This window comes from Pseudomonas sp. Wu6 (assembly GCF_019891515.1).
Classification (GTDB): Bacteria; Pseudomonadota; Gammaproteobacteria; order Pseudomonadales; family Pseudomonadaceae; genus Aquipseudomonas; species Aquipseudomonas orientalis_A.
Map to the genome: position 1 here is coordinate 1 of NZ_JAFLXH010000001.1, position 57,671 is coordinate 57,671.

Consider the following 57,671-nt stretch of genomic DNA (forward strand, 5'->3'; position numbering starts at 1 on the left):
CTGCGTTCGGGCACACCGAGCCTAGGCGAGGTGCCGAGTGGTGGGGCAAGAGCGTTTTGCTTACTTTTGCGCTTTTCAAAAGTGAGCCGCCGTCAGGGCGGAACCCTAAGTAGCCGTTACCGCAGAAACGGATATGTACTCGTTCCAATCCAGCATCCCGGCCAGCCCAGAGGCCGCTATCGGGGGCAAGCCCCCTCCCACATTTGACGATATTCACAAATCAAAGGTGGGAGGAGGCTTGCCCCCGATAGCGGCGCCACAGACACCACAGTTCCCAAGCCTGATAACATGCGCGCCACACCCCTGCCGTGACGACGCCAGCCAATGCCCATCGCTTCTCCACCCACTTTGAATTCCGTGCTCACGCACTTCCATGACCTGATCGTGCCGCTGTGGCAGGGCCCGGGCTGGAATGCCGACCTGGCACTACCGTTTGAGGCGCTGGACGCCAATCATCAGCCACTGCCCCCGCAACGCTACCGCGCCATGGCCTGCGCCCGCCAGTTGTACCTGTTTGCCAGCCTGATCGGCGAGCCCGGCACGGACTTCGCGCAAGCGCGTGCGGCGCAGTTGTTCCGTTCCCTGCAACAGCATTTCCACGACGCCGAACACGGCGGCTGGTTCTACAGCATCGACCCGGCCGGGCAGCCACTGGATAAACGCAAAGACCTCTATACCCACGCCTTTATCATCTTTGCCTGCGCCCAATACTGGGCCAAGGTACGTGAACCCTTGGTGGAGTCGGTGCTCAATGCCGCGCTGGAAGTGGTCGCCCAACGCTTCGCCACCGGTGACGGCCTGTACGAAGCGGTGCTGGACCGCAACTGGGCCTCGCTCAAGTCCGGCCCATTGCAAAACCCGTTGATGCACCTGGCCGAAGGCTTCCTCGCCACCCTCGCGGTGCGTGAGGACGCCGAGGTACAAGCGGCCCTGCTGGCATTGGCGACGGCCATGCAGCAGCGCTTCATCGACCGCGAACATGGCGTGATGCTGGAAAAACCGCTGGGTGCTGTGGATAACTGGTTTGAACCGGGGCACCAGTTCGAATGGTTCTTTTTGCTCGAGTCCTCGGCCGTACTGCGCGGCACACCGCTGCATGCGTCGCTGACACGGGCGTTCGCCTATGCCGAACACACCGGTGTGGATAAGTTGAGCGGTGCGGTCAGTGGCATGCTTTCAGTGGATGGCACGGTGCGCGACGGCACCCAGCGTATCTGGGCCCAGGCCGAGTACCTGCGGGCATTGACCTTGCGCCCCGGCAGCGAGGCGGTGCTGCAGCGTCAATTGCTGGCGCTGCAAGAGCATTTCCTGCATGAGAAGGGCTGGCATGAATGCCTGGATGCCGAGGGCAGGGTGAGCCGGCGGGATATGCCGTCTACCACGCCTTATCATTTGGCGACTTGCTATCAGGGTCTGATCCAGTATTTGAGCTGATCTTCAGGCCCTCATCGGGGGCAAGTCGAATCGTCGCACCGCCCCTCCCACCTTTGATTTGTGAATACAGTCAAATGTGGGAGGGGGCTTGCCCCCGATAGCCTCACCTCGGTCTAACTGACCTCACGCGATCCACTTGCGATCCCCAGTAAAACTGATCGTCAACCAGCGCGCCGCATCCGGCGTTCCCAGCGCTGTGGATATCTCTTCGCGCAATCCGTCGAGGGTCGCGACCTTATCCATCGGGTAATCGGCCGGCAACACCACATGAATTTCAATGAATCGTGCCCGCCCGTGCTTCTGCACGTAGGACACGTAGTCGTCGAAGCCATGCCTGGCCTGCGCCGCGTCCATCACTTCGCGCACGGTGTCGTCCAAGTGATCCGGAGCAATCCCCAGCACCTCACGCAAGGCCGGGCGCAGGATCTTGAACGCCGGCGCCAGCATGCTCAGGGCCAGCAGAATCAGGATCAGCGGGTCGACGTATACCGCCCACTCGCCATACCCCTGGGATTTGAGCAACAGTGCCGCCAGAAAGCTGATCAGCAAGCCCACCGACAGCATCGCGTCCACCAGCCAACTGATGTTGTCGAACTGGATCAGCGATGACTTGAGCGTGCGATTGCGGTAACGCACATAGAAGAAGTAGGCGAATTCCACCACGGTAAACACCGCCGCATACACGATCACCAGCCCCAACTCGATGTCGCGACCGCCATTGATGATGCCGAACACACCGTTGAGAAACGCATAGATGGCGATCAGCAGCAGGAAGCTGCCTTCGATCAACAGCACCATCGGCTCCAGGTGCCAGTAGCCGAACTGGAAACGCTCGTTGCTTTTCTTGGCGATCAGCTTGGCCGTGATCAGCATCAGCACCTTGATGGCGGTGGCGATCAGCGAGAAAAAGCCGTCGAACAGAATGGATTGGGCGCCGGATATCACACCCGTGACAATCCCGGCGATCGCGACGGCGAACATCAGGATGGTCGATTGTTTGAGCAGTGCCTGCTCACCTCGGTTACTCACATTTCCTCCTGTCAAAACCTTTAGACCGCACAGTGCGGAGGGGTTTTCAGGGGTGGAGTGTACCTTATGGCCTGTTTTTGGCCGATTCGCCGCCATTTACTGTAGGAGCGAGCTTGCTCGCGAAAACCCCGAGCGCGCCGCGTGAATTCAGGATGCCCGCGTCATCGTTAACGTTTTTCGCGAGCAAGCTCGCTCCTACAGTGTATCGCGCAGGTGCTTAGCCCTTGGCCCCACGCTCAATCGCAAACCCAGCCCAGGTCTGGCTCACCGGCATCAACTCCAACCGGTTGATATTCACGTGCGCCGGGGTGTTGAGCACCCAGAAGATTGTGTCGGCAATATCCTTCGGCTGGATCGGCTCGGCGCCGGCATAGGTCGCGTCATAGCGCGCCTGATCCCCACCGAAACGCACCAGGGAAAACTCGCTCTCGCACAAGCCCGGCTCGATGTTGGTCACCCGCACGCCAGTGCCTTGCAGATCGCAGCGCAGGTTCAGCGAGAATTGCTTTACGAACGCCTTGGAGCCGCCGTACACGTGGCTGCCCGGGTAGGGGTAGCTGCCGGCGATGGAACCCAGGTTGATGATCCCGGCGCCACGGCCATGGGCGATCAGGCGCGGCAGCAGCAGGTGGGTAGTGGTCAACAGGCCCTTGATATTGGTGTCGACCATGGTTTCCCAATCGTCGAGGTTGCACTTGGGCGCAGGGTCGGTGCCCACGGCCAGGCCGGCGTTGTTGATCAGCCCGCGCAGCGTGGCGAACGATGGCGGCAGGTTGGCGATGGCCTCTTCCATGCCTTGGCGATCACGCACGTCCACCACCAGGCCATGCACTTCGGTCTGACGGGAGAGCTCTTCGACCAGCGCGTTCAAGCGCTCGGCACGCCGGCCGGTGAGTACCAGTTTCCAGCCGGCCTCGGCAAAACGGCGGGCGCAGGCTTCACCGAAACCTGATGTGGCGCCAGTAATAAACAGCGTGTCGGACATGGTGTTCTCCTTGCGGGCAACGAAAAAAGTTGCCAGCAGAATGCCCTTACGCCGCCGTTGCGGCAACCGCTATACGCACGCCTACATGCTGGCTTGATCATTTTTTAACCACACCTGGCAGCGCTACATGAATCGCGGCCTGCAGCCATGTACGCGCAGGTTATCCACAACTGCGCCCACAGTCTTTGGGGGCAAGTGCACATCGCCTCGGGCCACGGTATACAAGGCTTGCAGGTGTTTGCGGAAAGTTTTTTGCTTGACCAGGACGCAGGGCATATGCAGGCAATTTCACTCGATGGGATACGAACGATGGCTACAGGCCAGTCATTCCGGCCTCTGCGGCGGTCTTTCCAGAGTTTAATCACAGACTTATCCACAGGCTGAACTGACCTGTTTCGGTCATATACCTGTGTCTTTAAACAGGTTGACAAAACCCTCGGACGGTCGTGAAAAAGCCCCTGATCAAAAAACAACCACAAGCCTGCAGGCCACGTATTCAAAGGCTTGCAGCCAGGTACTCCCACGTTACCCACAGCCGGTTCCACAGTGGATGGGGACAAGTCAAAACTGTGACAAAACAGGGATTTGCGGCGGCTATATGTCGCGCTTTGGAGGAGGGCTGGAATTGTTTTCCACAATTTGGTGGAAGCTCTGCGCGCTGATCGTTCCCACGCTCCGCGTGGGAATGCAGCCGGGGGCGCTCTGCGTCCCAAAGCGTGACGCGGAGCGTCACAAGAGGCGTTCCCACGCGGAGCGTGGGAACGATCAGGTGGGGGGTCAGTGACCGCCGAGGTAGGCGTTGCGCACTTCCTCGTTCACCAGCAATTCCTTGCCGGTCCCCGTCAGGCGAATCTCACCGTTGACCATCACATACGCCCGGTCCGAGAGGCGCAGGGCGTGGTTGGCATTCTGCTCCACCAGGAAGATAGTCATCCCGGTGGAGGCCAGCTCGCGCAGGGTGGAAAAGATCTGCTTCACCACAATCGGCGCCAGGCCCAGACTCGGCTCATCGAGCAGTAACAGCTTGGGCCGGCTCATCAGCGCGCGGGCGATGGCGAGCATTTGCTGCTCGCCGCCGGACATGGTCATCGCCCGCTGGTTGCGCCGCTCCTTGAGCCGTGGGAACAGCTCGAACATGCGCTGCATGTCCTCACCGGCGAACTTGTCGCCAATGGGAATGGTGCCCATCAGCAGGTTTTCCTCGACGGTCATGTCAGGGAATACCCGCCGCCCTTCCGGCGACTGCGCGATGCCGTTGGAGGCAATGTAGTGGGACGACTTGTGGGTGATGTCCACGCCGTTATAGAGAATCTGCCCCGACTCGGCCCGAGGCTGGCCGAAGATCGACATCAGCAGCGTGGATTTGCCCGCGCCGTTGGAGCCGATCAGGCTGACGGTTTCGCCTTCGTTGATGTGCAGCGAGACTTTTTTCAGGGCCTGGATCGGGCCGTAGAACACGTCCAGGTCCTTCATTTCGAGGATAGGCCCGCTCATACCAGCTCCTCTTCGTCCGCGCCCAGGTAGGCGGCAATCACTTTCGGGTCGTTGCGGATCGCGTCCGGCCCGCCTTCGGCGATCACGTTGCCGTGGTCCAGCACCACGATGTGGTCGGAAATACTCATCACCATGCCCATGTCGTGTTCGATCAGCACCACCGTGAGGTCGTGTTCGTCGCGCAGCAGGCGAATCATCGCACTGAGGGCTTCGGTTTCCTGGGGGTTGAGGCCCGCTGCCGGTTCGTCCAGGCAGATGATCTGCGGTCGCGTGCACATGGCACGGGCGATTTCCAGGCGGCGCTGCTGGCCGTAGGAAAGCTCGCCAGCAAGACGGTTGGCGCAGTCCACCAGGTCGACCACTTCCAGCCAGTAAAAGGCGTGGTCGAGCGCATCGCTTTCAGCCTTGCGGTAGCCCTTGGTGTTGAGGATGCCCGCGAGCATGTTGCGGTTGACCCACATGTGCTGGGCCACCAGCAGGTTTTCCAGCACCGACATTTCCTTGAACAGGCGAATGTTCTGGAAGGTCCGCGCCAGGCCGGCGCGGTTCACCAGGTGGGTGCCGCCGAACATTTTGTAGTACACGCGGCTGAGGAAGCTTTTCGGCGACACGAAATCGCTGGCCTTGAAGCGCTCGCCCAGCAACTGGATGACGTTGGTCTGCTTGCCGCGCACGTTGAGTTCGATCTTGCCGCCACTGGCCTTGTAGAAACCGGTGAGGCAGTTGAACACCGTGGTCTTGCCGGCGCCGTTGGGGCCGATCAGGGCGAAGATCGAGTTGCGTTCAACCTTGAGGCTGACATCACTCAGGGCCTTGATGCCACCGAAGTGCATCATCAGGTGTTCCACTACGAGCACGACTTCCTTACTCATGGCGCGGCTCCCTATTCGCTATGGCACCTTTACGTGGCGTCACACCGGTACGGCTGATCCGAATCAAGCCACGCGGTCTCCAGATCATCATCACCACCATCAACACGCCAAACAACAGCACGCGGTATTCGGAAAAGCTGCGCAGCAGTTCCGGTGCAACGGTCAGCACGAACGCTGCGATCACCACACCCACAGTCGAGCCCATGCCGCCCAGCACCACAATGGCCAGAATCAACGCCGATTCGAAGAAGGTAAACGACGACGGGTTGACGAACCCCTGGTAGCTGGCAAAGAACACCCCGGCCAACCCGGCGGTGGAAGCGCCGATGGTGAATGCCGAGAGTTTGACCAGCACGTGATTCAGGCCCATGGACCGGCAGGCGATTTCATCTTCGCGCAAGGCTTCCCAGGCGCGACCTACCGGCATACGGGTCAGGCGATGCTTGATGTACAACACCGCCAGCACCACCAGGAACAGCACGATGTAGATGAACATGAACTTGATGTTGGGGTTGTAATCGAGACCGAAGAACTCGTGGAACGGAATCCCGCCATCTTTGGCACGCTTGCCGAACTCGAGGCCCAGGAACGTCGGCGAAGGCACCGGCATCCCGTTTGGCCCGCCGGTAAACGACAGCCAGTTGTTCAGCACCAGGCGGATGATTTCACCAAAACCCAGGGTCACGATGGCGAGGTAGTCCCCGTGCATTCGCAGCACCGGGAATCCGAGTATGCACCCCGCCAAAGCCGCCGCGATCGCCGCCAGTGGCAGCACGCTCCAGAAGCCCAGGCCGAGGTATTGATAACCCAGCGCCAGGCCGTAGGCACCGATGGCGTAGAACGCCACGTAACCCAGGTCGAGCAGACCGGCCAGGCCCACCACGATGTTCAGCCCCAGGCCGAGCAACACGTAGATCAACCCGAGGATCACCACGGTGAGCAGGTACTTGTTGGCGAAAATCGGGAACACGATGGCGATCACGATCAGGGCTGGAATGATCCAGCGCAGCCGCGATTTGTAGTCCGGCGGCAACACGTGCACGCCGGAGCCGCTGCTTTCGAAACCCTGCAGGATCTTCACGCCCTTGGGGGTCTGCAGGAACAGGCTCAAGGCAAAACGCCCGGCCATCACAATGGCGACCAACGTGGCAACGCGCGCAGGTTCCAGGTTGAAGCTGTAGCCGTCGAGCACCACGCCTACGATCGGGCCGAACACGATCAGCGAAATCAGCCCGGCGAGGACCGTATCGACCACGCTTTTCTTGATATCAATGGATTTGGCAGCAGACATGTTTACACCTTCGCCACGAGTGGGCGACCAAGCAGGCCCTGGGGACGGAAAATCAGAATCACCACCAGCAGGGAGAAACTGAACACGTCTTTGTAGTCAGAGTTGATCAACCCCGCGAACAACGACTCGGAGATACCGAGGATGATCCCGCCCAGCATCGCCCCAGGCAGGGAGCCGATGCCGCCGAGCACCGCGGCGGTAAACGCCTTGATGCCGATGATGAAGCCGGCGTAGAAGTCGAAGGTGCCGTAATTGAGGGTGATCAGCACGCCAGCCAGGGCAGCCATGGCGGCGCCGATGACAAACACGTAGGAGATCACGCGGTCGGTATTGATGCCGAGGATCGAGGCCATCTTGCGGTCTTGCTGGGTGGCCCGGCACATGCGGCCGAGCTTGGTGTATTTGATGATGTAGGTGAGCAACGCCATGCCGGCGAAAGCCGCCACGAGGATGAACACTTTGGTGTAGGTCAGTTGCACGAAGCCGGTGCCGATATCCACGCGCCAGGCGCCGGCGAGCAGGGTGGGAATGCCTTGTTGCTTGGCACCCTGGGCGATCTGCGCGTAGTTCTGCAGGATCAGGGAGATGCCGATGGCGCTGATCAGCGGTGCCAGTCGGGTGGAGTTGCGCAGCGGTTTGTAGGCGACACGTTCGATGACCCAACCGTATACGCCGGTAACGACCACGGTGAAGATCAGGGTGCCGAGAATGAGCAGCGGGAAGGATTCGATGCCGAAGTAAGCCAGCAGTGCCAGACTGATCGCCGCGAGGTAAGCGGAAATCATATAAACCTCGCCGTGGGCGAAGTTGATCATGCCAATGATGCCATAGACCATTGTGTAGCCGATGGCGATCAGGCCATAGACCGACCCGAGGGTCAGGCCGTTGACCAGTTGCTGCAGGAAAATACCATCCATAACGCAATCTCACGCGGTGAGCACCTGCACACCGGTGGGTGTGCGGTGCTTCTGGAGGAAAACAGAGGCTAGGCACGCGCCCTCCCTTGTAGGAGCGAGCTTGCTCGCGAAAAACCAGAGAACGCCGTGTGCATCCAGGAAACCAGCGTTATCGTTGACGTTCTTCGCGAGCAAGCTCGCTCCTACAGGGAGGTCATGCAGTCGGTTGAATTACTTCTGTTTTTCCAGCTGGTGGTATTTGCCGTCTTTATCCCACTGGTAAACCACGTAGTCGGAGATTTTCAGGTCGCCCTTGGCATCCCAGGTTTTTTCGCCCATGACGGTTTTAACCGGGTTGGCCTTGAGCCACTTGGCAGCGTCCTCGCCCTTGTTGGACTTGGCGCCGTTGAAGCCGGCGGCCAGGGCCTGGATCGAGGCGTAGGCATACAGGGTGTAGCCTTCCGGCTCGTACCCGCTTTTACGGAAGGCATCCACCACCGCCTTGCTCTCAGGCAACAGACGCGGGTCAGCACCGAAGGTCATGTACACGCCGTCCACGTACTGGTTGCCACCGGCGGTTTTTGCCAGTTCATCGGTCACTACGCCGTCATCGGACATAAACGCGGCCTTGAGGCCTGCCTCGCGAATCTGGCGAACCAAAGGACCGGCTTCGGGATGCAGGCCACCGAAGTACACGACATCGGCGTCAATGGAGCGGATCTTGGTGACCAGGGCGCTGAAGTCTTTCTCGCCACGGGTCAGGCCTTCTTCCAGCACCGGCTTGACGCCGCGCTTGGTCAGTTGGGCAGCGGTGGCGTCAGCCAGGCCTTTGCCGTAAGTGTCCTTGTCGTTGATTACCGCGACTTTTTTGCCCTTGAGCACATCGACAATGTAGTCACCGGCGACGATGCCCTGCTGGTCGTCACGCCCGCACATGCGGAACATGGCGCCCAGGCCGCGCTCGGTGACCTGTGGGTTGGTGGAGCCGGGCGTGATCGCGATAATGCCCGCTTCGTCGTAGACCTCAGACGCCGGGATGGTGTTGGACGAGCAGAAGTGCCCGACCACGCCGATCACTTTGTCCTGGTCGGCCAGGCGGTTGGCCACTGCGACTGCCTGTTTTGGCTCGCAGGCGTCATCGCCGGCCACCAGCTTGATCTGCTCGCCGTTAATGCCACCGGCCTTGTTGATAACATCGGCTGCCGCCTGGGCACCCTTCATGTACTGCTCACCGAAAGCGGCGTTGGCGCCCGTCATCGGGCCTGCCACACCAATTTTCACATCAGCTTGAACAAACGTAGAAACACCCAGCGCGGCTGCAACGGCGAGGGCCAGAAAACCTTTCTTGTAAAACGTCTGGGACATGAGTGGTGCTCCGATATTTTTGATTTTTGGCACGACAACTTGCATTCAAACCTTTCACTGAAAGCTCAGAGCAAGCGGCGTGCCATTACTTTTTTATTCTTCAAAAAGACACGGTGTCATTGTTATTGCACGCGTTTCGCGTCCCCCCGCCAGGACGTGCAACCGTCTAGTCTCGACAGGTGCAACCTACAGGCCAAAAAAGTGCAACCTCGAACGGTGGCACCTGCAACCGAAGGGATAAACGACAGCTCCAGGCGCTGTAACCCCGTGCGTAACGGAACTGCACATTTACAGTGCGTGATTGCTACGACTTGCACCAATACAGATGGGTAGCCGGCTAAGAAAATACCGGCTAACGAGCGCTGTTACGCGGGTCAGACCACGATCCGCAGGCATTGCCCCGCGTGGTACAGCGAGAACCCCGCTTCATAAAGGCAACTGCGCAGGCCCACGCCCGCCAGGGGTTGCATCGGTGCAAAGGGAATCGGCAGCGACTGGGGATTGTGGTGACACAAATAGTCGGCAAACGCCTTGCCGACCACGCTGCCGGTGGTCACGCCGCGTCCGTTGTAGCCGGTGACCGCCACCAGCCCGGGCGCCGGCTCGAACAAACGCATCAAGTGATCGGGGGTAAACGCGATGCAGCCGGTCCAGGTGTATTCCCACTGCACCGATTTGAGATAGGGGAAGTAATGCTGCTGCACCCGATCGGCCCACGCCTTGAGGAACCAGGTCGGCTTCTGGTTACCGTTGCCCAGGCTGCCGAGCAACAAACGACCATCGGCGTCGCGGCGAATGCTGCTCAGCACCTGGCGTGTGTCCCATGAGCCCTGGCCGCCAGGCAGGATTCGCCCGGCGGCGTCATCGGTGAGCGGCGCCGACGCCACCTGATAGTAGTAACCGGGGAAGAAATTACGCCGCAGTTCGGTCCATTCACCTTCGGTATAGGCATTGGAGGCGATCACTACCTGGGCGGCCTGCACCGCGCCCTGGACGGTCTGCACAGACCAGACTGCACCCTGGCGCTCAAGCCGGGTGACGGGGGAATGATCGAACAACTGCCCGCCCAACCCGACGGCCGCATTCGCCAGACCGCTGGTGTAGGCCATTGGGTTCAAGGTGCCGGCGCGTCGGTCCAGCAAGGCGGCGGCGATTTTCGTGGTGCCGGTGGCCTGCTCGCAGGCCTGCCCGGTGAGCAACTCGACCGGCGCGCCACGGCGCTTCCATTGTTCTTCTCGACTGCGCAGATCCGCCTCGCCACGGGCGTTATGCGCCATGTGCAGGGTGCCCTCGCGGCGCAACTGGCAATCGATGTTGTACTTGTCGATCAGGCCGAACACCAGCGCCGGCGCCGCGCCCAGCATGCGGTTGAGTTGGCTGCCTACGGCTGTACCGAAACCGGCTTCGATCTCGTCCGGCGGGATCCACATACCGGCGTTGACCAGCCCGACATTGCGCCCCGAACCGCCGTGACCGGTGCGATGGGCCTCCAGCACCGCAACACTTTTACCCTGTTCGAGCAAATGAATGGCGGCCGACAAACCGGTGATGCCGGCGCCGATCACGCACACATCCACCTTGACCTCACCCTTGAGCGCGGCACGATCCGGCCGGTTGGGGGTGAGGTGTTCCCATAAACATGTTTCGCGCAGCGCCATTGCCAGACTCCGATGAGACCTAACAGACCACAATCTTGACGTGTAAATGAGCTCAACTGTGGGAGGGGGCTTGCCCCCGATGCGGTGTATCAGTCAACAAATGTGCAGCTGACCCACCGCAATCGAGGGCAAGCCCCCTCCCACATGGACTCAGTCGAACGTAATGCCCTGCGCCAACGGCAACTCCAGCGAATAGTTCACGGTATTGGTCTGGCGGCGCATATACCCGCGCCACGCATCCGAGCCCGACTCACGCCCGCCGCCGGTCTCTTTCTCACCGCCAAACGCGCCGCCGATCTCCGCGCCGCTCGGGCCGATATTGACGTTGGCAATCCCGCAGTCGCTGCCCACCGCCGACATGAACTGCTCGGCTTCACGCACATCGGTGGTGAAGATGCACGACGACAAGCCTTGTGGCACCGCGTTGTTCAGGCGCAGCGCTTCGGCAAAGTCGCTGTAGCCGATCACATACAGAATCGGCGCGAAGGTTTCGGTGCACACCACATCGCTTTGCTCGGGCATTTCCACAATCGCCGGCGCCACGTAGTAAGCGTTGGGGAACTGGTCTTGCAGTTGACGCTTGCCGCCGAACACCTTGCCGCCCTCGCTCAAGGCCTGCTCCAGGGCGTCCTGCATGTTGTCGAAGCCGTGCTTGTCGATCAGCGGGCCGATCAGGTTGCCTTTCAGCGGGTGGCCGATGCGCACCTTGGCGTAGGCGGCCTTGAGACGGGTGACGATTTCCGCCTTGACCGATTCATGGGCGATCAGCCGACGCAGGGTGGTGCAACGCTGGCCGGCGGTGCCGACGGCGCTGAACAGGATCGCACGCACGGCCATGTCCAGGTCGGCGCTCGGGCCGAGAATCATCGCATTGTTGCCGCCCAGCTCAAGGATGCTGCGGGCAAAGCGCGCGGCGACTTTGGGCGCCACTTCACGGCCCATGCGGGTGCTGCCGGTGGCGCTGATCAGCGCCACACGCGGGTCATCCACCAACGCGGCGCCGGCATCGCGGCCGCCGATGATCACTTGGCTGAGGTACTGCGGCGCATCCTTGAAATTTTTCAACACACGCTCGAACAAGGCCTGGCAGGCCAGCGCGGTGAGCGGGGTCTTTTCCGACGGTTTCCAGATCACCGCATTGCCGCACACCAGCGCCAGGGTGGTGTTCCACGCCCACACCGCGACCGGGAAGTTGAACGCGCTGATCACGCCGACCACACCCAGCGGGTGCCAGGTTTCACGCATATGGTGACCGGGACGCTCGGAGGCGATGGTCAAGCCGTACAACTGGCGCGACAAACCGACGGCGAAGTCGCAGATGTCGATCATTTCCTGGACTTCCCCCAGGCCTTCCTGGGTGATCTTGCCGGCTTCCCAGGAGACCAGCTCGCCCAGGTCGGCCTTGTACTCGCGCAACACGTCGCCGAACTGGCGCACCAGCTCGCCGCGACGCGGGGCCGGTACTTTGCGCCAGGCGTCGAATGCATGCTCGGCGCGACTGACCTGCTGCTCCACCTCGGCGGCCCCTTCCCAGTTCACGGCGCCGATGCGGCTGCCATCGATCGGCGAATGCACAGGCTGTGTACCCGCCTGGTACAACGCCGGGTTTACGCCTAGACGGTCAAGCAATGCAGCAACCATGGGGTACTCCTTCAAATCTGCAAACACAAAATTGCGCCGCCGCAGACACGGCGATCCAGGCCTCATTTGTAGCTGGCCCAAGACTTGCCAACAAACGACGATTAGGCGAGATATCATTCCGTTTATTCATGCGAAGAATAAAAAGAGGCATGCCGTGCTGAACAAAAGACATTTGCCCTCGATCACCGCCCTGCAGTGTTTCGAAGCCGCCACGCGCCACCTGAGCTTTACCCGCGCCGCCGAGGAACTGAACCTCACGCAAAGCGCGGTGAGCAAACAGGTGGCGCAGTTGGAGGAGTTGCTGCAGCACCTGCTGTTTCGCCGCGTGCGGCGCCGCTTGCAGATGACGCCGGCGGGCGACCTGTACCTGGTGGAAGTGCGCAAGATCCTCTCCCTGGTGGAGATGTCCACCCACTACCTGCGCTCCTACGGCGGCGAAACCGAAGTGCTGCGCGTGTCCACGCCCTACACCTTCGGCGCGCGCTGGCTGGTGCCGCGCCTCAAGGGCTGGCGCCTGCGTCACCCAAACATCCATCTGGACCTGTGCAACGAACAGGAACCGGATGAACTGCTGCAGGGCAAGGCCGACATGGCGTTCTATTTCGGCCAGGGTTCACGCCCCGGCACCGAGAGCGTGAAGTTGTTCAGCGAAGAGCTTGTACCTGTGTGTTCGCCCGAGAGCCTGCCGGCAGAGCCGTTCACCGACCCGACCCAACTGAGCGAACTGGTGCTGCTGCAAAACGCCTCGCGACCCCAGGGCTGGCATGACTGGTTCGCCAGCCAGGGTTTGCACACCGAACACAGTTATCACGGGCCGCGCTTCGACACCTTTTATATGTGCATTCGCGCCGCGCAGGTCGGCTGCGGCGTGGCGCTGCTGCCGCGGTTTCTGGTGGAAGAGGAATTGGCCGAGGGTAAGTTGGTGATTCCCTGGCAGCATGGGATGCCGAGCCAGGATGCGTATTACCTGGCTTATCCGGAGCATGCGGCGGAGGTGCCTAAAGTGAGGGAGTTTGTGAAGTGGATGCTGGAGCAGGTTATTTAGTGCCTGGAATATAGCCATCGGGGGCAAGCCCCCTCCCACATGTGCAGCGCATTTCAACCTGTGGGAGGGGGCTTGCCCCCGATGAGGCCAGTAGCCACACCCAAAAAAATCACTGGCAATACCCCACAGGTCTATGCGCCACTAGCCCCCTTCCTCAATTGTGCGTAAAGGCCGACGCCCAGCGTCGACCCGTCTGGAGATTCCCGTTATGAGCGAGAGTGTGTTTGCCGATCGCATCGTGCAGAACCTGCTCGACACCGACTTCTACAAGCTGACCATGATGCAGGCGGTGCTGCACAACTACCCGAATGTGGAAGTTGAATGGGAGTTTCGTTGCCGCAACAGCGAAGACCTGCGCCCGTACCTGGCGGAGATTCGCTACCAGATCGAGCGTCTCGCCGAGTTAAGCCTGAGCCCGGACCAATTGGGCTTCCTGGAACGTATCAGCTTCATGAAGCCGGACTTTTTGCGCTTCCTCGGGCTGTTCCGCTTCAACCTGCGCTACGTGCAGACCGGCATCGAGAACGGCGAGCTGTTTATCCGCCTGCGCGGGCCGTGGCTGCATGTGATCCTGTTTGAGGTGCCGATGCTGGCCATTGTCAGCGAAGTGCGTAACCGCTACCGCTACCAGACCGTGATCCTGGAACAGGCCCGCGAGCAGTTGTACCGCAAGTTCGACTGGCTGACGGCGAATGCCGCCAGCGATGAACTGTCGGAGCTGCAAGTGGCCGACTTCGGCACGCGTCGACGCTTTTCGTACCGGGTGCAGGAAGAAGTGGTCAGCGTACTCAAGCACGACTTCCCCGGCCGCTTTGTCGGCACCAGCAACGTGCACCTGGCCCGCGAATTCGACATGAAACCGTTGGGCACCATGGCCCATGAATGGATCATGGCCCACCAGCAACTCGGCCCGCGCCTGATCGACAGCCAGATCGCCGCCCTTGACTGCTGGGTCCGCGAATACCGTGGCCTGCTGGGCATCGCCCTGACCGACTGCATCACCACCGATGCGTTCCTGGGCGACTTCGACTTGTACTTCGCCAAGCTGTTCGACGGCCTGCGCCACGACTCCGGCGACCCGGTGCAGTGGGCGGAAAAAGCCATCGCCCACTACCATAAGCTGGGTATCGAGCCGATGAGCAAGACCCTGGTGTTCTCCGACAGCCTGACGTTGCCCAAGGCCCTGGAGATTTTCCGCGCCCTGCGTGGTCGCATCAATGTGAGCTTTGGCATCGGCACCAACCTGACCTGCGACATTCCAGGGGTGGAACCGATGAGCATCGTGCTTAAAATGACCGCGTGCAATGGCCAGCCCGTCGCCAAGATTTCCGATGAAGCGGGCAAGACCCACTGCACCGACCCGAATTTTGTCGCCTATTTGCGTCACGTTTTCAAAGTACCTGCCCTATCCAGCAAGGAGTGAAGCATGCAAGCCGTACAGCGTGAGATTGCGCAGCAGCTCAAGGTGCAAGCGCCGTTCAAAGACCAGGCCGCCCTTGAGGCAGAAGTCGCCAGGCGCGTGGCCTTTATCCAGGACTGCCTGCGCAATTCCGGGCTCAAGTCGCTGGTACTGGGCATCAGTGGGGGTGTCGATTCCCTCACCGCAGGCCTGCTGGCCCAACGTGCCGTGCAGGAACTGCGCGCCAGCAGCGGCGACGCGGCCTATCGTTTCATCGCCGTGCGCCTGCCCTACGAAACCCAGTTCGACGAACTCGATGCCCAGGCTTCGGTGGACTTCATCGAACCGGACGAGCGCCACACCGTCAACATCGGCCCGGCGGTCAAAGCCCTGGCCAAGGAAGTCGCGGCGTTCGATGACAAACCGGCGGCCTCCCGCGATTTCGTGCTGGGCAACACCAAGGCGCGCATGCGCATGGTCGCGCAGTACACCATCGCCGGCGCAACCGGTGGGCTGGTGATCGGTACCGACCATGCGGCGGAAGCGGTGATGGGCTTTTTCACCAAGTTCGGGGATGGCGCCTGCGACCTGGCGCCGCTGAGCGGGCTGGTGAAAAACCAGGTGCGTGCGATTGCGCGGCATTTCGGCGCGCCGGAGTCGTTGGTGGAGAAAGTCCCGACCGCCGACCTGGAGGACCTGTCGCCGGGCAAGCCGGACGAAGCGTCACATGGCGTGACCTATGCCGAAATCGACGCGTTCCTGCACGGTGAGCCCGTGCGTGAAGAGGCGTTCAGGATTATCTGCGAGACGTACCGCAAGACGGAGCACAAGCGGGTGATGCCGTTTGCGCCTTGAGGTGAGGCAGGTAGTTTTGCATTGATTGCCAGAATGCCATCGGGGGCAAGCCCCCTCCCACATTGACTGTGTTCACAAATCAAGTGTGGGAGGGGGCTTGCCCCCGATGAACGATAACGCGGTCTTACTTGACGGTCACAGTGCCTTTCATCATCGAAATATGGCCTGGGAACGAGCAAAAGAACATGTAGTCCGTGCCCGCCGTCAGCTTCGACACGTCGAACGTCACCGAATCTTTCTCGCCGGCACCAATGAGCTTGGTGTGGGCGATGATGCGGTCGTCGCCTTCCTTGAGGTAGTTTTTGTCAACACCGGCGGCCATGCCGTCGCTGGCAACCGGCTGCATGTTGGCGGCGCTGGTCAACACCCAGTTATGCCCCATGACGTTTTTTGGCAGGTTGCCCGAGTGCGTCAGCTCGACGGTGAACTGCTTGCAGCTCTTGTCGATGGTGATTTCTTTGGTGTTGAACGACATCTGGTCGGTGGAGTCGACAGTGACCTTGCACTCTGCAGCAAGCAACTGGCCGCTAGCCAGAGTCAGCAGGGAAACAGCAACGAGTTTGGCGAACATGTGAATCTCCAGGGCAGGGTTGGAAAACGCGTATTGCGACAAAGGGTGCCTCAAGCAGGCTTAAGTTCTTATGATCTGCATCAACAGATTGTATACAACTTTAGGCTATCAGGCTGATCAACACAATCTAACATCCGCCTCCACGGCAACCGGATATGATCGGCCCATCCCCCACTGGAGCCCGCGCCATGCCCCTCAATCAACTGTTCAACGGCCTGTTTGCCGCTTACGCCAACGGTAAGTGAAGGCCAAGCGCGCTGCGAAGCTGCTACCATAGCGACCCAAGGCAGCCGCGCGCCGCCCACCCTCACCTTCGACCCTAGAGGATCGCCCATGGCCAAACCTAATTACTCCTTCGCCAAACGTCAGAGAGACTTGGCCAAGGAACAGAAGAAAGAGGAAAAGCTGCAACGCAAGAAAGCCGCTGCTGATGAAGAAGCGGGCGCACTGAACCCGGACGTCGACGCTGAAGCAACCGGCGACGACACTGAAACACCAAAAGATCCGGCTGAATAATTGATCGTTCCCACGCTCTGCGTGGGAATGCAGCCTGGGACGCTGCGCGTCCCGGCGCACCTGAAGCACGATCATTCCAGCGGCATCACCGTCACCCGCACCTCCGGGTCATGGTTCCCTCCCCCCAATATCACCCCGCGCAACGGCGACACATCGGAAAAGTCCCGGCCCCAGGCCAGGGTGATGTGCTCCAGTGCCGGCCGCACGTTATTCGTCGGATCGAAATCCACCCAACCCGACACCGGACAAAACACCGACACCCAGGCATGAGAAGCATCGGCGCCGATCAGCCGTGGCTGGCCGGGCGGCGGCTGGGTGAGCAGATAGCCGCTGATATAGCGCGCCGCCAGGCCCCGCGAGCGCAGGCAGGCAAGCATCAAGTGGGCGAAGTCCTGGCATACGCCGCGACGGCGCTCCAGCACTTCCACCAGCGGCGTGGCAACCTGAGTGGCTTCGGCATCGAAGGTGAATTCGCTGAAGATCTTCTGCATCAGCGCCTGCACGCCTATCAACAGTGGTGCGCCGGGCGGGAAGCAGCTTTCGGAGAACTCGACGAAGGTTCTTTTCAAATGCACGTAAGGCGATTCGAAGCGATAGCGGCAGGCTTCGATGATCTGCGGTGACAGCGGCTGGCTGCTGTAGGTAAAGCTGTCACGGGTGCGGTCCCACGCCGGCGACTGGCGCAAATCCAACGGCGGCCGCGCCAGCACTTCCACGGTCAGGCCGGCGTTGATCAGCAATTCGTCATGGGGCCGTTCGAACGCCAGGCGGGTGATCGGGTTGCCGAACACGTCCAGCTCATCGCGGCGTGACGAGGGCTGCGGGCTGATATCCAGGGTCTGCCAGGTGCACCGTTGCCACGCACAGGGCCGCGGCCATAAATGCGCCAGCTGCTGGGCCAGGGACACCGGGCTGTCGTAGTGATAATGGGTGTCATGGAAAATCTGATAGCGCGCACTCATCACACCGACACCGTTTGCTGGCTGACATCATCCACATGGGCAAAGTGGCGCAGGGCCAGGCGGTCCGACACTTGCCCGCTTTCATCGGCGACCGCTTGCAGCAGGTCGGCCAGGCCATCCAGGGCGGCGCGCACGCCGGATTCGCCGAACAGCGGGTTCTCCAGGCAACCGAGGTCGAAGCGCGCCAACTGTTCCACCAACGCTCCCAGGCCGGTTTCCCGTGGCACGCCGAAATCATCGTTCAAGCGACGCAAGGTGCGACTCACCAGTTTTAGCTGGAACAGCACCGCATGGGGGTTCTGCTCGTCGAGCAACAACAGGTCGAGCACCGGAATCAGTTGCGGCACCGCCAGGTACCGCGAACGGTAGGTGATGCTGCTGTTGCCCAGTTCCAGCAACCATTCCAGCCCGGCCTGATCGAAGACCGCCACGCCGCGCAGGAACGCGGCAAGGCTGCCGCTCAGGAACTGCAGGCGCTCGATGCGCCGGCCCATCATCAGGAAGCGCCAGCCCTCGTCGCGGGTCATATCGTCCAGGGCAAACCCGGACAGCGCCGCCAGGGACATCACCAGGCGGTTGAGGAAGTCCAGCAACTCGCCGAAGTCCGGGGTTTCACGCTCCAATTCCATGGCTTCGCGTTGCAGCTCCACCAGCGCCTGCCAGTTTTCCCGGGACAACTTGCCGCGCACCTGGGACGCCGCCCACTGCAAGCGCTGCAAATTGGCGCGCAGGCTCGAGGGCCAGTCATCGCCGAGCAAGGCGGCCAGCAAGCGTTCGGGCAACTCGCCCTCTTCCGGCAACAGCCGCAGGCTTTCGCCCAGTTCGACCGCTGCCTGCAAGGCCAGCGGGTCGTCGCCGTCGACATAGCGCGCCAGCACAATACGCAGCCAGCGCGCGCTGTCATCGCAACGCTCGCAATAACGGCCAAACCAGAACAGGTTTTCCACCACCCGCGACGGCAGATACGGATCGCGGCGCACCAGGTCGTGCGCGCCAATCACGCGCTGGGCGCGCCACTGCTCGCCACCGGGCGCACGTTCGCCGAGTACCCAAGTGTCCTTGCTCGCTCCGCCGCGTTGCATCGACACCACTTCGGCATCGGCTTCGGCGGCTACGCGGGTCAGGCCGCCGGGCAGCACACGGTAGCCGTCGTCACTGGCCACGGCGTACACGCGCATGCCGATGGCGCGGTGCTGCAAGTGGTCGTCCACGGTGTGCCACACCGGCGCCTGGGACAGCTGCGCCAGCTCCTGGGCAACATAGGCGTAGGGTCTGGCACGCATGCGGTCGGCCAGGGCCTGGCGTTGTTCGGCGTTCAGGTCGCGACCGAACACCGGGGCGAAACTCTGCGAGGGGAACGCCGGTTTGATCAACAACTGCGGCAGCTTCTCCAACGCCTCGGCCAGCACCGGCGCCTCGCCGCACCACCAGGTGGCGATGGACGGCAGGATCAGTGCTTCGCCAAATAAAAACTCATTGATCTTCGGCAGGAAGCCAAGCAGGCCCGGGGACTCCAGCACACCGCTGCCCAGGGCATTGGCCACCAGCACATTGCCCTGGCGCACGGCATCCAGCAGGCCCGGGACGCCGAGCGCCGAATCGGTGCGCAGCTCCAGGGGGTCGCAGAAGTCGTCATCCAGGCGCCGCATGATTGCGTGAACGCGGCGCAAGCCACTGAGGGTCTTGAGAAACACGGTGCTGTCGCGCACGGTGAGGTCGCCGCCTTCCACCAGGGGGTAGCCGAGCTGACGCGCGAGGTACAAATGTTCGAAATAGCTTTCGTTGAAGCGCCCCGGCGTCAGCAGCACGATCAACGGTGGCTGGTCATCGCCGGGCGCCTGGCGGGCCAGGGTTTCCTGGAGCGTGCGGAAGAAACCGGTGAGGTGTTGCACCTGCAAGTCACGGTAAAGATCCGGGAAGGCGCGGGACACGATGGTGCGGTTTTCCAGGGCATAGCCGGCGCCAGACGGGGCCTGGGTTCGGTCGGCCGTCACCCACCAGCGTCCATCAGGCGTGCGGGCCAGGTCCACGGCGTACAGGTGCAGGAAAGCTCCGTCCGGTGGCTGGATACCCTGGCACGGCCACAGGAAGTTGTTGTGACCGAATACCAGCTCGGCGGGCAGCAGGCCTTCCTTGATCAGGCGCTGCGGCCCATAGAGGTCGGCGAGCACGGCATTGAGCAGGCGCGCCCGCTGGGCAATGCCGGCCGACAGGTGCTGCCACTCGTCAGCGGCCAGCACGTGGGGCAACAGGTCCAGTTCCCATGGGCGATCGGCGCCCTTGGGATCGGCGTAGACGTTATAGGTTACGCCGTTTTCCTGGATCTGCCGGGTCAGCAATGCCTGGCGCTGGGCCAGTTGGGCCGGCGTGCTGCGTTGCAGGTGGTCGAGCAGGCGCTGCCAATGGGCACGCACTGCGCCGCTGTCATCCAGCAGTTCGTGATAGGTGCCCGGAGTCAGCGGGTAACGGTCGAGCAAATCGGACATGGAACGCTCGGCAGAGGCAAGGGGGCTCAGGTTAACTCAACAAACACTGCAAATCCTTGTGGGAGGACCCTCCCACATTTGGATTGTCATTCAATCATTTTTATTAGGGAAGCGGCGCAGATCCAGCGTCATCGGCAATTCATCGTTCACCACCACAGTCGGCACGCAGAGCTTACCTGGACTATGCCCCAAGCGGAAAAACCGCGCCATCCGCCGGCTCTCGGCTTCATTGGCATTCACCGGCAAGCTGTCGTAATTGCGCCCGCCCGGATGGGCGACATGGTACTGGCAACCGCCCAGCGAGCGCTGCATCCAGGTGTCCACCAAGTCGAACACCAGTGGCGCATGCACCGCGATGGTCGGCTGCAGGCAGTTGGCCGGTTGCCAGGCGCGGTAACGCACCCCGGCGACAAACTCGCCGACGCGGCCGGTCGGCTGCAGCGGCACCGGGATGCCATTGCAGGTCAGTACATAACGTTGCGGTGCCAAGCCGCTCAACTTCACTTGCAGACGTTCCAGGGATGAGTCCACATAGCGCACCGTACCGCCGACCGCGCCCTCCTCGCCCAGCACATGCCAGGGTTCCAGGGCCTGGCGCAGTTCCAGCTCGATACCGCTGACGGCATAGTCGCCGACCTTGGGAAAACGAAACTCCAGGTGCGCGGCAAACCACTCGGCGCGCAGCGGATAACCGGCGGCATTGAGCTCGGCGATCACATCGGCGAAGTCCTGCTCGATAAAGTGCGGCAACAGGAAGCGATCATGCAGTTCGGTGCCCCAGCGCGCCAACTTCGGTGGCGCGTAAGGTTCACGCCAGAACCGCGCGACCAGCGCCCGCAACAGCAACTGCTGGGTGAGGCTCATGCGCGCATGGGGCGGCATTTCAAAGGCGCGCAGTTCCAGCAGGCCCAGGCGGCCGGTGGCGCCATCGGGGGAATAGAGCTTGTCGATGCAGAACTCGGCGCGATGGGTATTGCCCGTGACGTCGATCAGCAGGTTACGCAGCAGACGGTCGACCAACCAGGGCGGGCATTCTTCGCCCGGCTCGGGCATTTGCGCAAAGGCGATTTCCAGCTCATACAGCGCGTCGTTGCGCGCCTCATCCACTCTCGGCGCCTGGGACGTGGGGCCGATAAACAGGCCGGAAAACAGATAGGACAGCGAGGGGTGGTTGTGCCAATAACTGATCAAGCTGCGCAGCAGATCAGGCCGGCGCAGAAACGGTGAATCCTTGGGCGTGGCGCCGCCCAGCACGAAATGGTTGCCGCCGCCGGTGCCGGTATGACGACCGTCGATCATGAACTTTTCCGTGGTCAGGCGGGTTTGCCGCGCCTCTTCGTAGAGGAATTCGGTGCGCTCCACCAACTCGTCCCAGGTGGCGGACGGCTGCACGTTAACCTCGATCACGCCGGGGTCCGGCGTCACTCGGAAATTGCTCAGGCGTGTATCCGAAGGCGGTTCGTAGCCTTCCAGCAGCACCGGGCAATGCAGTTCTTCGGCGGTCGCCTCGATGGCGGTCACCAGCTCCAGGTAATCCTCGACACGCTCCAAAGGCGGCATAAACAGGTACAGGCGCCCTTCCCGCGCTTCGGCGCACAGCGCAGTGCGGGTCAGCCAGTCGGCGGATTCATCGACCTGCGGCACGCGCTCATCGCTCGGGGCCGGTTCGTCATGACTGTGCAGTTGGGCAGTGGTCGGCAGCGCCGGTTGGTCCTGATTCGGGTCGGTCGGCTGCACAAACGGATATTCCGCAGCCGTCACCCACGGCTGCGAGGCCAGCGGCAGTCGATAACCCAACGGCGAATCGCCCGGCACCAGGCGGCAATGGTTGTCGCGCAGGTACCAGCGCCCGCTCTGCCAGCGATCATTGGCGGCGGTGCGCGCCAGCGGCAGCACCTGGCCAATGACTTTATCCAGGCCCTGGTTGAAGACTTTGCGCAGGCGCTCGCGCTCCAGGTCATCGCTCAGGCGCGGGTCCTGGGCGGTGACGTTTTGCGGTAGCGCCCCCTCGCGCCACAGGTAGTAAAAATTGTCTTCAAACGCGGGGAACACAAAACGGGCCGGCAGCTTGAGACGCTCGGCGACACTGGCCAGGAAGCGCCCGGCCAGTACGCCATCCGCGCCGTAGTCGGCTTGTTCATCGGCGATCAACGCGCTGTTGTGCCAGATCGGCACGCCGTCGCGGCGCCAGTAGCAGTTCAGGGACCAGCGCGGCAACTGCTCGCCGGGGTACCACTTGCCCTGGCCGAAATGCACCAGGCCCTGCGGCGCGTAGTGCCTGCGCAGGCGCTGGAACAGCTCGGCGGACAAGCGACGCTTGTCCGGGCCCAAGGCGGCGGTATTCCATTCGGCGCCGTCGGGGTCATCGATAGAGACGAACGTCGGTTCGCCGCCCATGGTCAGGCGCACATCGTCCCTGTGCAGGTCAGCATCAATCTGCCGGCCCAGGGCCTGGATCGCCAGCCATTGCTCTTCGGTGTAGGGCTTGGTCACCCGTGGCGCTTCCCAGAGGCGCTCCACCGACATCTCGTGGCTGAACTCGCATTCGCACGGCTCAACCAAGCCACTGATCGGTGCCGCAGAAGACGGATCGGGGCTGCAGGCCAACGGGATATGGCCTTCACCAGCGAACAAGCCCGAGGTGGCATCCAGGCCGATCCAGCCGGCGCCGGGCAGATACACCTCGCACCAGGCGTGCAGGTCGGTGAAATCCACGTCGGTGCCGGAGGGGCCATCCAGGGCTTTGACATCGGCGGTGAGCTGGATCAGATAGCCGGAGACAAACCGCGCCGCCAACCCGAGGTTGCGCAGCAGCTGCACCAGCAGCCAGGCCGAATCGCGGCATGAGCCCGAGGCATTTTCCAGGGTGAACTCCGGGGTTTGCACCCCCGGCTCCATGCGGATCAGGTAGCCGATATCGGCGGCCAGGCGCTGGTTGAGTCCGACCAGAAAATCCACGGCCGGCAGCGGCGTGCGGGCGATACCGGCCAGGTAGGCGGCGAACTTCGGCGTCAGCGGCAACGTTTCCAGGTAGGGCGCCAGTTCGCGCTGCTCATCGGCGGCATAGCTGAAAGGGATGTTTTCGGCGTAGGGCTCGAGGAAAAAATCGAATGGATTGAATACCGCCATCTCGGCGACCAGATCGACCTCTACGCGCAGCTCGTCAGTCTTTTCCGGAAATACCAGACGCGCCAGATAATTACCCTGGGGGTCCTGCTGCCAGTTGATAAAGTGCTGCTCGGGCAGCACCTTCAGCGCATAGGACAGTATCCGCGTGCGGCTATGGGCCGCCGGGCGCAATCGCACAATTTGCGGGCCGAGTTCGACAGCACGGTCGTAGCGGTAATGCGTAACGTGGTGCAACGCGACATGAATCGACACGGCGGCCTCCTGCGAGCCAGGGCATGGGCACAACGCGCGCAAGACTTATGCCAGAGCGGCGGTCATTGCGCTTTATCGTGGGAACCGCCGCAGTACAGCACCAAAATGGCGCCGACGGTGGCGTCATGGTGCGAAGGCTGCACATATTTATGGCGAACGCCTGGAGGGAGGTGGTGAATCTACCCAGTCATGGGGCCTTGTGCCTGGCGCCGATGGCTTGCCGCAGGTGGCGAATTTTAACCAATTTGGCTCGCATCTCTCGCTGCCCCTTGCTGTTGAGTATCAGCAGCCCGAACAGTGGAAAAACCAGCGCCAACCCATAAAGAACAGGATGAGGGGCGTATTGGAACATCGGCAACACAAACAGCAGGCAGGCCACGTAGATACCGACCATCAACCATGTCCAAGAGGGTTTGCCGCGCAAAATCATAAAGTTGCTGTGCACCGTCAGCAGCGTGAACACGGCCCCGGCCAGCATGATCTTGCGCCCGACTTGCGCAAGGGGCGCATCAGCAAAATAGGTGACGAACGCCAGCGCCATGGCCAACGCCAATGAAAAATACGCCGCAAATACGCCGCCCAGAAATGTCAGAAAGTAATGCCTGAAAAAGTCCCGGAGCGTCATCAGTTCGCCCATTCTTTTACTTCCTCGTACAACTGAACCGACGCTATCGGGGGCAAGCCCCCGATAGCAATCTGATAGGCGCCACCATACCAAACAGGCTCAGCACCTACCACAAAGCGAAACGCCAACCCGAGACTGGCGTTTTACAGGCCTGCGCGGCCGCCTGGTTTAGCGCGAGATCGTAACGCGGGCCAGACTTCCTGGTGAAGGTGCGAACACAGGTGGTGAATCTACCCAATCAACGGGCTCTACGCTGGGCAACGACGGCCTGTCGCAAGCGCCGTATTTCATGTAGCCGCTGACGCATTTCGCGGTGGCGCTTGCTGTTGAGCAACAGTAAGCCCAGCAGTGGGAACAAAACCGCCGAACCGTACACCAGGCGGTTGAGGTCGTACTGAATCATCGGCAAGACGAACAACAGGCATGCGCCGAGGTATCCCGCCACCAGCCTGGCCGCCCAGGGATAGCCACGCGCGATCATCACGTTGCCAAACACCAGCACCACCACCAGCAGCAGAATCGCAGCCCCCGAATAGCTGGACTTGAGCGCTGGCTCTACCCCACGCAAATAGGTCACGCCCGCAGTGGAAACTGCGACTGAGCCGGAGAAGATCGCCATGAAGACGGTGCCCATGAACACCGGAAAATAACGGGCGAGAAAACTGCGCATATCGGGGAAGCCGCTCATTCGGTCAAATCCTCGTACAAGCCGATCGCAATGGTGCTGGCCGTACCGACATGCCCGGTTCGATAGCTACCGGCGATGCCCAATAGGCCGCCCAGCGCATCTTTCAATTGGGTCAGCGTGGCGTGGCGGATTTCGGTGGAGCTGTAGCTCTTGGTCAGCTTGCCAGCGCGCTGCTGCAGCTTGAGCAACTTGGGCGTCAGGCTCGGATCGCGCAGGCTGAGCAACTCCTTGGTCAATTTCTTGCGTTCCTGACGGCTCAGGCCCTTGAGCAGCTCATACCAACTCTTACCCAACGCGGCGGCCTTGTTGGCTTTGAGCAGCCTGACCGTGGTCAAGGCCCCCGTGCCGATCCCCACCAGCGAGGCCGCATCGAGGATGGGTGAAACCGCGCCATACCATTCGGCGTCGTCCATGCGGTCGTTCGCATCGGGATCAAGTATTTCGTTATAGGTACGCGCCACGCCAAATCCGCATTGGGCGCTGCTCGCCAGCGCCGCAGTGACGCCGATACCCACCACAAACGCACTGGCACCCGCAGTGAACGGCACAGCGACGCTGCCGCTGAATACAACGATCCAGCCGATCACCGCTGCGCCACATGAAAGGCCCATATCAAACGCCTCTTTCCTCAGACGTCCTTCGCGGGGGTCGGTCTTCACCTGCTCTACAAACTGTGCGGGCGAGATGTATTTCTGCGCCTCGCGCAAGATGATGCGCTTGGGCCTGATACTGCAGATGGGCTTGAATTCGCGCAGAGTGATAACGTTGAGGTCAGCGTCGATATACACAACGCCAGCCCCGACGATGCCCGGATCGGCGTCGATAGCTGCAAACAACCGCGGCAGGTTGATCTGACTTTCAATACGCTGGCGCGCCATGAACTGGGAGCGGTTGGAGTCCATGCCGATGCTGAGCAGGGGGTTGCTCATGGGGGTGATCTTCCTTGAAGGGGGTGACGGAACTGACGCTATCGGGGGCAAGCCCCCTCCCACATTTTGAATGTATACACGCATCAACGTGTGGGAGGGGGCTTGCCCCCGATAGCAATCTGATAGGCGCCACCATACCAAACAGGCTCACCACCGACTAGAAAGCAAAACGCCAGCACGAGGCTGGCGTTTGGCATGTCAGGCTGCGATCAACGCGGCACCACCGGCTTGCGCACAGGCTTGCCGCCTTTGCCCTTCGCCGCATCGGTACGTTCCTTCGCCGCCTGTTTGTTGCGCGCCTGCGCCGCCGCCTTGGCTTGCTCGCGCTTGTCCCACGGGTTGCTGCCATCACTGCCACGCGGTGGCAGGCCGGTGTGCTGGGTGAGGATTTTGGTGGTGGTTTCCCTGGCGACCTTGTGGCTGCCGGCCGGCGTCGAGTTCTTGCGACGCGCGCTCTGGTAGCTGTCGGTGCTCGGCTGGTGCAGCGGAATCAGTTGGTCCTTGCCCGGCCCGATCAGGTCGGCGCGGCCCATGCGGGTCAGCGCTTCACGCAGCATCGGCCAGCCCTTGGGGTCGTGGTAGCGCAGGAACGCCTTGTGCAGGCGGCGCTGCTCTTCGCTCTTGACGATGGTCACCGCATCGCTCTTGTAGGTGACCTTGCGCAGCGGGTTCTTGCCCGAGTGGTACATCGCGGTGGCGGTGGCCATCGGCGACGGATAGAACGCCTGCACCTGGTCGGCACGGAAGCCGTTGCCCTTGAGCCACAGGGCCAGGTTCATCATGTCTTCATCGGTGGTGCCGGGGTGAGCGGCGATGAAGTACGGGATCAGGTACTGTTCCTTGCCCGCTTCCTTGGTGTACTTCTCGAACATGCGCTTGAACTTGTCATAGCTGCCGATGCCCGGTTTCATCATCTGGTTGAGCGGACCTTCCTCGGTATGCTCCGGGGCGATCTTCAGGTAGCCACCGACGTGGTGGGTCACCAGTTCCTTGACGTATTCCGGCGACTCAACGGCCAGGTCGTAACGCAGGCCGGAGGCGATCAGGATCTTCTTCACACCCGGCAACGCACGGGCGCTGCGGTACAGCTGGATCAGCGACGAGTGGTCGGTGTTCAGGTTCGGGCAGATGCCAGGGAACACGCACGACGGCTTGCGGCACGCGGATTCGATTTCCGGGCTCTTGCAGGCGATGCGATACATGTTCGCGGTTGGCCCACCGAGGTCGGAGATCACGCCGGTAAAGCCCGGCACCTTGTCGCGGATCTCTTCGATCTCGCGAATGATCGACTCTTCGGAACGGTTCTGGATGATGCGGCCTTCGTGCTCGGTGATCGAGCAGAAAGTGCAGCCGCCGAAGCAGCCACGCATGATGTTCACCGAGAAGCGGATCATGTCGTAGGCCGGGATCTTCTCCTTGCCGTACGCCGGGTGCGGGACACGGGCGTAAGGCATGCCGAACACGTAGTCCATTTCTTCGGTGGTCATCGGAATGGGCGGCGGGTTGAACCACACGTCGACTTCACCGTGCTTCTGCACCAGGGCGCGGGCGTTGCCTGGGTTGGTTTCCAGGTGCAACACGCGGTTGGCGTGGGCGTAGAGCACTGCATCGCCACGGACTTTTTCCACCGAAGGCAGGCGGATGACGGTCTTGTCGCGGGTCATGCGCGGGCTGGCCAGGATCTGTACGACCTTGGCTTCTTCCGGGTCGTCCACCGCGCCTTTTTCCTGCTCGATGGCGCAAGCCTGGGTGTCCTGGGTATTGACGTACGGGTTGATGATCTTGTCGACCTTGCCCGGGCGGTCGATGCGCGTGGAGTCCACTTCATACCAGCCCGCCGGGGTGTCACGGCGAATGAACGCGGTGCCGCGCACGTCGGTGATGTCTTCGATCTTATGGCCCCACGACAGGCGCTGGGCCACTTCGACGATGGCCCGCTCGGCGTTGCCGTACAGCAGGATATCGGCGGTGGCGTCGATCAGGATCGAGTTGCGCACACGGTCCTGCCAATAGTCGTAGTGGGCGATGCGGCGCAGGGAGGCTTCGATACCGCCCAGCACGATCGGCACGTTCTTGTAGGCTTCCTTGCAACGCTGGCTGTACACCAGGCTCGCACGGTCCGGGCGTTTGCCGGCCATGCCGCCAGGGGTGTAGGCGTCGTCGGAGCGGATTTTCTTGTCGGCGGTGTAGCGGTTGATCATCGAGTCCATGTTGCCGGCCGCGACGCCGAAGAACAGGTTCGGCTCGCCGAGCTTCATGAAGTCGTCTTTGGACTGCCAGTTCGGCTGGGCGATGATCCCGACGCGAAAGCCCTGGGACTCCAGCAGCCGGCCGATGATCGCCATGCCGAACGACGGATGGTCAACGTAGGCATCACCGGTGACGATGATGATGTCGCAGGAATCCCAGCCAAGCTGATCCATCTCCTCCCTGCTCATCGGCAGGAATGGCGCAGGACCGAAACATTCGGCCCAGTACTTGGGATAGTCAAATAACGGCTTGGCTGTTTGCATGACGGTGACCGGTGTTGAGATGAAAAATCGCGGGCGCGGAATATAGCACAAATTTTGACCAATTCCGACGACAGTGGTCGGCTTTTAGCCACGCCGCGCCCGACGGCGCTTATAGCCCGGTTTTGCTGGTGGCAGGGCCCGCATGGGGGTGCTGATCACTCGTCGTCATTGACGGTGCAGCGGCCGGGGCGTTTTCAGCGCACAGCTTTATGCACCGCTTCTTTCGATACTGTCCGCCCTAATGTCGCTCGGTCCTTTCAACAGAGCGCCTGCCAGGCTGCCATGCCAAGCGCTCTCTTCCTGAGCACACACCATGACCAACTCAGTCACCCCTGATGCAGAGCAACCTGCATTACTCACCAATGCAAGCTGGGCCGAACAACAGATTTATCAGCTGATACAGGAAAACGTAACCGCCTTCATGGGCAAGATGGGCGTGGATGAGCAAAAAGAATACCTGCGCCTGAGCAAAGAGCTGGTGGAGCGCGAGCAAACCCTTGGCAACGCCCTCACAGCTCTTTACGACGACCTGAGCCAGCAAATGGTCGACGCTCTGGAGCGCGCGCTGAAGAGCAAAACCGGCACGGCCATCAATTCGCGTACTACCTACCTGAAGACGCGGATCCGGCAGTTGCCGGTCTCCCCGGATGACCTCCCCGCCAACGATCGCCTGGGCAACAACGTGCGTATCTACAAAGAGGACCTGGGCGTACGTGAGTACGAACGCTCGATCACCTTGCTGGAGGCCGCGTATCGCAACTTCGGGTTTACCGCGTATTTCTCCACCGAAGAACAACGCGCCAGCTCTATCAGCGGCGACGTCATCAGCGTCAAAGAGTTCGTGGGCGTGGCAAGGAGCGTGGACATCGGCAAGCGCATCAGCGACTACATCGAAAAAGAGTTCATGAAGCGCCTGTCCACCCCGCTCTCCGGCCTGCAAGGCACCAAGCTGCTGGTCGCTTTGAGGGACGCCTATCGCACCAATGAGTCCTGGAGTATCAGCGAGCGGGAATTCAATGACCTCAAAAGCTGGCTGTTCGACACCAGCGTGCATTGGGACCTCTACCAACTGGACGCCGGCGGCGACAAGATTGCCTTGCCGTTTTTCACTCGTCGCTTTGATACGCCAGACGGTTCTTGCGTCTACAGTTATTTCCCGGACCGCCCCAACGGCGCACTACGGCGGCACGCCTCTGGGCAAGAAGCCGTGGACGCCCTGCAGAACCAGATCCGCAACGACGTGGGGCTGGCACACTTCAGTTGGTTCATGAAGGCCATCTCCCTGAACAATCAGGAAAAGCTGCGAGCCTTCATCAAACCGCTGAATGTCAACCGGGACGACCTCTCCTGGCACGCACGGATCCTGTACGACCTGTTTGCCAGCAAGACCCCAAACAGGCAAAAACTGGCGGTGGAAAAAATCGGCACGGACATCCGCAGCCTCGCCCTCACCTTGCCGATCTACCAGTCGTGGCCAATCCAATCGGACCTTATCCGACTGGCGCGCACCAATAAAATGGCGGACCGCGAGGCCGCCGTTGCGTTGGCCACCTATCTGGTCAGCGAGACCTTGTCGATGCTGCTGATTCCGCTCCCCGGTGGCGTGACCGGCTTGGGCAAAATCATGCTGGTCGCAATGCTGGGCACCCTCGTCTACCAGACCTGGTCTGCCATTGTGGCGCTGCGCCGAGGCCAGCAGGCAGAGCTGGTGCAAGCCGTCGGCGACATTCTTGACCTGCTGGTGGGGCTGCGTTTACAGGGGGCGGCGGCCAAGTTGTCTGCCCGCCGCACCCGTCGGTTGATGAGCGCGCTGGGCAACCCCAACTACGCTATTGCCACAGACGGCAAGCCAGGGTTGTGGTTCATCAACGACTACACACAAATCGACCCGAACTACCTGACAGGACTTGAACAAAACCCTCAAGGCCTGTTTGAAAAGGGCGGCCGCAGCTACATCAAGCTGCAGGTCGACAACCAAACCAAATTCGCCCAGGTCACCCTCGAGAAGAGCTCCGGGCGCTATCAACTGGACATGCCGGGCTCTTCAAGCATTCACCCCTATGTCACTTACTCGGCCAAACATGACCGCTGGACACTCGACTCCATCGATACCCGCGCGCTGAACGAAGCCCAATTGCTGCAGCACATGATCTCGCCCAGCGAACTGCCGTTGAGCCCGACCGCCAGCAAGCGCGCGTTGGATGTCGCAGCCGTTGATCGCCAGGAATTGCTGGATATCTGGTTCGATCGCCGGCCCGGCCCTGTCGCCTTGACACAAGCCATCGAGAATCAGCAACTGCGCGAAGGGCTCACCCAGCTGCAAACAGCGCTAGAGCGCAGCGATGGCCCGCTGCCGCCCATCGCCGACCAGATCATGCCTGCACTACTGGCAGACCTGGGCACCTGCACGATCAAGCTGTACACCCCTGACGGCAAAACCTTGCTGTCCAGCTACACCCCGGTGCTCGCGCCCCACACACAACCGTTGGCCACCATCGAGCTGCGCCAGGAGGGGCGTGATCGTTACCTGGCACCGGCATTTGGCTCGCCGGTCGGCTCACTCATGCAACAGGTCTTGCAGGAACATGAACGACTCATCCCGGGTAGCACGTTGGGTCAGGCAGGTCACGGCAGTGAAGCGCACCACCTGGCGAGCCGATTGCTTGAGCTGAGAAAAAAACTCGCGGCACACCTTCAGACGCATCAAGCAGCCGTGTATGAGGCGTTACGCGATGGCCGACTGCGCGACCACATGAATGCACAACATCCAGCCACTCGGTTTGCACCCACGGCACTGTTTGAGCAGACAGCCGGTGGTGACCCCGCCATCAGCCTGTTGCGGCGTCGCTTTCCGGACCTGTCACGAGCAATGGCCGCAGATTTGCTAAGGCTTCATCCCGCATTACGCGACATCGGCCTTTACTCGTTCCTGGAGGCTCCAGTACGCGAAGCCATTCACAAGAGTATTCAACAAAGCACCATCACTGAGGCGCTCAACGCACTTTCGGACCCGAGCGGCCTCGGGCTCAACGCGCACAGCCAGGCCCTGTTCTGCAACCTGCTGACGCTCTTGCCGGGTTGGCCGAGCGACCTCGGTGTAAAGGTTTACCAAGGCGCCACCGATCAGACCGGGCGGATCACCCACCGAGGCTCACTGCTGGAAACCTATGGGAGCGAAGACGCAGACAGCTTCGTCATGCTGGTCAAGTCCGGCACTGAATATGCCGGCTACCTACAGGGCAGTGGCGAACTGAAAACGGCCGTCGCCGGGCAGAACAGCCTACTCGGCGCCACCCTGCGCGCGCTCACCGAAACCCAACGCAATGAGTTGGGCCTTGAGCCCCACGACATCGCCGTGCTGGCCCAGGACGTGCTTGAACAGGCGCGCGTACAACAGGCGCATCTGCCGCAATTCCTCACACCTTCGCGGGAGGCGCCGCTATCAACCTCAAGCATCAGTGCTTTCCGGATACCCCACTGGCATGTGCCAGACAATGCCGATGCAGACGGCATCCACGCCATGGGCGAGCGTCGATACGTGACCATCGACAACGGCACCTACCGGGTCATGCTCGACCGCGACGCTTCCTCGGCGACTGGCAAAGTCTGGCGCATCGTCAAACCGGGCGATCCGGTAGCAATGGACGAGGCTAACGTCTACAACAGCAGCCGCCTCGGTGAAAGCCATGCCATCCGGCGCAACGCCGCCAATGTGTGGGTCAGCGCCCTCGTCGGTGCTCCGGGGGGTGTACGAGGCGAATGGCATGACTGGTCGTTCTTTCGGCAATTGGCCGACAGTGCCAGCGCCCTCTTGAATCAACTGCGCAGTCCGCAGCGGCGAGTACACAGACTGTTTCCGTCGTTTGACCAGGGACAGATCAACGCCTTTATCCAGTCTCTGGGCAACGACATTGCCGGCGGACTGGCTCGACGAGAAACCGAATACAGAACCCTCGGCAGGGAGTTGAAAGCATGGCGGCATGCGAACGCATCCGAATCTGCAAGCTGGCCCAGGCTCGTTACCGATGAGGTCAAACGCTGCTGGCGTCGTGAGACCGGGACATCACTCAGGATGCCGCCGGGTACGGCTGCGCTTCCAGGACTGAAAGCCGACTTCAGCCATGTACGGAAGTTGGAACTTGTGTCGATCAACTGGTCGGACGGGGCCGATACGTTCCTGGGCAATTTCTCCAATCTGGAGCGACTGAGCATCACCCACTCCAAACTCGACAGGCTTCCCACAGCGGTCAGCGAAATGAGCCAATTAACCTCGCTGAACGTGAGCTCGAACCAGATCAGGCTGGATGTACCCAGCGCTGAAAAATTGGCCGGCCTGGCCCAGCTTGAACATATCGATCTGTCGGAAAACCCGCTGGGGATAACACCCGATTTCAGTGGCATGCCGAAACTGCAAACCCTGGACCTCAGCAGTACACAGATCGATCAATGGCCAACAGGCCTGCTGAGTCAAACCAACCTGAAAAGCGTCAAACTGCTCAATAACCGCCTGCGCGCAGTGCCTGAAACCTGCCTGAACCCACCGACCGATCAATTGGAAGCCATCGTCCGGATCAATAACGTCACGCAGCTGCAAGGCAATGACTTCCCCGCTAAATACTGGAGAAAATTCGACAGCTATTGGCGCAATCTGCATGAAAACCATCCGAACCTGATCAACAACGCAATCGACAGCGCGTTTGACTGTGGCAATCCAAGGGTTGAAAGGTATCGGCGGATGTATCCGGGCAAGAGCATCAAGCAAAGTCGAGAGTTTCTCTGGGGGCTCCCCAAAGGAACAGTGGCGGCAGAGCTGGACAGGCTGGAACTTGAGTTCAATCAACTCCAATCACAGTTGGACGCCTGGGCCTTTTCGGGAGGCGTTCGCCGTCAGGGCTACGTTCGCGCAGGCCAATTGGCAACCAATGCAGTGACTCGGGGGGATCGCGACATCGCTAAAGCTCGTATTCTGAGTTGCTGGAGACGAGAAACACCACAGATGCTGGCCAATGACGGCACACCGATCGGCCTGCAACTTGATCTCAGTGGACTGACACTGCCGAGCCTGCCAGACCTTGACGTAGACTTCAGCCACGTAGGCTCACTCAAGCTGGATAATATGAACCTGAGTGTTTCCCCGGAAAGCTTCCTGACGCGATACCGACACGTACGCTGGCTGAACCTGGCAGACAATCAGCTCAGGGACCTTCCCCCGGCATTGGGCGAGATGCACGGCCTTACGCGCTTGTATCTGCATAACAACCGTATTCGCCTGACCCCGGACACCGCCCGCATCCTGGCGGAACGCGTCACGCTCAGAGCGCTCTTGTTACAGGGAAACCAACAGCTCGGCGTGACCCCCGACTTCAGCCAGATACCCGATATCCGCTCGATTAATCTGTCGGGCACAGGCATTGAGACATGGCCGACGGGCCTGGCGGAGCAGCCGCTGCTGGACACGATCAACCTGAATGCCAACCGGATTACAGAGATCCCTGACGCCGTCATCGCGCCTACAGATGCGCTCCTGGCCCAGGCGGCCCGACTCAATAACGTGACCTCTGTTACCGGCAATCCATTGTCCGATCAGACGTTGACGCGGGTCGCGCAATACGCAGAACGGTTGATCACAGCCGGGCTCGCCCAAGTGGGGCAGCCGAACCGTCTAGTGGTCACATCCACCGAAAACAGGTCACCGGCACCCTTTAGAAATCGGGGCGACGAGTCGTTTCGACGCTTGACCAACGGACTGGCCTCCGCCCAGGTTTCCGCCAGGCGGGCGCAATGGAATATGCTGCGCGAACAGCAGGGAGCGGAGCCTTTCTTCGACCTGCTCAGGCGCCTGGAGCAACTGGGTACGGGCCAGCAGGATCACCGGCGAAGAGTCTGGGAGTTGATCGACGCCATCTCCGAAAACAGTCCGGAGTCCGAACAGCTGCGCAGAGAAGTTTTCGATCGGGCCGGCGAACCTGCGTGCTGCGACCGAGCGGCGTTCTCGTTTGGCAACCTGGAGGTCGCGGTCCTGGTATACAGGGCCCTGAGTCAAGCCATGGACCAATCACAAGGCAAGGCGCTGTCGGCATTGTCCAGAGGGCTGTTCCGTTTGCACGAAGTGGACAAGTTCGCCTCAGCCGACATCCAGCGCAGCGAGATGATCGTCAACGATCCGACGGTATCGGAAGAAGGGAAACGCCCCCATCGCCTGCGCCTGAGTGAGGAAGTCGAGATCAGGCTGGCTTATCGCTACGGTCTCAAGGATCGCCTCCAGCTGCCCGGACAGCCTCAGCGGACGGCCTTTACCCAGATGGGTGACGTCACTCAGGACAGGCTGGATAGCGCTTATGAAAAAATCGTGGCCCTGGATAATTCACCTGAGGAATTCCAGGCACTGGTTTCCAGGGAGTTCTGGCAGGTCTATATAACCAACAAATACCGAGCGCAATTCGAAGCGCAGCGCCAACCCGCTCAGGAACGATTGAATGCATTACGTGACAGTTTTGTCGCCGGACTGCTGCCGGAAGCAGACTACAAGAAGCAAACCGATGACGAGCAGGCCCAGCTCGCTATCGAAGAAGCCGAGCTGATCCAGACACTGACTCGGCAAGTGCTGGCCGAATGATCCCGGCCAGCGGTTACTCGTCGTCGTCGAAGTTGTAACTGCCCGGCGCCAGGTTCTCGAAGCGCGTGTACTTACCGATGAACGCCAGGCGAATAAAGCCGATCGGGCCGTTCCGCTGCTTGCCGATGATGATCTCGGCGATGCCCTTGTGTTCCGTTTCGGGGTGGTACACCTCGTCGCGGTACACGAACATGATCACGTCGGCATCCTGCTCGATTGCCCCGGATTCACGCAAGTCGGAGTTCACCGGGCGCTTGTTGGGGCGTTGTTCCAGGGAACGGTTGAGCTGGGAGAGCGCCACTACCGGGCAGTTGAATTCCTTGGCCAGGGCTTTCAGGGAACGGGAGATTTCGGAAATCTCGTTGGTACGGTTGTCGCCGCTCGAACCCGGGATCTGCATCAACTGCAGGTAGTCGATCATGATCAGGGCGATGTCACCGTGTTCACGCACCAGGCGGCGGGTACGCGCACGCATCTCTGAAGGGCTGATACCGGCGGTGTCATCGATGAACAGCTTGCGGTCGTTGAGCAGGTTGACCGCCGAGGTCAGGCGCGGCCAATCGTCGTCTTCGAGCTGACCGGAACGCACCTTGGTCTGGTCGATACGGCCGAGCGACGACAGCATACGCATGATCAGCGATTCGCCTGGCATCTCGAGGGAATACACCAGCACCGCCTTGTCGCTGCGCAGTACGGCGTTTTCCACCAGGTTCATTGCAAAGGTGGTCTTACCCATCGACGGACGACCGGCGACGATGATCAGGTCGGACGGCTGCAGGCCGCTGGTCTTTTCGTCGAGGTCGGTGTAGCCGGTGGAAATGCCGGTAATCGCCGCATCCGTGTTGAACAGGGTATCGATGCGGTCGATGGCTTTGGTCAGCAGGTCGTTGACGCTGACCGGCCCGCCGGTTTTCGGACGGGCTTCGGCGATCTGGAAGATCTGGCGCTCGGCTTCGTCGAGGATTTCGGCGGCGGTGCGGCCTTCGGGGTTGAAGGCGCTGTCGGCGATTTCGGTGCTGATGCCGATCAACTGGCGCAAGGTGGCGCGCTCGCGGACGATCTGCGCATACGCCTTGATGTTGGCGACGGACGGCGTGTTCTTCGCCAGCTCACCGAGGTAGCCCAGGCCGCCGACCTGCGAGGTCTGGCCTTCCTTGTCCAGTTGCTCGGCCAGGGTCACCACGTCGATCGGTGAGTTCTGGTCGGCCAGCTTGGCGATGGCGCGGAAGATCAGGCGGTGGTCATGGCGATAGAAGTCACCGTCCGAGACTTGATCCAGCACGCGTTCCCAGGCGTTGTTGTCCAGCATCAAGCCACCGAGCACGGCCTGTTCGGCCTCGATGGAATGCGGCGGCACCTTCAGGGCAGCGGTTTGCAGATCGTATTGCTCAGGAGCGGAGATTTCGTTCATGGCCACTTGAAATTTGGGGTGTGTAAAAAAACAAAAGGCACGACCTGTAAACAGGATCGTGCCCGATGTTAACCGGCTGACACACGAGGTGCCAGTCAGTTAGGTGCGACTTAAGCTGCTACCACGACAACGCGTACGGTGGCTTCAACTTCGGCGTGCAGGTGCACGGCTACGTCGAATTCGCCTACGTTGCGGATGGTGCCGTTCGGCAGACGAACTTCGCTCTTCTGCACTTCAACGCCGGAGGCGGTCAGTGCATCAGCGATGTCGTGGGTGCCGATCGAACCGAACAGCTTGCCTTCGTCACCGGCAGTGGCAGTGATAGTCACTTCCAGCTCAGCCAGTTGGGCAGCGCGAGTTTCGGCCGAAGCTTTTTTGTCTGCTGCGGCTTTTTCCAGCTCAGCACGACGCTCTTCAAACGCAGCCAGGTTGGCAGCGGTTGCAGCGGTGGCTTTGCCGTATGGCAGCAGGTAGTTACGACCGTAGCCGGCCTTAACGTTCACTTTGTCGCCCAGGTTGCCCAGGTTGGCGACTTTTTCCAGAAGGATCAGTTGCATGTGAAAATCCTCTAACTTTTAACCTTCACCGTTCGCGCTATCGGCATCTTTCGACGCCAGACGTCCGCGAAAATCAATCAGGCCGTCGACAATGGCCAGGACCACGAGTAACGGATAGATCAGCTGCATGAACAGCAACAGCGTGACGTACAACCCCACCAGCCAGAACCTGGCAAGGCGCTTTCGCGCCACCAGCCCATGAATCAGGGCCAGCCCGGCAAACACCAGCGGTACGCTGCAAATCGGCGCCAGCAAGGCCATCTGTGGACCGAAGTTCGGTCCGACAACCATGCACGCCAGCAGCAACATCGCCGGTCCTGCGGGAATTCTGATACTGCGAAACTCGCGACCAAAACCACCCGGGTTATACAACAACGCCTGCCAATAACGCCCAAGAATCAGGCTCAGCACGCTGACAACCTGCAGCAAAGCCGCAATCAGGCCGGTCAGGACCGGCGCAATCAGTGACGCAAACCGCGCTCGCTCATCTACCGACAATTGCTGGTAGATATCCCCGAGGGCCAGCGGCAGGATCTTGACGATCTCCTGCGCCAGCGCCTCGATTTGCGGGCGGAAAGCCGCGCCAAGCATCACTGAGTACACCAACCCCACTGCCACGCTGACCAGCAGCGTACGGACCCAGGACTCACTTGCGCGCAGAACCAACGCAAGGCTCGATGACCCCAGCAGTACCAGAAGTACCCGTGGATCACCCATTTGCAGCCACCAGATCAAGGCCGGCAACAAACCCAGGGCAAGAACGCCCAGGGCGTCCTTCAAACCGCGCCGCAGGAGCACAAGGCATCCAGCGGCAGCACCCAACCAATAAAGCAACGGCAATGCCGCACAGCCAGCCACTACCAGAGTGGCCTGCACACGACCGCGCATGATGAACTCAGCTAAGGCGCGCATGCATTCAATCCCTTACTACTTGTCGACTGCCCGGTCTCAGCGGCCGTGGCTGTCGGTGTAGGCCAGCAGGGCCAGGAAGCGGGCGCGCTTGATAGCGGTGGCCAGCTGACGCTGATAACGTGCTTTGGTACCGGTGATACGGCTTGGAACGATTTTGCCGGTCTCGGATACGTAGGCTTTCAGAGTGTTGAGATCTTTGTAATCGATCTCTTTCACGTCTTCAGCGGTGAAGCGGCAGAATTTACGACGACGGAAGAAACGTGCCATTTGATAGGCTCCTTAAAAGGTCCGTGGATTACTCGTCAGCGTTATCGCTGTTGTCGCTGTCATCACTATCAGCGCTATCAGCGCCTTCGTGCTCAGGACGGTCGCGACGCTCACGGCGCTCACTGCGGTTTTCTTCAGCCTTGAGCATCTCGGATTGGCCGGTAACGGCTTCTTCGCGACGGATGACCAGGTTACGGATCACTGCATCGTTGTAGCGGAAGTTGTCTTCCAGCTCGGCCAGGGCCTTGCCGGTGCATTCAACGTTCAGCATCACGTAGTGAGCCTTGTGAACATTGTTGATTGCGTAGGCCAGTTGACGACGGCCCCAATCTTCCAGACGGTGGATTTTGCCGCCGTCTTCTTCGATCAGCTTGGTGTAACGCTCAACCATGCCGCCGACTTGCTCGCTTTGATCCGGGTGGACCAAAAAGATGATTTCGTAATGACGCATGAATGCTCCTTACGGGTTGTAGCCTGCCGCTCAAAAACGGTCAGACAAGGAGTGAATGACACTTATGGATCTTGCCGCAGGGGAGGCACATGCGTGCCTGCCAGGTGGGCAAGGGGCGCAATTGTAGAGAAGGGGGAGAAAGCGCGCAAGGTGATTGGTGATTATTTGAACAATCGCCCAAACACCACAAAAACAACTGTGGGAGGGGGCTTGCTCCCGATTGCAGTGGGTCAGTCACAACATCTGTAACTGAAACACCGCAATCGGGGGCAAGCCCCCTCCCACATTTTGATCCAGGCCAGGCCCGGCTTACTTCTTGGTCTTGGCCTTGGCACCGCGCTGACGCCGCGCTTCGAACAGGCATACGCCCGTCGCCACCGACACGTTCAGGCTGCTGACGCTGCCGGCCATCGGCAAGTGCACCAGGTAATCGCAATGCTCGCGGGTCAGGCGACGCATGCCCTTGCCTTCGGCGCCCATGACCAGGATGGTCGGGCCGGTGAGGTCCTGATCGTAGATGCTGACTTCGGCCTCGCCTGCCGTGCCGACAATCCACAAGCCGCGCTGCTGAAGCTTCTCCAGGGTGCGCGCCAGGTTGGTCACGGCCACCAGCGGAATCACTTCCGCCGCGCCGCAGGCCACTTTACGCACGACCGGCGTGAGGGTGGCCGACTTGTCTTTAGGCACGATCACTGCCAGCGCGCCGGCCGCATCCGCCGAACGCAGGCAGGCGCCGAGGTTGTGCGGATCGGTCACGCCGTCCAGCACCAGCAGCAACGGTGCGCCTTCGGTACGGTCGAGCAGCTCGTCGAGCATGGCTTCGCCCCACACCTGACTCGGGCTGACGTCGGCCACTACGCCCTGGTGAACGCCTTCTACCCATACGTCCATTTCACGGCGTTCGGCCTGGCCGATGGCAACCTTGTTCTGGGTGGCCAGCTCGACCAGCGTCTGCACGCGTGGCTCGCTGCGACCTTCCGCCAGCCACACCTGTTTGACGCGCTTGGGGTGGTGACGCAGCAGTGCTTCTACGGCGTGCACGCCGTAGATTTTTTCCAGACTCATGACTTGGCCTTAGGTTTGCGCGACCCGCCGCTTTTCGCGGGGGCCGAACCCGCTTTAGGCGGGCCTTTACGGTGTTTACTCGGTTTGCTCGACGGTTTTTCCGCCCCTTGGGACTTTCCCCCAGACGCCGCTTTACCACCGCTTTTGGCTTCGTTGAGCAGCTGTTGCTTCAACTCACGGCTCTTGCGCAGCTCGGCATTTTTCGCCGCGGCGTCGCTTGGGCGGTAGGCCTCAGGGGCCTTGTCCTTGGCCGAAGAACGACGCCCGGTCTTGGCAGGTGCAGGCTCGGCAGCCGTCTTCGCGCTGGAAGCCTTGCCCTTGGACGCCGGCGCTGCGGTTTCGCTGCCACGCTTTTTGCGGCCAGCCGGCTCTGCGGGCTTGTCAGGCATGCCGAAGTCGATCTTGCGCTCGTCCAGATCGACACGCATGACCTGCACTTCCACGGTATCGCCCAAGCGGAAGCTGCGACCGGTGCGCTCGCCCGCCAGGCGATGGTGCACAGGATCGAAGTGGTAGTAGTCACCCGGCAAGGCGGTGACGTGCACCAGACCCTCGACGTAGATGTCGGTCAGCTCGACGAACAGGCCGAAACCGGTCACGGCGGTGATCACACCCGGGAACGATTCGCCCACGCGATCCTTCATGAACTCGCACTTGAGCCAGTTCACCACATCGCGGGTGGCTTCGTCGGCGCGACGCTCGCTCATGGAGCACTGCTCGCCCAACTGCTCAAGCGCCGCTTCGTCGTACGGATAGATCCGTGCCTTCGGAATGGTCATGGCACCGGCGCGCTTGACGTGCGGGGTGTTCTGCTTGGAATGGATCACGCTGCGGATCGCGCGGTGCGTGAGCAAGTCCGGGTAACGGCGGATCGGCGAAGTGAAGTGGGTGTACGCCTCGTAATTCAGGCCGAAGTGGCCCTGGTTATCGGCGCTGTACACCGCCTGGCTCAACGAGCGCAGCATCACGGTCTGGATCACGTGGTAATCCGGACGGTCCTTGATGCTGGCCAGCAGGGCCTGGTAATCCTTCGGCGTCGGGCCGTCCTTGCCTTTGTGCAGGGACAGGCCGAGCTCGCCAAGGAACGCACGCAGTTTTTCCAGGCGCTCCGGCGGCGGACCGTCGTGGACGCGGTACAACGCAGGAATCTCGTGCTTCTTCAGGAATTCAGCGGTGGCCACGTTGGCCGCCAGCATGCATTCCTCGATCAGCTTGTGCGCGTCGTTACGGGTGGTCGGGGTGATGGCAGCGATCTTGCGCTCGGAACCGAAGACAATCCGGGTTTCCTGGGTTTCAAAATCGATCGCGCCACGGGTGTGGCGGGCGCCCAGCAGCACCTTGTACAGCGAGTACAGCTGCTTGAGGTGCGGCACCACGTCGGCGTATTCGCCGCGCAGGGCCTTGGCTTCGCTGGTCTTCGGCGCTTCCAGGATGGTGCTGACCTTGTTGTAGGTCAGCCGCGCCTGGGAGTGAATCACCGCTTCGTAGAACTGGTAGTCGGTCATTTCGCCGGTTTTGGAGATGGTCATCTCGCACACCATGGCCAAACGGTCGACTTTCGGGTTCAGCGAGCACAGGCCGTTGGACAGCTGCTCCGGCAACATCGGGATCACGCGCTCAGGGAAGTACACGGAGTTGCCGCGCACCTGGGCTTCGTTATCCAGGGCCGAACCGATCTTCACGTAGCTGGACACGTCGGCAATCGCGACGTACAGCTTCCAGCCGCCGGAGAACAGGCGCAGCTTGCCCGGCTTGGCTTCACAGTAGACCGCGTCATCGAAGTCGCGCGCATCTTCGCCGTCGATGGTGACGAACGGCAGATGGCGCAGGTCGATGCGTTTTTCTTTGTCTTTGTCTTCAACTTCCGGCTTGAGCTTGGCGGCTTCCTTGAGCACGGCATCAGGCCAGACGTGAGGAATATCGTAGGTGCGCAGCGCCACGTCGATTTCCATGCCCGGCGCCATGTAGTTGCCGACCACTTCAACGATATCGCCCTGGGGCTGGAAGCGCGCAGTCGGCCAGTGGGTGATTTTCACCTCGACGAACTGGCCGACCTTGGCGGCGCCATTGCGGCCCGGGGTGATCAGCACTTCCTGCTGGACCTTCGGGTTATCCGGCACCACAAAGCCGATACCGCCTTCTTCGAAGTAACGACCGACGATGGACTCGTGGGCACGGGACACCACTTCGACGATCACGCCTTCACGACGCCCACGACGGTCCAGGCCGGACACGCGCGCCAGGGCACGGTCGCCATCGAACACCAGGCGCATTTGCGCAGGGCTCATGAACAGGTCGTCACTGCCGTCATCCGGGATCAGGAAGCCGAAGCCGTCCCGATGGCCGGCGATACGGCCCAGGATCAGGTCGAGCTTGTCGACCGGCGCGTAGGTGCCACGGCGGGTGTAGATCAACTGAGCATCGCGCTCCATCGCACGCAAACGGCGGCGCAGGGCTTCGAGCTGGTCTTCGGTGGTCAGACCGAACTCTTCAACCAACTGCTCGCGGCTAGCAGGCGAACCACGATCGGCGAGGTGCGCCAGGATCAGTTCGCGGCTAGGAATAGGGTTTTCATATTTTTCCGCTTCACGAGCGGCCTCGGGATCGAGGGACTGCCAATCGGCCATTAGAGAGTTTTCACCTTGTCTATATGCGGGTTAGTTTGGCATACGCGTATTGAAACGGGAAATTTCAGACGTCATCAAGCCTTTTAAAGCCCTTTGCAGCCCTCGGCGCGCACCTTGCACGACCATTGGCGAAATTTTCCAGGCTTTTTTCATGGCAGGGGTTTACAGGGCAAATATCGCTCCGTATAGTGCGCGCCATCGACGACGGCAACGTTGTCAGATAATGCCCAGGTGGTGAAATTGGTAGACACGCCAGCTTCAGGTGCTGGTGATCGCAAGGTCGTGGAAGTTCGAGTCTTCTCCTGGGCACCAAATTCAGATCAAACCCGCGAAAGCGGGTTTTTTCGTTTCAGACCTTTGATTTTTAACGGAAAAATTGATTTATATTTTTCGAATCAGGGGTTTACAGATTAAAAAGCCCGCCGTATAGTTCGCCCCATCAACAGCGGCAACGTTGCTTGATAATGCCCAGGTGGTGAAATTGGTAGACACGCCAGCTTCAGGTGCTGGTGATCGCAAGGTCGTGGAAGTTCGAGTCTTCTCCTGGGCACCAAATTCAGATCAAACCCGCGAAAGCGGGTTTTTTCGTTTCCGGGGTTTGAAAAATCCGGCTTGAAAACGCTCCCCGCGATTACCCTCAAGCCCGCACTTGAGAAGATTTATCGTTTATCCTTGTAGTGATTTGTTGCACATAAGCGAGGAACACTTCGGATGATGATCCGCGATACCCGATTCAAGACATCCCTTCTGCGTGGCCTGTCTCTTACTCTGCTTGGCCTGACCCTGCTCTCACCCGCCGCCTATTCTGCTGACAAGGTCTCCCTGACCCTTTACAACGGCCAGCACAAAGAAGTCGGCGATGAACTCGCCAAAGCCTTTGAAGCCAAGACCGGTATTCACGTCAACGTGCGCAAAGGCAGCAGCAACCAGCTGGCCAGCCAGGTCGTCGAAGAAGGTGATCGCTCCCCTGCCGACGTGATCTACACCGAAGAATCGCCGCCGCTGAACAAACTCGGCGAGCAAGGCTTGTTGGCGAAAATCGATGCCAGCACCCTCGACGTGCTGCCCAAGGATTACGTCGGCAGCAATGGCGACTGGATGGGCGTCACCGCACGCACCCGCGTCGTCGCTTTCAACCCCAAGCTGATTGCCGAAAAAGACCTGCCCAAATCGGTGCTGGATTTCGCCGGCCCCGAATGGCAAGGCAAGGTCGGCTTCGTGCCCACCAGCGGCGCGTTTCAGGAACAGGCCGTGGCGATCATCAAGCTGCACGGGCGTGAAGCGGCCGAAGAGTGGCTGACCGGCCTGCGCGCCTTCGGCAAGGTGTACAGCAACAATATGGTCGCCCTCAAGGCCGTTGAAAATGGCGAAGTGGCCACCGTGCTGGTGAACAATTATTACTGGTTTGCCTTGAAGAAAGAAAAAACCAACCTCGACTCCCAACTGCACTATTTCACCGACGGCGATGCCGGCGGCCTGATTACCGTGTCTTCGGCTGCCGCGCTGAAATCCAGCAAACATCCCAAGGAAGCCCAGCAACTGCTGGCCTTCATGGCCAGTGAAGAAGGCCAGCGTGTGATCACCAACACCTCGGCGGAATACCCGCTGCGCAAAGGCATGGAGTCCAGCCGTGGCCTCAAGCCTTTCAGCGAACTGCAGCCGCCTAAAGTCACCCCTGCCGACCTGGGCAATGCCGAGGAAGCGCTGGAACTGGAACGTGACGTTGGCTTGAACTGATGACCCCGTCGCTCAGCGCTGCAGGCTTTCGCCCCCGGCGCAAACGCCCTTCAATCTGGCTGCTGTTGCCGGTGCTGTTGCTGGTTGGCCTGAGCCTGCTGCCCCTGGTGTATGTCGGGCTCAAGGCCTGGCAAGCCGGCTGGGCACAGGCGGTGCATCTGCTGTGGCGGCCTTATGTGTTCGGGCTGCTGCGCAATACCCTGTCGCTGATGGTCGGCGTGACGGTCGTGTGCGGCGTGGTCGGCTTGTCCCTGGCCTGGTTGCTGGAACGCAGCAACCTGCCTGGGCGACGCCTCTGGGGCGTGATCCTGTGCCTGCCGTTTGCGGTGCCGGCATTTGTCAGCAGCTTTACCTGGGTGTCGCTGAGCGCCAACTTCGAAGGTCTCGGCGGCGCGATCCTGGTGATGAGCCTGTCCAAGTATCCGCTGGTATTTCTGCCGGTGGCCGCCACGCTGCGCAATCTGGACCCGGCCCTGGAAGAGTCGGCGCGCACCCTGGGGCTGAATCGCTGGGGCGTGTTCCGGCGCATTACCCTGCCGCTGCTGTGGCCCTCGCTGGTGGCGGGAGCGCTGCTGATTGCATTGCACATGCTGGTGGAGTTCGGCGCCCTGTCGATCATCGGCTTGCAGACCTTTACCACCGCGATCTACCAGCAGTTCGAACTGGAATTCAGCAATGCCAACGCCGCGATGCTCTCGGCGGTGCTGCTGGTGATGTGCCTGAGTTTGTTGTGGCTGGAGTTGCGCGTGCGCGGCAAGGGCCGCCATGTGCGGATCGGCCAGGGCGCGGCGCGACAGGCCGAGCAGGTGAAACTGGGCAAGTGGTCGCTGCTTGGCCAACTCTATTGCCTGGCGCTGGCGATCATTGGCAGCGGCATCCCGCTGGGGATGCTTGGCTATTGGCTGGCCGTGGGCTCATCGGCGGCGTTTCCGGTCGCCGCCATCAGTGAGGCGCTGTTATCGTCCCTGGCACTTTCCCTGGGTGGCGCGGCATTATGCCTGGCGCTGGCGGTGCCGGTAGGCCTGCTGGTGGTGCGCTATAAAGGCCAACTGGCGATCTGGGCCGAACGCCTGCCGTACCTGCTGCATGCCCTGCCCGGCCTGGTGATTGCATTGACCCTGGTGTATTTCGCGCTGCATTACGTGCCGGCGCTGTATCAAACGTCGGCACTGTTGCTGATCGCCTATGCGCTGTTGTTTTTGCCCCTGGCCCAGGCGCCGATTCGCACGGCGCTGAACAAGGCTGCACCACAGCTGGAAGAGGCGGCGCGCACGCTCGGCGCATCGTCGTTCAGTGCGTTTTGCCGGGTGACGCTGCCGATTATTTTCCCGGCATTGGGTGCCGCGTTTGCGCTGGTGTTTCTGGATGCGATGAAGGAATTGACTGCGACCTTGCTGCTTAGTCCGACCGGGCTGAACACCTTGGCCACCGCCGTGTGGGCGCATACCTCGAATGTGGAATTTGCGGCGGCGGCGCCTTATGCGGCGTTGTTGATTCTGGTGTCGGGGTTGCCGGTGTACCTGCTTACGACGCGGATGTATTTGAGCCGCTGAGATGGCTATCGGGGGCAAGCCCCCTCCCACATTTGGAGTGCGTTGCAACCTGTGGGAGGGGGCTTGCCCCCGATGAGGCCGGCACAGACAACCCTAAGCCCGAAACTGCCCCAGACTCGCCTTCAACTGCGCCGCCAAGCCATCCAGCACCTTGCCACTGGCCGTGGTCTCCACCACCGCCTGCGCGGCCCGCTCAGCCTGGGCATGAATCACCTCAACCCGACCACGCACCGCATGCGCACCCTGGGCCTGATGCTCGGCCGCGCGTGTCGCCAGGCCGATCGCCGCATGCACCTGCTCCACCGAGGCCTGCACGGTCTGCTGCAAGCGCACGCTGTCGCGCAACACCAGCAAGCCCTCATTGGCCTGACGACCAGCCTTGCCAATGGTTTCCACCGCCTCACGCGCGCCCTGCTGCAACGCCACGATATGCGCCTGGATGTCACCGGTGGAGCTTTGGGTCTTGCTCGCCAACGCACGCACCTCGTCCGCGACTACCGCAAAACCACGCCCGGTTTCGCCGGCACGAGCCGCCTCGATGGCCGCATTGAGCGCCAGCAGGTTGGTTTGCTCGGCGATGCCGTGAATCACCGTCAGCACCACTTCAATCTGCTCGCTTTGCTGCGCCAACCGCTCGATCACCTGGGAGCCAGCCTGCACCTGCCCGGCCAACGCCTCGATCAAGCTGCCGACTTCGGCAGAAGTGCGCGAGTTTTCATCCGTGGCCTGGCGAATCTCCACCACCTGCTGCAAGGCCGCCTGCATGGCATGGCTTTCGGCCTGGGCCTCGTCGGCCATCTGCGACAGTGCGCGCAGGCTTTCTGCAACCTCGTCGCGCTGCAGGCCGGCCGCTGCATCGGCACCGGCATTGCGCAAGGTCATCGCGCCGATTTCCATGCCGGTGCGCTGGGCCACATCCCCCGCCTCGCGCACGATGGGCTGCAACTTATCCACAAAGCGATTGACCGCCGAAGCCATGTCACCAATTTCGTCCTTGCTGCTGATCTGTACACGCTTGGTGAGGTCACCCTCGCCTGCCGCCAGGTCATCCATGGCCGCGATCAACAGCTTCAGGCGGTTGACGACGCGGCGGCCGAGCACAATGGCGATCAGCAGCAAAACACCGAGACCGACCAGCGCCAGGCCCATGCCGATACGCCAGCGCAAGGTGCCGGCAGCCTCTTGAACCGCACTGGTGGTATTGGCCGCCATCTGCGTGGCCGTGACTTGCGCCGATTGCAGGCGCGCGCCCATGGCGGCGGCGCTATCGGCCGCGGCGCCTTTGAGGCTGTCGCCGACCAGTTGATCACCGCTGGCGATCAGCGCGGCGAAGCGGCTGTCCAGTGCTTGCAGGTCGGCCTCGACCGATGCGGTCGACACCCCCATGCGGACTTTGCCGATCTCAACGCCGTTGGGGCTGATCGAGGCCTCGACGTAATACACCGAAGGATCAGCCTTGGCCGCGTCCAGGACTTTATCCAGGGCACGCTCCCCCGCGCCTTTGGCCAACAAGGCCTGGTTGATCGGATTTTCACGGTTCAGGTAACGGGTCAGATGCTCGCCCGCCGCGTCGTCATACACCACGAACAACACGTTGGGATTACGCTGCGCGCGCCGGGCAAATTCCGATAATGTCGGCACGTCGCTGTCCCACATGGCACGCGGCGCCACCGAAGCCAGCAACTGGGCCATGTCATTGGCGGAGTCCTGCAGGTCTTTTTCCAGGGTCGCCCGCAATTGCTTCTGCTCTTGCTGAAGACGCGTGGAGAGCCCTGCAGTCAGACGTTGGCGAGTGCTGGTGGACAGGCTATCCAGGCTGGAGGTGACTTCCTTGCCGGCCTGTGCCAATTCGCCGGACAATTTCTGGCTGTCGATGCCCAGGCGATTCCCCAAATCGGCCTCCAGGGCCGTGACCGTGCTCCGCGTCAGCGCGACGGCCACCAGCACTTGCACCAAAAGAGCGATACCTAGGGTAACGAACACCGGCCGCAGCAGACGGCTTTGTAACAACGAGAGAACGGCAGACACTGGAAATCCCTCCACCACGGGTGCCATTAAATTGATAGCACCGCGAAAAAGAGAAACACAGCAAGGGTCGTGCCGCTTGCCAGACAGAAACGACAAAGGGCTCCCGAAGGAGCCCTTTACTTTTTACATCAACAGCTTATTAAGCGAACGGGTGACGCAGAACGATGGTCTCGTTGCGGTCCGGGCCCGTCGAAATAATGTCGATCGGTGCGCCGATCAGCTCTTCGACGCGCTTGATGTAGGCGCGGGCGTTGGCTGGCAGCTCTTCCAGGGTCTTGGCGCCCACGGTCGATTCGGTCCAGCCCGGCACTTCTTCGTACACAGGCTGCAGGCCCACGTAGCTGTCAGCGTCGGTCGGGGCAACATCGTTGCCTTGCGCGTCTTTGTAGCCGACACAGATGTTGATGGCTTCCAGGCCGTCGAGCACGTCCAGCTTGGTCAGGCAGATGCCCGAGATGCTGTTCACGTCGATAGCGCGACGCAGGATAACGGCGTCGAACCAGCCACACCGACGAGCACGGCCGGTGGTAGCGCCGAATTCGTGACCCTGCTTGGCCAGGTGTGCGCCAACGTCGTCGAACAGCTCAGTCGGGAATGGACCGGAACCTACACGGGTGGTGTAAGCCTTAGTGATGCCCAGGATGTAGTCGAGGAACATCGGGCCAACGCCCGAACCGGTGGCAACGCCGCCGGCGGTGGTGTTGGAGCTGGTCACATACGGGTAGGTGCCGTGGTCGATGTCGAGCAACGAACCCTGGGCGCCTTCGAACATGATGTCTTTGCCGGCGCGACGCAGGTCGTGCAGCTCGGCCGTCACGTCGAGCATCAGCGGCTTGAGCAGCTCGGCGTATTCCTTGCACTCGGCCAGGGTCTTTTCGAACTCGATGGCCGGCTCTTTGTAGTAACCCACCAGCATGAAGTTGTGGTAATCCACCAGTTCACGCAGCTTGTCTTCAAAGCGCGGCATGTTGAGCAGGTCGCCCACACGCAGGCCACGGCGCGCCACCTTGTCTTCGTAGGCCGGGCCAATGCCGCGACCGGTGGTGCCGATCTTCAGCTCGCCACGGGCCTTTTCACGGGCCTGGTCCAGCGCCACGTGGAAGGACAGGATCAGCGGGCAGGATGGGCTGATACGCAGGCGCTCGCGCACCGGTACGCCTTTCTCTTCCAGCTTGATGATCTCGCGCAGCAGGGCGTCCGGCGCAACCACTACGCCGTTGCCGATCAGGCACTGCACGCCTTCGCGCAGTACACCCGATGGGATCAGGTGCAAGACGGTTTTTTCGCCATCGATGACCAGGGTGTGGCCCGCGTTGTGGCCACCCTGGTAGCGCACTACGGCGGCAGCATGTTCGGTCAGCAGATCAACGATCTTGCCTTTGCCCTCATCACCCCATTGGGTGCCCAGGACTACGACATTCTTACCCATAACACTTGTCCTCATTCGCGCAAACTTGGTGCCGGCGATGGCCGGCAGGAAAACTCAAGAAGCCAGTGGCGATACTTGCCAAAGCCCGTTCTGCTGAATCAATTGCCGGTCGCAGTCCGCTTCACGGGCGGCGGCCAATGGCTGCCCAGGCAAGGCCTGGACGACACGCTGACCCTCACTGCGCAACTGGCAGACCTGCTGCCAGAGTGCCGCGTCCGTACTGTCGGGCATCCAGATGCCACCAGACGGCAGCTCGACCTCAGCACGCCCCAGGGTCACCAGGGTTTTCAAATCGGTGGAAAAGCCGGTGGCCGGACGGGCGCGACCGAAGTCGGCGCCGATATCGTCATAACGACCACCCTGGGCGATGGCCTGGCCAACACCCGGAACGAACACCGCGAATACCACACCGGTGTGGTAGTGGTAGCCGCGCAACTCGCCCAGGTCAAAATACAAAGGCAGCTGCGGGAAGCGCGCCGACAGTTGCTCGGCAATCGCCAGCACATCGTTCAGGGCGGCCAACACCGGCGCCGGCGCGTTGGCCAGGCGCTCACGTGCAGTGACCAACACTTCACGGCCGCCGCACAGGTCAACCAGCGCACGCAGCATGTCGGCCAGTTCAGCCGGCACGCCGGCAGTCAGGGCGATGACTTCATCGATGGCCTTGCGTTGCAGCGCATCGAACAACTGTTGCTCAACTTCACCGGACAAGCCGGCCGCACGGGCCAGGCCGCGGTAGATCCCCACGTGGCCCAGGTCCATGTGCACGTCCGGCACATCAGCCAGTTGCAGCATGGCCAGCATCAGGCTGATCACTTCAACGTCGCTGCTCGGGCTCGCATCGCCATACAACTCGGCGCCCAGCTGGATCGGGCTGCGTGAAGATGACAAGGCACGCGGCTGGGCATGCAGCACGCTGCCGGCGTAGCACAGGCGGCTGGGACCTTCGCGGCGCAGGGTGTGCGCATCGATACGCGCCACCTGCGGCGTGATGTCGGCGCGGAAACCCATTTGCCGGCCCGATTGCGGGTCGATGACCTTGAAGGTGCGCAGATCCAGGTCCTGGCCCGCGCCGGTCAGCAGGGACTCCAGGTACTCGATATGAGGGGTCACGACAAACTCGTAGCCCCAGCTCTGGAACAGATCCAACACCTGGCGACGCGCTATTTCAATACGCGCAGCTTCTGGTGGCAGTACTTCTTCGATGCCATCTGGCAGCAGCCAGCGGTCTACCGTTGCCATTACGCCATTCCCCTTTGATCCGGGCGGCCAGCCCTCGGCCGAGCCTTGAGTGAAGCAGAAAATACCCGCCGTCTGCATAAACCACGCGCAAGAGCGACGTGACGAACGGCCTGCAAACGGCCTCGTCGGGCACTTTCCTCGAAAAACCTGTCACGCCTGCCGAATCGAACACGCAGACGCAAAAAAGCCGGGAATTTCCCGGCTGCCGCATCATACACCCGTTTTCTGAAAGGATCACCCCGCCAGGCATTTTAGCCGCCCGACGGAGTGGTCCTACAGAATCACAGGCCTGTTACTTGGACTTTTCCAGGTAGCGGAAGAAATCGCTGCTTGGGTCCAGCACCAGCACGTCGGTCTTGTTCGCGAAGCTTTCACGGTAGGCGCGCAGGCTACGGTAGAACGCGTAGAACTCCTGGTCCTGGCCGTAAGCCTTGGCGTAGATCGCCGCGGCTTGAGCATCACCATCACCACGAGCCTCTTCAGACTCGCGATAGGCCTCTGCCAACAGTACACGGCGCTGACGATCGGCATCCGCACGGATACCTTCGGCCAGCTCGTTACCCTTGGCACGGTGCTCACGGGCTTCACGCTCACGCTCGGTGCTCATGCGCTCGAACACGCTGCGGTTCACTTCCTTGGGCAAGTCGATAGCCTTGACGCGAACGTCGACCACTTCGATACCCAGCTCTTTCTCCGCCATGGTGTTCAGCGAACGAGTGATGTCAGCCATCAGCGCATCGCGTTCACCGGATACCACCTCGTGCAGGGTGCGCTTACCAAACTGGTCGCGCAGGCCCGATTCCAGACGGCGCGACAAACGCTCGTCGGCAATCTGCTTGAGGCCCGAGGTCGCCGTGTAGAAGCGCTCGGCATCCTTGACGCGCCACTTGGCGTAGGCGTCAACCATCACGGCTTTCTTTTCCAGGGTCAGGAAGCGCTGTGTCGGTGCATCCAGGGTCATCAGGCGGGCGTCGAACTTGCGCACCTGGTTGACGTAGGGGACTTTCACATGCAGGCCCGGCTGGACATCCGCCTGGACCACGCGACCGAATTGCAGCAGCACCGCGCGCTCGGTCTGAGCGACGATGTAGAAGCAGTTCCAGGCAGCGATGACCACGACGACGCCCACAATCAGGGCGGTCAGCGATTTATTGCTCATCAACGACTCTCCCTGGTACGTGTTTGCTGTTGCAGCAAGTCAGCGGCCGCACGGGCGCTCGCTTCGTTGGCAGCGGCATTCGAACCGGTGGACGGCGCGCTTGTGCCGCCGCTACGACCACCTTCGATCATCTTGTCCAGCGGCAGGTACAGCAGGTTGTTCTGCCCACCCTTGCTGCCGGTCACGAGAACCTTGCTGGTGTTGCTGAAGACTTCCTGCATGGTGTCCAGGTACAGACGCTCACGGGTAACCTCGGGCGCCTTGCGGTACTCGGCAACCAGCTTGGTGAAGCGGTCCGCCTCACCCTTGGCACGGGAGACCACTTCGTCGCGGTAACCGTTGGCATCCTCAAGGATACGCTGGGCCTGACCACGGGCTTCCGGCACCACGCCGTTGGCGTAGGTTTCAGCCTGGTTGCGCGAACGCTGCTCGTCTTCACGGGCGCGGATCACGTCGTCAAAGGCTTCCTGCACTTCACGCGGTGCCGCTGCGCTCTGTACGTTGACCTGGGTAACGGTGATACCGGTGCGATAGGTATCGAGGAAACGTTGGAGGCGCTCCTTGATTTCGCTGGCCATCAATTCACGCCCTTCGGTCAGCACCTGGTCCATGGCAGTGGAACCCACCACATGGCGCAGGGCGCTTTCGGTTGCGTGTTGCAGGCTGATTTCCGGCTGATCGACGTTCAGCACGAAGTCCTGCAGGTTGGTGATCTTGTACTGCACGGTCAGCGGCACTTCGACGATGTTCTCGTCTTCAGTCAGCATCTGGCCCTGCTTGGTGTAGGCACGCTCACGCGTGACGTTCTCCATGTACTTCTTGTCGATCGGCGGGAAATAGATGTTCAGGCCTGGCCCGACCGTCTCGTAATACTTGCCGAAGCGCAGCACGACGGCTTGCTCCTGCTCGTCCACCACGTAGACCGCGCTGTACAGCCAGACGGCCGCGAGCACGACAAGACCCAGGCCCAGCAGGCCATAGCCGCCGCCCTTGCTTGTGCGACCACCCTCGTCACCACCGCGTTTTTTCCCACCACCGAACAACCCATTCAGGCTTTCCTGCAGCTTTCGGAAGGCCTCGTCGAGATCCGGTGGCCCCTTGCGGTCGCCATTATTGCGGCGCTTACCACCCCAAGGATCCTGATTATTCGAGTTGCCACCCGGCTCATTCCAAGCCATAGCGCTCTCCATCTGATAAAGCAAAGACGCACCCACGGCGCGCCGACCAATGCTACAGAATGCCTGCTACTGCGGCACAACCGCTTTCTCAGGCTTTTATTGCAAAGTGTGTTGTTCGATGAACTCCGCCGGTACAACACCCTCGCGACTGACCAGTCGATTAAGCTCCGCGCGTGGCAATCGAACGGCCAGCAAGCTGACACCTTCTTCGTCGTGTTCTTCTTTCTGTACCGCGCCCAGCTCGAAAAACTGTGCACGCAGTCGAGCAAAACGCTGCGGCAAGCGCAAGGTGCCCACGAACAAATCGCCGCCGAGCAACTCGGCGATGGCTTGCTCAAGCAATTCAAGGCCACTGCCATCACGCGCCGACAGCCAGACCCGCTGGGGTCTGCCATTCTCATCGCGCTGGATTTGCGGCTCGACGCCTTCAAGCAAATCGAGTTTGTTATACACCTCGAGGATCGGCAAGTCCTGGGCACCAATCTCGCCCAGCACCAGCATCACCTGCTCGATCTGCAGCATGCGATCCGGCTCGGCCGCATCGATCACGTGCAACAGCAGGTCGGAATTGCTCGACTCTTCGAGCGTAGACCGAAATGCCTCGACCAGCTTGTGCGGCAAATGACGAATGAAACCTACCGTATCGGCCAGGACAATCGGCCCCAGGTCGTCAAGATCCAGGCGGCGCAGGGTTGGGTCGAGCGTCGCGAACAGTTGGTCGGCCGCGTACACGTCCGACTTGGTGACGTTATTGAACAGCGTGGACTTGCCCGCGTTGGTATAGCCCACCAGGGACACGGTGGGGATATCGGCACGGGAACGGCCACGGCGCGATTGCTCGCGCTGGCTGCGGACTTTCTCCAGGCGGCCCTTGATCTGGCGCAGGCGAACCCGCAACAGACGTCGGTCGGTTTCCAGCTGGGTTTCACCCGGGCCACGCATGCCGATGCCGCCGCCCTGGCGCTCAAGGTGCGTCCAGCCGCGAACCAGCCGTGTGCTCATGTGGTCAAGCTGGGCCAGTTCGACCTGGAGCTTGCCTTCATGGGTACGCGCGCGTTGGGCGAAGATATCGAGAATCAGGCCGGTGCGGTCGATCACGCGACACTCGAAGACACGTTCGAGGTTACGCTCCTGACTCGGCGTGAGGACGTGATTGAAGATCACCAGATCGGCTTCTTCGGCATGGACCAGGTCGCGCAATTCTTCGACCTTGCCGCTGCCAATCAGGTATTTGGCGGTTGGCCGATGACGCGGCACGTTAAAAAACGCAACGGTCTCGGCGCCGGCCGAATTTGCCAACTCCTGAAACTCCTGCGGATCTTCGCGCGCCTCAGGGTCCTGTCCATCCAAGTGAACGAGGATTACTCGCTCACCACCACCGTGGCGCTCAAAGAACAAAGGAGACTCCTATCAGGCGTTACCTGGCTCAGCGTCAGCTGCTTCATCACCGGCAGCGCTAGGCAGACGGATTGGACGAACAGGGACGACTGTCGAGATAGCGTGTTTGTAAACCATCTGGCTGACGGTGTTTTTCAGCAGGATCACGAACTGGTCGAACGACTCGATCGTACCTTGCAACTTGATACCGTTGACCAGATAAATGGAAACCCCCACTTTCTCTTTACGTAAGGTATTCAAGTAAGGGTCTTGTAGCGAATGCCCTTTTGACATGTGCCGCACTCCTTTAAGGATCAATAATAAAAAATCGGAAAAATAAATAGCTCATGGCCGCCACACCCCCAAGGATAGACGGCAATTGCAAGGACTCAGCTCAATATGGAGACCGTTCCCAGGTATTTCAAGGCGCGTGACAGATTGTCGCTGTCCAGGCTGTCCAGCCAGTGCAAATCGCTCCAGCTGCGCAGCCAGGTGAACTGGCGCTTCGCCAATTGGCGCGTGGCAATGATGCCGCGCTCCTGCATTTCGGCTGACGTCAGCTTGCCATCCAGATGATCCCAGACTTGGCGGTAGCCTACAGCACGTATCGAAGGCAACCCCGGATGCAGATTACCTCTTGAACGCAGTGCTACGACCTCCTCCACAAACCCCTGTTCCAACATATTTGTGAATCTTTGTGCAATTCGTTCGTGCAGCACCTGGCGGTTTGCCGGAGCGATGGCCAGGTTCGCCACAGTATAGGGCAATTGTGACCGGCCAGATGCGCCTGCGTCAGCACTTTGCGCAGTTTGTTTCAGCCTGTGTTCAGTCATGGTCTGGCCACTGACACGCCAGACTTCCAGGGCACGGGAGAGACGCTGGGGGTCATTGGGGTGAATGCGCGCCGCCGACACCGGATCCACCGCCGCCAACTGATCGTGCAGGGCTTGCCAGCCAAGGCGTGCGGCCTCTTCTTCGAGTTCGGCGCGCACCTGGGCATCGGCGGGCGGCATATCCGCCAGGCCTTCCTGCAAAGCCTTGTAGTAGAGCATCGTGCCGCCGACCAGCAACGGGATATTACCCCGCGCGGTGATCTCGGCCATGGCGGCCAGGGCGTCGGTACGGAAATCCGCAGCCGAATAGCTCTCGGCCGGGTCGATAATGTCGATCAAACGATGCGGATGCTGCGCCAGCACCTCTTTCGAAGGCTTGGCCGTGCCGATGTCCATGTCCCGGTAAACCAGGGCAGAGTCCACACTGATCAGCTCGCACGGCAGGACCCTGGTCAGTTCGATGGCCAGGTCGGTCTTGCCGGCGGCCGTGGGGCCCATCAGGAAGATCGCGGGGGGCAAGGAACTCATCAGCGACCGCGCAGGAACAGTTTGTCCAGATCATCCAGGCCCATCTGGGTCCAGGTCGGTCGGCCATGGTTGCATTGGCCGCTGCGCTCGGTGTTTTCCATGTCGCGCAGCAGGCCGTTCATTTCCGGCAGGGCCAGGCGACGGTTGGCGCGGATGGCGCCGTGGCAGGCCATGGTGCCGAGCAGTTCATTGATATGCGCCTGAATGCGGTCGCTGGTGCCGTACTCCATCAGGTCCGCCAATACATCGGCGACCAGGCGGTTGGCCTCGGCTTGCTTGAGCAGCGCGGGAATCTGGCGGATGGCCAGGGTCTCCGGGCCCAGGCGTTGCAGTTCGAAGCCCAGCTTCTGGAACACACCGTGGTGCTCTTCGGCGCAATCGGCTTCTCGCTGGCTGACCGCCAGGGATTCGGGCACCAGCAGTGGCTGGCCACTGAGCCCTTCACTGGCCATGGCGATCTTCAGGCGCTCGTACATGATCCGCTCGTGGGCCGCATGCATGTCCACCAGCACCAGGCCGTGGGCGTTTTCCGCGAGGATGTAGATGCCCTTGAGCTGCGCCAGCGCGTAGCCCAAGGGTGGAATATCACCGCCACCCTCGGGCAAGGCGACGGTGCCTGGCTCGGCACCCGGCAGCGGCGCGAAGAACTCACGATAAGCCGCCTGGGCCTCGGCCACCGGCACGGTCGATTGCGGGCGCGGGGTGTATTGATACTGATAACCGGCGCCGGCGCCCGCGTTGGGTGCCGTGTAGTTGGGCTGCTGCGGAGATTGCAGCAAGTTGGCGGCCAAACTCATTTCGCCCTGAGGCCCGAATTCACCGGCCTCGGGACCGCTTGGGCGAACGACCGCCGTCACGATGGGCGCCGACAACTGATCATCCGGACGCACGTCGCCCAAGGCGCGGTGCAAGGTGCCGTACAGGAAGTCATGCACCATGCGCCCATCACGGAAGCGCACTTCGTGCTTGGTCGGGTGCACATTGACGTCAACCACCGAGGGGTCGACCTCAAAAAACAGCACAAACGTCGGATGCCGCCCGTTGAACAACACGTCGCGGTAGGCCTGGCGCACCGCATGGGCCACCAGCTTGTCACGCACTGCCCGGCCATTCACGAAGAAATACTGCAAATCCGCCTGGCTGCGGGAGAAGGTCGGCAAACCGACCCAGCCCCACAGGCGCAAACCATTGCGTTCAATCTCTATCGGCAGCGCCTGCTCCAGAAAGCCGGCTCCGCAGACTGCCGCCACGCGCCGAGCACGCGCGGCGTCGTCATTGGCTTCGTGCAGGCTGAGGATGGTCTTGCCGTTGTGGCGCAGATGGAATGCCACATCGAAACGTGCCAGGGCCAGGCGCTTGATGACTTCCTGCAGGTGGTCGAATTCGGTTTTTTCGGCCTTGAGGAATTTGCGCCGCGCCGGGGTGTTGAAGAACAGGTCGCGCACTTCCACCGAGGTGCCCACCGGATGGGCTGCCGGCTGGACCCGGGGCGCCATGTCACGGCCTTCGGTTTCCACTTGCCAGGCCTGCTCGGCGCCGCGTGTGCGCGAGGTCAGGGTCAAGCGGGCCACGGAGCTGATGGAGGCCAGGGCCTCACCGCGAAAGCCCAGGCTCATCACCCGCTCAAGGTCTTCGAGGTCGCGGATCTTGCTGGTGGCGTGACGGGCCAGGGCCAGCGGCAGGTCATCGGACGAGATGCCGCTGCCATCGTCCCGCACCCGCAGCAGCTTGACGCCGCCCTGCTCCACGTCCACGTCGATGCGTTTGGCGCCGGAGTCGATGCTGTTTTCCAGCAGTTCCTTGATCACCGAGGCCGGACGCTCAACCACCTCGCCCGCAGCGATCTGGTTCGCCAGGCGCGGGCTGAGCAATTCGATACGCGAGCCGCTATTCAAGACAGATTCGCTCATTACTGCGCCGCCAATTCGGTGCCCGGGATGGTCAACACCTGGCCGATTTTCAGCTCATCGGTTTTCAGGTTGTTGGCGCTGCGCAAAGCGGCGGGCGTGACCTGGAAACGTACCGCCAGCATGGCCACGGTGTCGCCGGGCTGTACGCGGTGGTCG

Annotated in this window: 41 protein-coding genes, 2 tRNA genes and 2 pseudogenes (1 of these 45 running past the window's edge); 10 read left to right on the forward strand and 35 right to left on the reverse strand. The window is 61.1% G+C overall.

The genetic code is table 11. From position 1 onward, the window contains the following. Positions 1–324: 324 nt before the first annotated feature. Positions 325–1,434: an AGE family epimerase/isomerase gene (locus J1G34_RS00005; RefSeq protein WP_065896740.1), complete on the forward strand. Its 1,110-nt coding sequence runs from the start codon at positions 325–327 to the stop codon at positions 1,432–1,434. 123 nt (positions 1,435–1,557) lie between these two features. Here J1G34_RS00005 and J1G34_RS00010 read toward each other — a convergent pair whose 3' ends face one another. The 9 genes from J1G34_RS00010 to amaB form a co-directional block, all read right to left on the reverse strand. Further along, the gene (locus J1G34_RS00010; RefSeq protein WP_222992980.1) at positions 1,558–2,463 is read right to left on the reverse strand and encodes a cation diffusion facilitator family transporter; all 906 of its coding nucleotides are present in this window, start codon (positions 2,461–2,463) and stop codon (positions 1,558–1,560) included. Positions 2,464–2,680: 217 nt separating this feature from the next. Further along, entirely contained in the window at positions 2,681–3,448 is a 768-nt protein-coding gene (locus tag J1G34_RS00015; protein WP_222992982.1) for an SDR family oxidoreductase, read from the reverse strand. 777 nt (positions 3,449–4,225) lie between these two features. Continuing rightward, positions 4,226–4,942: an ABC transporter ATP-binding protein gene (locus J1G34_RS00020; protein ID WP_057724218.1), complete on the reverse strand. Its 717-nt coding sequence runs from the start codon at positions 4,940–4,942 to the stop codon at positions 4,226–4,228. Beyond that, positions 4,939–5,814: an ABC transporter ATP-binding protein gene (locus J1G34_RS00025; RefSeq protein ID WP_065896738.1), complete on the reverse strand. Its 876-nt coding sequence runs from the start codon at positions 5,812–5,814 to the stop codon at positions 4,939–4,941. The genes J1G34_RS00020 and J1G34_RS00025 overlap by 4 nt, the downstream gene beginning before the upstream one ends. Next, a complete protein-coding gene (livM, locus tag J1G34_RS00030; protein WP_065896737.1) occupies positions 5,807–7,105 on the reverse strand; it encodes a high-affinity branched-chain amino acid ABC transporter permease LivM in 1,299 nt (432 codons plus the stop codon). Before livM ends, J1G34_RS00025 begins: the two co-directional genes overlap by 8 nt. 2 nt (positions 7,106–7,107) lie before the next feature. Then, entirely contained in the window at positions 7,108–8,022 is a 915-nt protein-coding gene (locus J1G34_RS00035) for an ABC transporter permease subunit (RefSeq protein ID WP_034125666.1), read from the reverse strand. Positions 8,023–8,232: 210 nt separating this feature from the next. After that, a complete protein-coding gene (locus J1G34_RS00040; RefSeq protein WP_065894532.1) occupies positions 8,233–9,366 on the reverse strand; it encodes a branched-chain amino acid ABC transporter substrate-binding protein in 1,134 nt (377 codons plus the stop codon). A 374-nt stretch (positions 9,367–9,740) separates the two neighbouring features. Beyond that, positions 9,741–11,024: an L-pipecolate oxidase gene (gene amaA / locus J1G34_RS00045; RefSeq protein WP_222992984.1), complete on the reverse strand. Its 1,284-nt coding sequence runs from the start codon at positions 11,022–11,024 to the stop codon at positions 9,741–9,743. A gap of 150 nt (positions 11,025–11,174) precedes the next feature. Continuing rightward, positions 11,175–12,665 carry an L-piperidine-6-carboxylate dehydrogenase gene (amaB, locus tag J1G34_RS00050; RefSeq protein ID WP_065896734.1) on the reverse strand — a complete coding sequence of 497 codons (1,491 nt, stop codon included), beginning with the start codon at positions 12,663–12,665 and terminating at the stop codon, positions 11,175–11,177. A gap of 154 nt (positions 12,666–12,819) precedes the next feature. Here amaB and J1G34_RS00055 point away from each other — a divergent pair, with 154 nt between their 5' ends. The 3 genes from J1G34_RS00055 to nadE all read left to right on the forward strand — a co-directional run bounded on the left by J1G34_RS00055 (position 12,820) and on the right by nadE (position 15,964). Then, complete coding sequence (locus J1G34_RS00055) at positions 12,820–13,710, forward strand: LysR family transcriptional regulator (RefSeq protein ID WP_065894527.1); 891 nt, start codon at positions 12,820–12,822, stop codon at positions 13,708–13,710. A gap of 208 nt (positions 13,711–13,918) precedes the next feature. Beyond that, positions 13,919–15,133 carry a nicotinate phosphoribosyltransferase gene (gene pncB, locus J1G34_RS00060; protein WP_065883346.1) on the forward strand — a complete coding sequence of 405 codons (1,215 nt, stop codon included), beginning with the start codon at positions 13,919–13,921 and terminating at the stop codon, positions 15,131–15,133. A 3-nt stretch (positions 15,134–15,136) separates the two neighbouring features. Further along, the gene (nadE, locus tag J1G34_RS00065; RefSeq protein WP_065896733.1) at positions 15,137–15,964 is read left to right on the forward strand and encodes an ammonia-dependent NAD(+) synthetase; all 828 of its coding nucleotides are present in this window, start codon (positions 15,137–15,139) and stop codon (positions 15,962–15,964) included. 124 nt (positions 15,965–16,088) lie between these two features. On the opposite strand, the gene azu is transcribed toward nadE, so the two are convergent. Then, positions 16,089–16,535 (reverse strand): azurin, encoded by a 447-nt coding sequence (gene azu / locus J1G34_RS00070; protein ID WP_065883471.1) that lies wholly within the window; start codon positions 16,533–16,535, stop codon positions 16,089–16,091. A gap of 333 nt (positions 16,536–16,868) precedes the next feature. On the opposite strand from azu, the gene J1G34_RS00075 reads away from it, so the two are divergent. Further along, positions 16,869–17,051: a hypothetical protein gene (locus J1G34_RS00075; protein WP_065883342.1), complete on the forward strand. Its 183-nt coding sequence runs from the start codon at positions 16,869–16,871 to the stop codon at positions 17,049–17,051. 71 nt (positions 17,052–17,122) lie between these two features. Here J1G34_RS00075 and J1G34_RS00080 read toward each other — a convergent pair whose 3' ends face one another. The 7 genes from J1G34_RS00080 to J1G34_RS00110 all read right to left on the reverse strand — a co-directional run bounded on the left by J1G34_RS00080 (position 17,123) and on the right by J1G34_RS00110 (position 28,635). After that, entirely contained in the window at positions 17,123–18,013 is an 891-nt protein-coding gene (locus tag J1G34_RS00080) for a transglutaminase family protein (protein ID WP_065896732.1), read from the reverse strand. Next, positions 18,013–20,499 (reverse strand): circularly permuted type 2 ATP-grasp protein, encoded by a 2,487-nt coding sequence (locus J1G34_RS00085; protein ID WP_065894521.1) that lies wholly within the window; start codon positions 20,497–20,499, stop codon positions 18,013–18,015. Before J1G34_RS00085 ends, J1G34_RS00080 begins: the two co-directional genes overlap by 1 nt. A gap of 90 nt (positions 20,500–20,589) precedes the next feature. Then, on the reverse strand, positions 20,590–23,880 hold the full coding sequence (locus J1G34_RS00090; protein WP_222992986.1) for a transglutaminase family protein: 3,291 nt from the start codon (positions 23,878–23,880) through the stop codon (positions 20,590–20,592). A 187-nt stretch (positions 23,881–24,067) separates the two neighbouring features. Continuing rightward, positions 24,068–24,517 (reverse strand): hypothetical protein, encoded by a 450-nt coding sequence (locus tag J1G34_RS00095; RefSeq protein WP_065894517.1) that lies wholly within the window; start codon positions 24,515–24,517, stop codon positions 24,068–24,070. 226 nt (positions 24,518–24,743) lie between these two features. Beyond that, the gene (locus J1G34_RS00100) at positions 24,744–25,193 is read right to left on the reverse strand and encodes a hypothetical protein (protein ID WP_065896731.1); all 450 of its coding nucleotides are present in this window, start codon (positions 25,191–25,193) and stop codon (positions 24,744–24,746) included. Continuing rightward, complete coding sequence (locus J1G34_RS00105; protein WP_065894513.1) at positions 25,190–26,122, reverse strand: NAD synthetase; 933 nt, start codon at positions 26,120–26,122, stop codon at positions 25,190–25,192. The genes J1G34_RS00100 and J1G34_RS00105 overlap by 4 nt, the downstream gene beginning before the upstream one ends. A 209-nt stretch (positions 26,123–26,331) precedes the next feature. Continuing rightward, a complete protein-coding gene (locus J1G34_RS00110; protein WP_065894512.1) occupies positions 26,332–28,635 on the reverse strand; it encodes a YgiQ family radical SAM protein in 2,304 nt (767 codons plus the stop codon). 313 nt (positions 28,636–28,948) lie between these two features. Between J1G34_RS00110 and J1G34_RS00115 the strand changes: the two genes are divergently transcribed. Next, a complete protein-coding gene (locus tag J1G34_RS00115; RefSeq protein WP_222992988.1) occupies positions 28,949–35,251 on the forward strand; it encodes an NEL-type E3 ubiquitin ligase domain-containing protein in 6,303 nt (2,100 codons plus the stop codon). 13 nt (positions 35,252–35,264) lie between these two features. On the opposite strand, the gene dnaB is transcribed toward J1G34_RS00115, so the two are convergent. The 7 genes from dnaB to rnr all read right to left on the reverse strand — a co-directional run bounded on the left by dnaB (position 35,265) and on the right by rnr (position 42,541). Continuing rightward, complete coding sequence (gene dnaB, locus J1G34_RS00120; RefSeq protein WP_003188079.1) at positions 35,265–36,662, reverse strand: replicative DNA helicase; 1,398 nt, start codon at positions 36,660–36,662, stop codon at positions 35,265–35,267. Between the two features lie 110 nt (positions 36,663–36,772). Continuing rightward, complete coding sequence (gene rplI, locus J1G34_RS00125) at positions 36,773–37,219, reverse strand: 50S ribosomal protein L9 (RefSeq protein ID WP_003171376.1); 447 nt, start codon at positions 37,217–37,219, stop codon at positions 36,773–36,775. An 18-nt stretch (positions 37,220–37,237) separates the two neighbouring features. Further along, entirely contained in the window at positions 37,238–38,131 is an 894-nt protein-coding gene (locus J1G34_RS00130) for a YybS family protein (RefSeq protein WP_065896729.1), read from the reverse strand. Positions 38,132–38,167: 36 nt separating this feature from the next. After that, complete coding sequence (gene rpsR / locus J1G34_RS00135; protein ID WP_002551829.1) at positions 38,168–38,398, reverse strand: 30S ribosomal protein S18; 231 nt, start codon at positions 38,396–38,398, stop codon at positions 38,168–38,170. A 28-nt stretch (positions 38,399–38,426) separates the two neighbouring features. Beyond that, positions 38,427–38,849 (reverse strand): 30S ribosomal protein S6, encoded by a 423-nt coding sequence (gene rpsF, locus J1G34_RS00140; RefSeq protein ID WP_003236224.1) that lies wholly within the window; start codon positions 38,847–38,849, stop codon positions 38,427–38,429. 309 nt (positions 38,850–39,158) lie between these two features. Then, positions 39,159–39,914, reverse strand: a complete 756-nt coding sequence (gene rlmB / locus J1G34_RS00145; RefSeq protein WP_065883318.1) for a 23S rRNA (guanosine(2251)-2'-O)-methyltransferase RlmB — start codon at positions 39,912–39,914, stop codon at positions 39,159–39,161. Next, positions 39,911–42,541, reverse strand: coding sequence for a ribonuclease R (gene rnr / locus J1G34_RS00150; RefSeq protein ID WP_065894508.1), 2,631 nt, complete (start codon positions 42,539–42,541; stop codon positions 39,911–39,913). Before rnr ends, rlmB begins: the two co-directional genes overlap by 4 nt. 225 nt (positions 42,542–42,766) lie before the next feature. On the opposite strand from rnr, the gene J1G34_RS00155 reads away from it, so the two are divergent. From J1G34_RS00155 to J1G34_RS00170, 4 genes are all read left to right on the forward strand, one after another. Then, positions 42,767–42,853: transfer RNA gene (locus J1G34_RS00155), tRNA-Leu, on the forward strand. A 154-nt stretch (positions 42,854–43,007) separates the two neighbouring features. Then, a tRNA-Leu gene (locus tag J1G34_RS00160) sits at positions 43,008–43,094 on the forward strand. Positions 43,095–43,252: 158 nt separating this feature from the next. Then, positions 43,253–44,278 (forward strand): extracellular solute-binding protein, encoded by a 1,026-nt coding sequence (locus J1G34_RS00165; protein WP_065896726.1) that lies wholly within the window; start codon positions 43,253–43,255, stop codon positions 44,276–44,278. Next, positions 44,278–45,831, forward strand: coding sequence for an ABC transporter permease (locus J1G34_RS00170; protein ID WP_222992990.1), 1,554 nt, complete (start codon positions 44,278–44,280; stop codon positions 45,829–45,831). Before J1G34_RS00165 ends, J1G34_RS00170 begins: the two co-directional genes overlap by 1 nt. A 93-nt stretch (positions 45,832–45,924) precedes the next feature. On the opposite strand, the pseudogene J1G34_RS27515 reads toward J1G34_RS00170, so the two are convergent. The 11 genes and pseudogenes from J1G34_RS27515 to J1G34_RS00220 all read right to left on the reverse strand — a co-directional run. Next, positions 45,925–46,440 (reverse strand): annotated as a pseudogene (locus J1G34_RS27515) (methyl-accepting chemotaxis protein); the annotation flags it as partial. 390 nt (positions 46,441–46,830) lie between these two features. Then, a pseudogene (locus J1G34_RS27520) lies at positions 46,831–47,886 on the reverse strand (methyl-accepting chemotaxis protein); the annotation flags it as partial. A gap of 112 nt (positions 47,887–47,998) precedes the next feature. Beyond that, positions 47,999–49,288 (reverse strand): adenylosuccinate synthase, encoded by a 1,290-nt coding sequence (locus J1G34_RS00180; RefSeq protein ID WP_065886517.1) that lies wholly within the window; start codon positions 49,286–49,288, stop codon positions 47,999–48,001. A 54-nt stretch (positions 49,289–49,342) separates the two neighbouring features. Beyond that, positions 49,343–50,530 carry an ATP phosphoribosyltransferase regulatory subunit gene (locus J1G34_RS00185; protein ID WP_065886518.1) on the reverse strand — a complete coding sequence of 396 codons (1,188 nt, stop codon included), beginning with the start codon at positions 50,528–50,530 and terminating at the stop codon, positions 49,343–49,345. A gap of 292 nt (positions 50,531–50,822) precedes the next feature. Continuing rightward, entirely contained in the window at positions 50,823–51,689 is an 867-nt protein-coding gene (hflC, locus tag J1G34_RS00190; protein WP_003188064.1) for a protease modulator HflC, read from the reverse strand. Next, the gene (gene hflK / locus J1G34_RS00195) at positions 51,689–52,867 is read right to left on the reverse strand and encodes an FtsH protease activity modulator HflK (protein ID WP_065886520.1); all 1,179 of its coding nucleotides are present in this window, start codon (positions 52,865–52,867) and stop codon (positions 51,689–51,691) included. The genes hflC and hflK overlap by 1 nt, the downstream gene beginning before the upstream one ends. Positions 52,868–52,963: 96 nt before the next feature. Beyond that, entirely contained in the window at positions 52,964–54,265 is a 1,302-nt protein-coding gene (gene hflX / locus J1G34_RS00200) for a ribosome rescue GTPase HflX (protein ID WP_065886521.1), read from the reverse strand. A 12-nt stretch (positions 54,266–54,277) separates the two neighbouring features. Beyond that, positions 54,278–54,538 carry an RNA chaperone Hfq gene (gene hfq, locus J1G34_RS00205; RefSeq protein WP_016976904.1) on the reverse strand — a complete coding sequence of 87 codons (261 nt, stop codon included), beginning with the start codon at positions 54,536–54,538 and terminating at the stop codon, positions 54,278–54,280. A 95-nt stretch (positions 54,539–54,633) separates the two neighbouring features. Beyond that, positions 54,634–55,605, reverse strand: coding sequence for a tRNA (adenosine(37)-N6)-dimethylallyltransferase MiaA (gene miaA / locus J1G34_RS00210; protein WP_222992991.1), 972 nt, complete (start codon positions 55,603–55,605; stop codon positions 54,634–54,636). Continuing rightward, a complete protein-coding gene (mutL, locus tag J1G34_RS00215; RefSeq protein WP_065894500.1) occupies positions 55,605–57,515 on the reverse strand; it encodes a DNA mismatch repair endonuclease MutL in 1,911 nt (636 codons plus the stop codon). The genes miaA and mutL overlap by 1 nt, the downstream gene beginning before the upstream one ends. After that, positions 57,515–57,671 carry the 3' end of an N-acetylmuramoyl-L-alanine amidase gene (locus J1G34_RS00220; protein WP_065886524.1) on the reverse strand. 1,265 nt of this gene lie beyond the right edge of the window, so the window shows 157 of its 1,422 coding nt (coding positions 1,266–1,422); the start codon falls outside the window, past its right edge; it ends in the stop codon at positions 57,515–57,517. The genes mutL and J1G34_RS00220 overlap by 1 nt, the downstream gene beginning before the upstream one ends.

Excerpts from the sequence above, each read along its gene's own strand:
- J1G34_RS00165 (WP_065896726.1), top strand. The coding sequence starts at position 43,253 with ATGATGATCCGCGATACCCGATTCAAGACATCCCTTCTGCGTGGCCTG.
- J1G34_RS00015 (WP_222992982.1), bottom strand. The coding sequence starts at position 3,448 with ATGTCCGACACGCTGTTTATTACTGGCGCCACATCAGGTTTCGGTGAA.
- J1G34_RS00105 (WP_065894513.1), bottom strand. The coding sequence starts at position 26,122 with ATGAGCAACCCCCTGCTCAGCATCGGCATGGACTCCAACCGCTCCCAG.
- rpsF (WP_003236224.1), bottom strand. The coding sequence starts at position 38,849 with ATGCGTCATTACGAAATCATCTTTTTGGTCCACCCGGATCAAAGCGAG.
- pncB (WP_065883346.1), top strand. The coding sequence starts at position 13,919 with ATGAGCGAGAGTGTGTTTGCCGATCGCATCGTGCAGAACCTGCTCGAC.
- rpsR (WP_002551829.1), bottom strand. The coding sequence starts at position 38,398 with ATGGCACGTTTCTTCCGTCGTCGTAAATTCTGCCGCTTCACCGCTGAA.
- rplI (WP_003171376.1), bottom strand. The coding sequence starts at position 37,219 with ATGCAACTGATCCTTCTGGAAAAAGTCGCCAACCTGGGCAACCTGGGC.
- J1G34_RS00075 (WP_065883342.1), top strand. The coding sequence starts at position 16,869 with ATGGCCAAACCTAATTACTCCTTCGCCAAACGTCAGAGAGACTTGGCC.
- rlmB (WP_065883318.1), bottom strand. The coding sequence starts at position 39,914 with ATGAGTCTGGAAAAAATCTACGGCGTGCACGCCGTAGAAGCACTGCTG.
- nadE (WP_065896733.1), top strand. The coding sequence starts at position 15,137 with ATGCAAGCCGTACAGCGTGAGATTGCGCAGCAGCTCAAGGTGCAAGCG.
- azu (WP_065883471.1), bottom strand. The coding sequence starts at position 16,535 with ATGTTCGCCAAACTCGTTGCTGTTTCCCTGCTGACTCTGGCTAGCGGC.
- J1G34_RS00085 (WP_065894521.1), bottom strand. The coding sequence starts at position 20,499 with ATGTCCGATTTGCTCGACCGTTACCCGCTGACTCCGGGCACCTATCAC.
- J1G34_RS00040 (WP_065894532.1), bottom strand. The coding sequence starts at position 9,366 with ATGTCCCAGACGTTTTACAAGAAAGGTTTTCTGGCCCTCGCCGTTGCA.
- miaA (WP_222992991.1), bottom strand. The coding sequence starts at position 55,605 with ATGAGTTCCTTGCCCCCCGCGATCTTCCTGATGGGCCCCACGGCCGCC.
- J1G34_RS00170 (WP_222992990.1), top strand. The coding sequence starts at position 44,278 with ATGACCCCGTCGCTCAGCGCTGCAGGCTTTCGCCCCCGGCGCAAACGC.
- J1G34_RS00180 (WP_065886517.1), bottom strand. The coding sequence starts at position 49,288 with ATGGGTAAGAATGTCGTAGTCCTGGGCACCCAATGGGGTGATGAGGGC.
- J1G34_RS00035 (WP_034125666.1), bottom strand. The coding sequence starts at position 8,022 with ATGGATGGTATTTTCCTGCAGCAACTGGTCAACGGCCTGACCCTCGGG.
- J1G34_RS00080 (WP_065896732.1), bottom strand. The coding sequence starts at position 18,013 with ATGAGTGCGCGCTATCAGATTTTCCATGACACCCATTATCACTACGAC.
- J1G34_RS00095 (WP_065894517.1), bottom strand. The coding sequence starts at position 24,517 with ATGGGCGAACTGATGACGCTCCGGGACTTTTTCAGGCATTACTTTCTG.
- dnaB (WP_003188079.1), bottom strand. The coding sequence starts at position 36,662 with ATGAACGAAATCTCCGCTCCTGAGCAATACGATCTGCAAACCGCTGCC.
- amaA (WP_222992984.1), bottom strand. The coding sequence starts at position 11,024 with ATGGCGCTGCGCGAAACATGTTTATGGGAACACCTCACCCCCAACCGG.
- J1G34_RS00185 (WP_065886518.1), bottom strand. The coding sequence starts at position 50,530 with ATGGCAACGGTAGACCGCTGGCTGCTGCCAGATGGCATCGAAGAAGTA.
- mutL (WP_065894500.1), bottom strand. The coding sequence starts at position 57,515 with ATGAGCGAATCTGTCTTGAATAGCGGCTCGCGTATCGAATTGCTCAGC.
- J1G34_RS00115 (WP_222992988.1), top strand. The coding sequence starts at position 28,949 with ATGACCAACTCAGTCACCCCTGATGCAGAGCAACCTGCATTACTCACC.
- J1G34_RS00025 (WP_065896738.1), bottom strand. The coding sequence starts at position 5,814 with ATGAGTAAGGAAGTCGTGCTCGTAGTGGAACACCTGATGATGCACTTC.
- hflK (WP_065886520.1), bottom strand. The coding sequence starts at position 52,867 with ATGGCTTGGAATGAGCCGGGTGGCAACTCGAATAATCAGGATCCTTGG.
- livM (WP_065896737.1), bottom strand. The coding sequence starts at position 7,105 with ATGTCTGCTGCCAAATCCATTGATATCAAGAAAAGCGTGGTCGATACG.
- hfq (WP_016976904.1), bottom strand. The coding sequence starts at position 54,538 with ATGTCAAAAGGGCATTCGCTACAAGACCCTTACTTGAATACCTTACGT.
- amaB (WP_065896734.1), bottom strand. The coding sequence starts at position 12,665 with ATGGTTGCTGCATTGCTTGACCGTCTAGGCGTAAACCCGGCGTTGTAC.
- J1G34_RS00100 (WP_065896731.1), bottom strand. The coding sequence starts at position 25,193 with ATGAGCGGCTTCCCCGATATGCGCAGTTTTCTCGCCCGTTATTTTCCG.
- J1G34_RS00130 (WP_065896729.1), bottom strand. The coding sequence starts at position 38,131 with ATGCGCGCCTTAGCTGAGTTCATCATGCGCGGTCGTGTGCAGGCCACT.
- J1G34_RS00005 (WP_065896740.1), top strand. The coding sequence starts at position 325 with ATGCCCATCGCTTCTCCACCCACTTTGAATTCCGTGCTCACGCACTTC.
- rnr (WP_065894508.1), bottom strand. The coding sequence starts at position 42,541 with ATGGCCGATTGGCAGTCCCTCGATCCCGAGGCCGCTCGTGAAGCGGAA.
- hflC (WP_003188064.1), bottom strand. The coding sequence starts at position 51,689 with ATGAGCAATAAATCGCTGACCGCCCTGATTGTGGGCGTCGTCGTGGTC.
- J1G34_RS00020 (WP_057724218.1), bottom strand. The coding sequence starts at position 4,942 with ATGAGCGGGCCTATCCTCGAAATGAAGGACCTGGACGTGTTCTACGGC.
- J1G34_RS00110 (WP_065894512.1), bottom strand. The coding sequence starts at position 28,635 with ATGCAAACAGCCAAGCCGTTATTTGACTATCCCAAGTACTGGGCCGAA.